We start from the raw sequence: 56289 nt of genomic DNA, 5'->3' as shown, positions 1-56289 counted from the left end.
GGTGATCGAGGAACTGAACGGTCTGCTGTTCTACCCGGTCCAGTACGAGGGCGAGGAAAGCTCGAAAAACGTGTTCTATACCGGGGCAGCACCGAACCAACAGGCGATCCCGGCGACCGATTATTTCCTCGAGGAATTGGGTGTCGAGAAATTCGCGCTGCTGGGCACCGACTATGTCTATCCCCGTACCACCAACAACATCCTTGAATCCTATCTCAAGCAGAAGGGGATCGCAGATTCCGATATCTTTGTGAACTACACGCCCTTTGGCCATTCCGACTGGTCCAAGATCGTGGCCGATGTGGTCGCCCTTGGCGCGGACGGCAAGAAGGTGGGCGTGATCTCGACCATCAACGGCGACGCCAATATCGGGTTTTACAAGGAACTGGCGGCGGCCGGCGTTTCGGCGGATGACATCCCGGTTGTGGCCTTCTCGGTGGGCGAAGAGGAGCTCTCGGGCCTCGACACCACCAACCTCGTCGGGCATCTCGCAGCCTGGAACTATTTCCAGTCGGCCGATACCGAGATCAATGCCGAATTCGTCAAGGCCTGGAAGGCCAGGATGGGCGAGGACCGGGTGACCAACGACCCGATGGAGGCGCATTACATCGGCTTCAACATGTGGGTGAACGCGGCCACCGCCGCAAGCTCCACCGATGTGGATGCCGTGCGCGCGGCAATGTACGGGCAGGAGTTTCCGAACCTGACCGGCGGCACCGCCGTCATGCTGCCGAACCACCATCTGGCCAAGCCGGTGCTGATCGGCGAGATCCAGGCCGATGGCCAGTTCGACATCATCAGCCAGACCTCCGAAGTGCCGGGCGACGCCTGGACAGACTTCCTGCCGGAATCCGCCGTGCTGATGTCGGATTGGAAGGATCTGGGCTGTGGCATGTACAACACCCAGACCAAGACCTGCGTGCAGACGCTGTCCAACTACTGACCAGACAGCGGGGAAGGGGCGTTTCGCCCCTTCCGATCCACAGGCGGAAATCATGACATGACAAGACTGATAATCGCGCTGGCGGCGCTGCTGCTGTTCTGCGCGCAGGCCATGGCGCAAGACACCACGGTACAAAGCGTGCTCCAGGCCCATCGCGAAACGATCGAGAAGGGCTCGCGCAAGTCGATCAGCGCTGCCATCGACGCAATCGCCGCCAGCGGGTTACCGCAGGCGCAGGAGGTGCTTCAGGTCTGGGCCGCCAAGGAGATGTGGCAGCGCGCGGCTGATGGTCTGTTCTTCCGCGGGACAGAGAAACCCGCCCGTCAGGTCGAGCTTTTCGATTTCGATACCGGCCAGAGCCTTGGGACAGCGAGTCGCGACAGGCTGGAGCAGATCAAGCCGAACAGTGGCGTGCGGGCGATGATCGGCACCGCGCTGGTGCAGTTTCAATTGTCAGACCCCGATCCCAACCGCCGCGCCGAGTCGCTGGATGCGATCCAGCGCAGCCCCGGCGCCGAATTGCTGGCGCCTTTGCGCGCGTCGGTCCGGACCGAGACCGAACCGGCGCTGAAAGCCCGCAAGATGCGGGTGGAACGCCTGTTGACCATCGCTTTCGATCCGGACGAGTCGTCCCGTATCGCCGCGATAGACGAGATGTCGGGCGATCTTGGCGTTGACATGCGCGCGACACTCAATCCGCTGCTGGTCACCCGCATTGCGCTGGCCGAAGGCTTGCCCGCGACCGCAAACATCCGCCGCGAGGTGGAACCAGGTGATCCCGTGCTGGGCGTGGCAGCCGCCTATGACATGCTGATCGCCGCGGGACAGGCCCAACCGATCCCGGATGCAGAGGTCCGCAAGGCGCTGTTGATCTCGAACATGGTCGATGGTCAGGTCGCCGGCGTTCCAGTCCACCGCCTCGATACCCAGGAGGCCCGCGACGCGGTCTATGTGCAACTGGCGCAGGCGGGGCTGGTGCCGCGCTGGTCCAGTGCCGAGGCGCCCGAGGTGGTGGTGACCCGGCACCGGTTCGTCGAGGTCTATTCCGAACCCTCCGCCGCCGTTACCGAAGCCGCCGAACAGGCGCTGACCGCCATCGAGATGCGTGTTGGCCTGAACCAGGCCATCGACCTAGGGCTGGATGCACTGTCGCTGGCCTCGATCTATTTTCTGGCCGCCATCGGGCTGGCGATCACCTTTGGCGTCATGGGGGTGATCAACATGGCCCATGGCGAGTTCATCATGATGGGGGCCTATACCGGCTACATGGTGCAGCAGGTGATTGCCGATCACACCCTGTCGATCCTTGTGGCGATCCCCCTGGCCTTTGCCGTCACTTTTGCCGCAGGCGTCGCGATGGAGCGGCTGGTGATCCGACATCTCTATAACCGGCCGCTGGAAACTCTGCTCGCGACCTTCGGCATCTCGATCGCCTTGCAGCAGCTGGCCAAGAACATCTTTGGCACGCAAGCGCGCCCGCTGACTGCGCCGGGCTGGCTGGACGGCGCCTGGGTGCTGAACGACGTGGTGTCGATCAGCTATATCCGCGTCGCCATCTTTGTCCTCGCGCTCATCTTTCTGGGTCTCTTTCTGTTCATCATGCGGCGCACCAGGCTGGGTCTGGAAACCCGCGCCGTGACGCAGAACCCGCGCATGGCGGCGTCGATGGGCATCAACCCCGACCGGATCAACATGCTGACCTTTGGCCTTGGCTCGGGCATCGCCGGTATCGCGGGCGTCGCCATCGGCCTCTTTGCCAAGGTCACATCGGAACTCGGAAGCGATTACATCGTGCAAAGCTTCATGACCGTGGTGGTGGGCGGTGTCGGCAATATCTGGGGCACGCTGGCCGGGGCCGCGATGATTGGCACGCTGCAAAAGGGGATCGAGTGGTTCAACCCGTCGAACACGCTGGCCGCGCAGACCTACATGATCATTTTCATCATCATCTTCATTCAGTTCCGGTCGCGGGGGATCATCGCCCTCAAGGGCCGCGCGGCGGGGGATTGACGCCATGAGAAACAGCTTTGTCGCGCGTCACCCGTCGGTGCTGGCCTTTCTTGCGCTTCTTGCCCTGTTCACCCTGGGCGTCAGCGTCCTGTCCGAAGGTTTTGGGATCGGTCTCATTTCCACCAGCTTCGTCAAGACGCTGGGCAAGACGCTGTGCCTGTGCCTTATCGCGGTCGCGATGGACCTGATCTGGGGCTATTGCGGCATTCTCAGCCTTGGTCATTTCGCCTTTTTCGGACTGGGCGGCTACATGATCGGCATGTGGCTGATGTATGAGCGCACCCGGCTCATCGTCGAAGGCTCGCTGGCCCAAGGCGCGCTGCCACCGACCGAGCAGGAGATCGTGGATGCCATCGGCACCCAGATCTTCGGCGTGGTGGGCTCCTCTGACTTCCCGCTGGTCTGGGCCTTTGCCGACAGTCTGGTCCTGCAACTGGCCATGGTGGTGCTGGTGCCGGGGCTGCTGGCGCTGGTCTTTGGCTGGCTCGCGTTCCGCAGCCGGGTGACCGGCGTCTACCTGTCAATCCTGACCCAGGCGATGACACTGGCACTGGCGCTTTATCTCTTCCAGAACGACAGCGGGCTGCGCGGCAACAACGGCCTGTCCGGATTGCAGAACCTGCCTGGGGTCGAGGCGCCGCAATCGGTGGTCAGTCTGTGGTTCTTCTGGGCCTCGGCGCTGGCGCTGGGCCTGGGTTACCTGCTGGCCGCCTGGATCGTCTCGGGCAAGTTCGGCTCGGTCATCCGTGGCATTCGCGACAACGAGGCGCGGGTGCGGTTTCTCGGCTACTCGGTCGAGATCTACAAGCTGGCCGTCTTTACCCTGACCGCCTGTATCGCCGGGATCGCAGGCGCGCTCTATTACCCGCAGGCGGGTATCGTGAACCCGGCCGAGATCGCGCCCATCGCCTCGATCTACCTCGCCGTCTGGGTCGCCATCGGCGGGCGCGGGCGGCTTTACGGGGCGGTGATCGGGGCCGCCTTTGTCAGCCTCGTCTCCTCGTGGTTCACCGGTGGACAGATCCCCGATCTGGTGCTGGGCCCGCTGGAGGTCAAATGGGTGGACTGGTGGACCATCGTTCTGGGCCTGTCCTTCGTGCTGGTAACACTCTTTGCGCCCTCGGGCATCGGCGGGCTGTTCGACCTTTGGCAGGGCAGGCGTCCTCCCGACCGGCACGGCGCCGATCTGGGCCCCGATGCAGGCGCCCTGCGCGAACAGGAGGCCACCGAATGAGCACACTTCTCGAAGTTTCCGGCGTTTCGGTCAGTTTCGACGGGTTCAAGGCGATCAACAACCTGTCCTTCCGCATCGGCCAGGCCGAAATGCGGGCGGTGATCGGGCCGAACGGGGCGGGCAAGACCACCTTCATGGACATCGTCACCGGCAAGACCCGGCCCGACGAGGGCCGGGTGCTGTGGGGCGAGCGCAGCTTGTCGCTCTTGGGCCTGTCCGAGGCGCAGATCGCCCGGGCGGGTATCGGGCGCAAGTTCCAGAAACCCACTGTGTTCGAGGATCAGAGCGTGCACGAAAACCTGCTGATGGCCCTGCAAGGTCCGCGCGGCCCCTGGTCTGTCCTGTTCTATCGCCCCAAGGCGGCCGATCTTGCGCGGGTCGGGGAACTGGCCACCGAAATTGGCCTTGCCGACCATTTGCCGCGCAAGGCGGGCGAGCTGTCGCATGGGCAGAAACAATGGCTGGAGATCGGCATGCTGCTGGCGCAGGATCCTCGCCTGCTGCTGGTCGACGAACCCGCCGCCGGCATGACCCCCGAGGAACGTGAACACACCACCGCCATTCTGGTCGAGGCGGCAAAGACCCGTGCCGTCGTGGTGGTGGAACATGACATGGAATTCGTGCGCCGGCTGAACTGCAAGGTCACCGTCCTGCACGAAGGCGCGGTCCTGGCCGAGGGCAGCCTTGATCACGTGACCGCCGACAAGCGGGTCATCGACGTTTACCTGGGACGCTGACAGATGCTGAAACTTGACGATATCACCCTGCATTACGGCCATTCGCGCATTCTGGACGGTATCTCGATGGAGGCCCGCGCGGGCGAGGTGACCTGCCTGATGGGATCGAACGGGGTGGGCAAGACCAGCCTGATCAAGGCGATTGCGGGCACCCATCCGCGCTCGGGCGGGCAGGTGACGCTGGATGGCGAGGCGCTGGGCGTGCTGCCTGCCCATGTGATGGCGCGCAAGGGCGTTGCACTGGTACCGCAGGGGCGCGAGATATTCCCGCTGCTCACCGTGCGCGAGAACCTGGAAACCGGGTTCGGCTGCCTGCCGCGATCCGATTGGCAGGTGCCCAGGGAGATGTTCCAGCTCTTCCCGGTCCTCAAACAGATGCAGAACCGGCGCGGCGGCGACCTGTCGGGCGGTCAACAGCAGCAACTGGCTATCGCGCGGGCGCTGATCACGCGGCCAAAGCTCTTGCTGCTCGACGAGCCGACCGAAGGCATCCAGCCCAACATCATCCAGCAGATAGGCGAGGTCATTTCACATCTGCGCGCCCAAGGTGGCATGGCCATCGTGCTGGTCGAACAGTTCTTCGACTTTGCCTATGGGCTGGGGGACAGTTTCGTGGCGCTCAAGCGCGGGCAGGTTTGCCTGCGGGGTCGTGCGGGCGAGGTGGCGCGGGACGACTTGCTGGCGGCGGTATCGGTCTGACTATCGCCGTCTGCGACGTTTCCAGCGGCGATAGAGGTCTACATCCATCGCCGCCACCATGAATCCCAAAGGGATCATCCAGAAGCCGAGCACAGGCAGAAAGCCGAACACGCCGCCGACTATCAGCAGCGCGCCCACCACGATGCGCAGCCCGCGCGGCACGTTGCGCCGAACACGTTGCAGCACCGGGCGCAGGCGCATGCGCAGGGCAACGCGCCGCTGGTGCCAGTCGCTCAATCCTCCATCGCCTCCAGTTCGTCGATCATGTCGGAGATCATGCTCAGGCCCTTGTCCCAGAATTTCGGGTCGCTGGCATCCAGGCCAAAAGGCGCCAGAAGCTCCTTGTGGTGTTTGGAGCCGCCTGCCTTCAGCATGTCGAAATACTTCTCCTCGAACCCTTCGGCGCCCTCGGCGTAGACCGAGTAGAGCGCGTTCACCAGCCCGTCGCCGAATGCATAGGCATAGACGTAGAAGGGCGAGTGCACAAAATGTGGGATATAGGCCCAGAAGCTTTCATAGCCTTCCATGAAATCAAACGCGGGCCCAAGGCTTTCGCCCTGCACGCTCATCCACAGATCGCCGATATCCTCGGGCGTGAGTTCCCCCTGGCGGCGTGCGGCGTGCAGCTTGCATTCGAAGTCATAGAACGCGATCTGGCGCACCACCGTGTTGATCATGTCCTCGACCTTGCCGGCCAGCAGCACCTTGCGCTGCTCCCGGGTCTCGGCCTTTTCCAGCATCTTGCGGAAGGTCAGCATCTCGCCGAACACGCTTGCGGTCTCGGCCAGCGTCAGCGGGGTCGAGGAGAGCATTTCGCCCTGACCGGCGGCCAGCACCTGATGCACGCCATGGCCCAGCTCATGGGCCAGCGTCATCACGTCGCGCGGCTTGCCCAGATAGTTGAGCATCACATAGGGGTGCACATCGGTCACGGTGGGATGGGCAAAGGCGCCGGGGGCCTTGCCGGGCTTCACGGCCGCGTCGATCCAGCCCTTGGAGAAGAAGGGCGCGGCGATTTCCCCCATGCGCGGGTCAAAGGCCTCATATGCCTCCATCACCATGCGCTCTGCCTGCGCCCAGGGGATGGTGCGGGTGTCTTCCATCGGCAGCGGCGCGTTACGGTCCCAGACCTGCATCCGGTCCAGCCCCAGCCATTTGCGTTTTAATTCGTAATAGCGGTGGCTCAGCTTGGGATAGGCGGCGACCACCGCTTCGCGCAGGGCCTCGACCACCTCGGGTTCCACGTCGTTGCTGAGGTGACGACCGGTCTGGGCGCTGGGCATCTTGCGCCAGCGGTCGATCACTTCCTTTTCCTTGGCGGCGGTGTTGTGGACGCGGGCGAAGGTCTTGATGTTCTCGCCAAAGACGCGCGCCAGCTCGTGGGCGGCAGCCTCGCGCTTGCTGCGGTCCTGCTCGGTCAGCAGGTTCAGCGTACCCTCGATGTTCAGCTCTTCGCCGTCGATGTCAAAGGTCAGCCCGGCGATGGTCTCGTCGAAAAGCCGTTCCCAGGCGTCGCCGACCACGCCCAGATCGTGCAGGAAGCGTTCCAGTTCATCGCTCAACTGATAGGGTTTCATTGCGCGGATGCGGCGGAACACGGGCGCATAGCGGGCCAATTCTGCGTTTTCCGCAAACCGCACGGCCAGAGCGTCATCCTCGATCCGGTTCAGCTCCAGCGTGAAGAACACCAGCGGCGTGGTGAAATTGGTGATCTTTTCCTGGCAATCGGACATGAACTTGGCCCGACCCCCGTCGATGGTCAGCTGGTAATAGCGCAGGCCCGCAAAGGACATGATGCGCCCGGCGATGGCGCTGATCTTCTCATTGCGCTGCACACAGGTCAGCAGGGCGTCCGCATCCAGATCGGCCAGCTTGCCCTCGTAATCGGCGGCGAATGCGGCACATTCCGCTTCCAGCCAGTCGAGGTCGCGCTTCAGGTCCGGCGCATCCTCGCCGGAATAAAGGTCGCTCAGGTCCCATTCGGGCAGGTTGCCAAGATCCTTGGAACCGGAACCGGCATTGGCGTCGCGAAGGGGAAAGGGCAGATGAAACATGTGGGCCTCGTCATTTCTGGTTGCCCCACACTTAAGGAGCGTTGCCGCCCGCCGCAACCGGCAACCCGGCTCAGGTGCCGGGCGGGGCGAGCAACTGTTTCAGATCCTCCAGCCGGTTGGCCTCGGCCGCGGGCTTGTCACGGCGCCAGCGCAGCATGCGCGGAAAGCGCAGGGCGATCCCGGACTTGTGGCGCGGGCTTTGCTGGATACCCTCGAATGCGATCTCGAACACCAGCTCTGGCTTCACCTGCCGCACCGGACCGAACCGTTGCAGCGTATTGCTGCGCACCCAGGCGGTGATCTCGCGAAACTCGGCGTCGGTCAGGCCGGAATAGGCCTTGGCAAAGGGAACCAGCGCATCGCCATCCCAGACCGCAAAGGTGAAATCGGTGTAAAGCGTGGCGCGCCGACCGTGGCCCGCCTGGGCATAGATCATTACCGCGTCCACCGTGTAGGGGTCGAGTTTCCATTTCCACCAGTCGCCCTTCTTGCGCCCTGCATGATAGGGGCTGGCGGCCCGTTTCAGCATCAACCCCTCGGCCTGCTGGTCGCGGGCTTCGGTTCGGATATTTGCCAGTGTCTGCCAGTCGTCAAAGGCCACAAGCGGTGAAGGGCGCACCGGCGCATCCGGGGGCAAGTCGCCCAGAGCACGATCGAGCAGCGCGCGCCGTTCCGCGAACGGCGCTGCCCGCAGGTCACGGCCCTGCCATTCCAGCAGGTCATAGGCCAGCAGGATCACCGGCGCCTCTTCCAACAGTTTCTTCGGCACGCTCTTGCGGCCGATCCGGCGTTGCAGCGCCGCAAAGGGCAGCGGCGCGGTGCCGTCCCAGGCCAGAATCTCGCCATCCAGCACCGTGCCCGGCGGCAGAAAATCCAGCGCGCGCGCAAGTTCGGGAAACCGGTCGGTCATCAGCTCTTCGCCACGCGACCAGACGAAATGCCGCCCCTCGCGCAGGATCAGCTGGCCGCGAATGCCGTCCCACTTCCATTCGGCGCACCAGTCCTGCGGCGAGCCCAGATTGGCCGGCTCACCTTCCAGCGGATGCGCCAGGCAGAAGGGATAGGGGCGCGAGGCATCGGCGCCTGCGTCCTCCGCCTGGATCAGGGTTTCCCAGCTTGTCGTCTCGGGTGACCACGACCCCATCAGGCGATGCGCCAATTCGGCCTCGTCGCGGCCGGTTGCCTGCGCCAGGGCGCGGGTCATCAGCTTCTGGCTGACACCCACGCGGAACCCGCCGGTCACCAGCTTGTTGAACAGGAAACGCTGCGCGGTATCGAGCTCGGCCCAGGCGTCGAGGATCGCGGCCCGGCGGGCCGCTTCCGGCTGCCCGGCCAGGTCGCGCAGCAGCGCCATCCAACCGGACAGGGGGCGCCGGGACAGGCGATCCGGCGGCGGCAGGATCAGCGCGATGGTCTCGGCCAGATCGCCCACCACCGGATAGCTCTCGTCGACCAGCCACAGCGGCAGCCCTGCCGCCTCGGCGGCCCAACTGCGCAACTCGGTCGTGGTGACGGCGCGGCGCGGTCTGCGACCCGAAAACAATGCGACGGTCCATAGCCGGTCCAGCGGCTCTGCCTCGGCAAAATAGGCTGCCAGCGCGTTGACCTTGTCAGTCGTGCGTGTGCTCTGATCAAGCGCTTCGAAGAGGCGGGCAAACCGGATCATTCAGCCTGCGCCTCGTCGCCGGTGAACCGGGTCGGCACGATATCGGCATCCAGCCTTCTCGACCTCAGCCATTGCGTAAAGATCTCGGTGTAACCATGTGTTACAAATATCTTTTCCGCACCACTCTCTGTTATCGCCGTGTTCAATCCGGGCCAATCGGCATGATCCGACAGGACAAAACCCCGGTCCATCGCCCGCCGTCGCCGCACGCCGCGCAGCATCATCCAGCCGCTGGCAAACCCGGTCGAGACCGGGCCGAACCGCCGCATCCAGGCGCTGCCCAGCGCCGAGGGCGGCGCCAGAACCAGCGCGCCACCATGCGCGCGCGGGTCGGTCTCGGGCGTCACCGCCACCGTCGGTGGAAGGTCAAACCCCTGCGCACGCAGAACCGATGTGGCCGTTTCAATCGCGCCATGGGTCAGGATCGGGCCAATGCCTGGATCCAGCATGGACAGCAGCCGCTGCGCCTTTCCCAGCGCATAGGCGCCCAGCACCGGCGTCCGGCCTGCCGCGACACTGCCTCGCCACCAGTCGTTCAGGTTCCGCGCCACCTCCGCCGGATCGGGCCAGCGAAACACCGGCAGGCCAAAGGTGCTTTCGGTGATGAAGGTGTGACAGCGCACCGGTTCGAACGGTTCACTCAGCCCGTCGGCCACGGTCTTGTAGTCGCCTGAAACCACCCAGACCTCTCCGGCCACCTCGACCCGGATCTGTGCCGATCCCGGCACATGCCCTGCGGGGTGAAAGGACACGCGCGCATCGCCGATGCGCAGGAGCGCGCCATAAGAGACGGTCTCCAGCGTGATATCGCCCAGACGCTGGCGCAGAATGGGCGCCGCGCCGGTGGTGGAAAGATAGCGGGAATGGCCCGGGCGGGCATGATCGGCATGGCCATGCGTGATCAGCGCCCGGTCCACCGGGTGCCAGGGGTCGACATAAAAACCGCCCGCCGGGCAATAAATGCCCCTTTCGGTAAACTCCAGAACCGGATCACGCGCCATGCGGTAAGTTTAGCCCGGTGCCGGGCGGATGCCAGAGCGGACCACAGGACAGTGCAAAGAAAGCTGAACGCATTCTCTTTGTGCGCCAGCCGGGAAACGCGTCAGCCCGCAGCCCGGAAATGCGCCGCCAGCCGGTCATAGACCGGCCCCCGCACCGCAGGCGCCTCCATCAGAACCTCGTGTTCGCCACCGGGGATCTCAATCAGCTCACCGCCCGGCCAGTCGGCCATGCGCCTGCGGATCGCCTTGCGGTCGACGATCTGTTCATGGCTGCCCAGATAGGTCAGACAGGGCAGGGCAGGCGCGGCGCGCGCTGCCAGCAGGCGGCATTCATTCAGGGCCTCGCGCAGCCAGATATTGGTGGGCGCCCCCAGCGACAGTTCGGGATAGGCGGCCAATTGGTCCTGCATCATCCGGTACATGGCCGGGTCGCGGGTCAGGCTGTTGCCCTCGAACTCCTGCACGAACACATAGGGCTCGGGCGAGGTGGTGGCCGGGTTCTTGTGCCCCATCCCCAGCACCGGCGCCAGGTTCGACGTGACCCAGCTCAGGGGTTTCATCACCGGGGTAAAGAAGATGCCCCACATCGGCCCGGTAAAGGCGCAGGCCGCGACCGGCAGCCCCTCCATCACCGCGCGCAGGCCGATGGCGCCGCCCATCGAGTGCCCGATGACATACCACGGGCGCGGCAGATCCAGCGCCGCGGCCAGGTCGACGACCGCCGCGACATCCCGCTGATAGTCGGGGAAAGACACGACATGGCCCAGGCGCCGGTCGTCCAGCAACCGGTCGGCCAGCCCCTGGCCGCGCCAGTCCACCGCCAGCATGGCCAGGCCGCGCCGGGTAAACTCGCGCGCGGCATCGCCGTACTTCTCGACATATTCGGTGCGCCCGGGAAACAGGAACACGGTGCCCAGCGCCGTCCCCTCGGGCCGCCAGTGGCCGACCCGGATGCGAATGTCATCGCCGGTGCGCAGCCAATGCGCCGCCCCGCCGGGCGGTCCGCCGGCCACATCCTCGAACAGCGGGGCCGGCGACAGATCCATCAGGCCAGCGCCGAGGCCAGTTGCATGGCGACACCCATGTCGCCGTCGATGGTCAGCTTGCCCGACATGAACGCGCCGGTCGGGTTCATCTCGCCGCTGATGATCTGCTGGAACGTATCCGCATCGGCCGACAGGGTCACATCGGTATCCTCGTCGCTGATCCGGGCGCCGCTGGCATCCAGCACGATCGCGCCCACATCGGCGATCGCGAACTTGGCCGAAGAGGCAAACCCCGCGCCGCTCATCTTTTCGTTCAACTCGGCCACGGCCTGGTCAAGAATATCGCTCATCTTCATCCTCGTTTCGTGACGATGTCCGTGATTGGACAACGGCGCATACCGCGCTAATGTGAGACTTGTTATGACAACTGCGCCATTCAATCTCAAAGGTATCGTCGCGGCAATCGGGCTGCTAGTCGCGATTTCCGGCAGCGTCGCCGCGCAACAGGCCGATTCCAGCGACGAAACGGCGCTGTTGGCGGAACTGGCGCAGGCCGATACCACGCGCGCGCGCCAGCTTGACCGGCAATTGCAGGCGCTCTGGGCGAAATCCGGCTCACCCTCGGCGGATTTCCTGCTCAAACGTGGGCGCGACGCGCTCGAGCTACAGGACTATGGTGCTGCAATCGAACATCTCACGGCGCTGACCGATCATGCGCCGGATTTTGCCGAGGGTTGGCATGCCCGCGCCTCGGCCTATTTCGCGGTCAACCTCTTCGGACCCGCCATCGCCGATCTCGAACATGTACTGGCCCTGAACCCGAACCACTATAACGCGATCTACGGTCTGGGCCTGATGCTCGAGGCGCTGGACCGGCCCGAGGCGGCCTTTGCCGCCTATTCCCGCGCGCTGGCTATACATCCCCATCACGAGGAAGTAACCAGTGCCGTGAATCGGCTGAAGCCCCGGATCGAGGGCCAGGCGCTCTGACGACGCCAGGCAAGGGGCAGGGGGCAGACAGGTGAACGGATCCTCGCGGATCGTGGCCGTTCTTGGCCCGACCAACACAGGCAAGACGCATTACGCGATCGAACGGATGCTGGGGCATCGCACCGGGGTCATCGGCCTGCCGCTGCGGCTGCTTGCGCGCGAGGTCTATGACCGCATCGTGGGCCTGCGCGGGCCGTCGATGGTGGCGCTGGTCACCGGTGAAGAGCGCATCGTGCCGCCCCGCACGCAATACTGGGTCTGCACCGTCGAGGCGATGCCCGAGGGCATGGGCGCCGATTTTGTTGCCATCGACGAAATCCAGCTCTGCGCCGACCCTGAACGCGGCCATGTGTTCACCGACCGGCTGCTGCGCGCGCGCGGTCTGCATGAAACCCTGTTTCTGGGCTCGGACACAATGCGTGGGGCGATTGCCGGGCTGGTGCCGCAGGCGCAGTTCATGCGCCGCGAGCGGATGAGCCAGCTGGTCTATACCGGCTCGAAAAAGATTACCCGGATGCCGCCACGCAGCGCCATCGTCGGTTTCTCGGTCGAAAACGTCTATGCCATAGCCGAGCTGATCCGCCGCCAAAAAGGTGGCGCCGCCGTGGTGATGGGTGCGCTCAGCCCGCGTACCCGCAACGCGCAGGTCGCGCTCTACCAGAACGGCGAGGTCGACTATCTGGTTGCCACCGACGCCATCGGCATGGGGCTGAACCTCGATATCGACCATGTTGCCTTTTCCAGCCTGTCCAAATTCGACGGCCGCCGGATGCGGCAGCTTGCGCCCAATGAACTGGCGCAGATCGCGGGCCGGGCCGGGCGCGGCATGTCCGACGGTACCTTTGGCGTTACCGGCGAGGCGCGGCCGCTGGACGACGGCATGGCGCAGGCGATCATGGAGCATCGATTCACCCCGCTCAAGAAACTCAACTGGCGCAACAGCGACCTGAGTTTCGGCACGGTCGAGGCGCTGATCCGCTCACTCGAAAAGCCCCCCGTCGGCGAGGATCTGCTCAAGGCGCGCGAGGCCGACGACCTGATGGCGCTGAAATCTCTGGCCCAGATGCCCGAGTTGATGGCCCGCGCAAGCTCGGGCCAGGCGGTGCGGCTCTTGTGGGACGTGTGCCGGATTCCCGATTTCCGCGGCATCTCTCACGCCGAACATGCAGGGCTTTTGCAGGTGATTTACGAGCATCTGCATGAACGCGGCCATATCCCCGACGACTTCATCGCGCGCCAGATCCGGCGAATCGACCGGACCCACGGCGATATCGACGCCTTGTCGAAACGACTGGCATATATCCGCACGTGGACATATGTCGCGCAGCGGAACGGCTGGGTTCGTGACGAAACCCATTGGCGCGGGGAAACCCGCGCTGTAGAAGACAGGGTGTCGGACGCCCTCCATGAACGTCTGACACAGAGATTTGTGGACCGGCGCACCAGCGTGCTGCTGCGCCGGCTCAAGCAGAAGGAGGCCCTTTTGGCCGAAGTGAACGACAAGGGTGAAGTGACCGTCGAAGGCGAATTCGTCGGACGTCTGGAAGGGTTCCGGTTCAGCCCGGACAAAAGCGCGCAGGGCACCGAAGCCAAGGCGCTGAAAGCTGCGTCGATGCAGGCGCTGGCGCCGCAGTTCCATCTGCGCGCGGACCGCTTCTATAACGCGCCCGATACCGAGATCGACTTTACCGAACAGGGCGGGCTGATGTGGGGCGAGAACGCCGTCGGCAAACTGGTGGCCGGGGCAGATCCGCTGAAACCCCAGGTCGAAGTCTTTGTCGACGAGGTCGCTGGACCGGATGTCGAACAGAAGGTCCGCCGCCGTCTGCAACATTTCATCGACCGCAAGGTGGCCGCGCTGTTCGAACCGCTGCTGGCGCTCTCGCGGGACGAAGCGCTGTCCGGTCTGGCGCGTGGCTTTGCCTTCCGCATGGTCGAGAACTTCGGCATCCTGCCGCGCGCCGACGTGGCGCAAGAGGTCAAGGACCTGGACCAGGAAGCCCGGGGCGCCCTGCGCAAGCACGGCATCCGCTTTGGCCAGTTCACCATTTTCATGCCGCTTCTGCTAAAACCGGCGCCGACCCGTCTGCGCCTGGTGCTCTGGTCGCTGGCCAAGGGGCTTCAGGAATTCCCCGAGGCACCGCCGCCGGGTCTGGTGACGGTGCCCTCGGTCAAGGATGCCGAACCGGGCGTCGACACGATGTGCGGCTACCGCATGGCGGGCGAACGGGCCGTGCGCATCGACATGCTGGAACGTCTGGCCGACATGCTGCGCGCCAAGGACAGCCGCGCCGGGTTCGAGGCGACGGCAGACATGCTTTCGATCACCGGCATGACGCTGGAACAGTTCGCCGACCTGATGCAGGGGCTGGGCTATAACGCCGAGCGCGGCGAACGGGCCAAGGTCAAACCGGGCACGCCCGAGACCGCGCCCGAAGCAACCGCCGAAGCCACGGCCGAAGCCGCCGTTGACACCCCGGACGAAAGCGCCGCCGAACCGGCAGCGGAGCAGGTCGAGGCCGAGCCGGCCGAACCCGTCGCCGCAGAGGCCGAAGCCGCACCCGCCGATGCGGCGGCTGCCGAAGAGCCCGAGGTCGAGGTCTTCTACACCTTCACCTGGGCCCGCACGCGCCCGCAGGGCCGTGGCCCGCGCCGCGAGCCGCGCGGCGAAGGCCAGCCCAGACCGCAGGGCGAGGCCCGCCAGGGCCGCCGCGACAAGCCCAATGACAAATCCCGGGGCAAGCCCAAGGACGGCGAACGCCGCCGCGATGGCAAGCCGCATGGCGGCAAGGGCGGCAAACCGGCCCAGCAGGGGGCCAAGACCTATTCCTCGCGCCCGCCGAAAAAGGAAAAGGCCATCGACCCCGACAATCCCTTTGCCGCGTTGCTGGCGCTCAAAGAGGGCAACTGACCACGGATGGTCGACCGGCCGTCCAAGATGCGGGTCGACAAATGGCTCTGGCACGCGCGTTTTTTCAAGACGCGCGGGCTGGCGGCCGAGGCGGCCGGAAACGGCCGCACGCGCGTCAACGGCAATCGGATCTCGAAACCCGCCTATGCGGTGGGGCCGGGTGATGTCCTGACCTTTGTGCAGGCGGGCAACGTCCGGGTGATCCGGGTCGAAGCGCTGGGCGTCCGGCGCGGCCCGGCCAGCGAGGCACAGACATTGTACCTGGATCTGGACGAAAACCGGGACACCACCCCTGCGACGGACTAAAGAACGAAACCGCGTTGCCCCTCCGTGGCAAAGCCGCGCACTTCCGGTCTTTCCATGGCAGGGCAGGGGCGATCCTGACTTGAAGAATGGTCCGCTGTGATTTAGCTAGTCCGGCAAACGAGAAGTGGATTTCTGCCCATGACCTACGTCGTCACCGAAAACTGCATCGCCTGCAAATACACCGACTGCGTCGAGGTCTGCCCGGTCGACTGTTTCTACGAGGGCGAGAACACGCTGGTCATCCACCCCGACGAATGTATCGACTGCGGCGTCTGCGAGCCGGAATGCCCCGCTGATGCCATCCGTCCCGACACCGAGCCGGGGATGGAGCCTTGGGTGGAGTTCAACCGCAAATACGCCGAGCAATGGCCGGTGATCGTGACCAAGAAAGACCCGCTGCCCGATGCAGAGTCGCGGGACGGTGAAGAGGGCAAGATGGAGAAGTACTTCTCCGAGGCGCCCGGACAGGGCGGCTGACCTTCAGGTGATTCGCAGTGCCGCGCCGCCCCGCGCGCGGCTATGCACTGACAACATGCTGAATTTGCACAGCAAACATAGCTCTCCTTAGGGTGCATCTTTCAGGATGCCCATTTTTGTGGTATGCTTCTTGCCGAAGTAACCTAAAGAACTGGGATGGGACCCAAAAGCCAGGGTGCTTTTGGTGAATACGATTGCGACAGTATCAGCCCGCTATCGGGGACGCAGTTGCCCCGCGCGCGGTTTTTTGTCGCCGTAAACCCGGTTCGCAACCTAGGAAAGATCTGAATGACCAAGTCGAAGAAGCTCGAGTTCCGCCCCAATGATTATGTGGTCTATCCGGCGCATGGCGTCGGCCAGATTATCTCGATCGAGGAGCAGGAAGTTGCCGGGTTCAAGCTCGAGCTGTTTGTGATCTCCTTCGAAAAGGACAAGATGACCCTGCGGGTGCCGACCAACCGGATCACCGAATCCGGCCTGCGCTCGCTCAGCTCGCCGGATGTGATCAGCCAGGCCATGAAAACGCTCAAAGGCAAGGCCAAGGTCAAGCGCGCGATGTGGTCGCGCCGCGCCCAGGAATACGAGCAAAAGATCAACTCGGGCGATCTGATCTCGATCGCCGAGGTGGTCCGCGACCTGCACCGCACCGACGATCAGCGCGAGCAGAGCTATTCCGAGCGTCAGCTCTACGAGGCCGCGCTCGAGCGTCTCACCCGCGAAGTGGCCGCCGTGTCGGGCGCCGACGAGATCGCCGCCGCCAAGCAGGTGGACGACGTCCTGACCTCGCGCGCGGCCTGATCCGCATAAATTCCAGAATTCAGGGCCGCCTCTCGGGGCGGCCCTTTCTTGTGGCAACCGACCCTCTTGCACAAAACGCCTTCATTGGTCTTTCATGGGCTGCCAAGTGCAGGGTAAAGGCGACATGCGCGCATTAAAGCTGTGGGTTCGAAAGCTCTATGTCGGGCGCGATCGTGCGTCGGTGCGATTTCGCTATGCGCTGATCCTGTTCGATCTGGTCACGATCCTGTTCTTCGTCGCCACGGCCTATATGGTGCACGGGCCGGTGCTGACGGTGATCAGCGTGCTTGTGGGCCTGGTGATCCTGGCCGATTTCCTGGCCCGGCTCTGGATCGCACGCAGCAGGCGCGAGTTTCTGACCCGGATCTACACGCTGGCCGATATCGTGGTCATCCTGTCTCTGCTGCTCGATCCGTTCCTGACGCAAAGCCTGGCGTTCCTGCGCATCCTGCGGGGGATGCGCCTGATCCACTCCTATCACCTGCTGCACGACCTGCGCCGCGACAGCCAGTTCTTTCGCACTCGCGAGGATGCCATCATCGCCGCCGTGAACCTGCTGGTCTTCATCTTCCTGACCACTACGGCGGTGCTTGTGTTCTTCATTCCGCCGGGCAGCAGCGAGACCCCCTATATCGACGCGCTCTATTTCACCATGGCGACGCTGACCACCACCGGGTTCGGCGATATCACCCTGTCGACGCCCGCGGGCAAGCTGTTTTCGGTCTTTGTCATGGTGGTGGGCGTGGCGCTGTTCGTCCGGCTGGCCACCGCGATCTTCTCACCGCAAAAGGTGCGTTACAAATGCCCCGGCTGCGGGCTTTACCGGCACGATCCCGATGCGGTGCATTGCAAGCATTGCGGCAGGCTGATCACCATCGAAACCGGCGGCGTCAACTGATCTGCGCCGACAGCGCCAGCAGGAACATGATCTCGGCCACTTGCTGGCTGGCGCCCAGGATATCGCCGGTCTGCCCCCCGATCTTGGCTTTTGCCAGTCCCCCAAGCCCCAGAACCGGGACAACCGCCAGGAACGCCGGGCCCAGCCCGGCGGTTCCTGCAACCAGAAAGACCAGCGTTCCCGCCAGCGCAAGACCCAGCAGCACCGCCCACAGCCCGGGCCGCCCGACCGACTGGCTCAGCCCCGCGCCGCGCGCATTGGGCAGGGCGGTCATCACGACCGGCATCAGCGCCCGCGACCAGATGGCGGCGGCCAGCAGCGACCAGAGCGCGCCACCGGCCACCAGCGCCGCAAGGGCCGACAACCGCAGCAATTGCGACAGGATCAGCGCCAGCACGCCATAGGTGCCGATATGGCTGTCCTTCATGATCTCAAGTCGCCGCTCGGCGGTGAACCCGCCCCAGAGACCGTCGGCGGTATCGGCCAGCCCGTCCTCGTGCATTGCGCCCGTGACCATGACGGAGACCACCAGCATCAGCCCGGCCACGATCCAGGCTGACAGACTGGCCGCCTGCGCCAGCCACCCGGCGGCACAGGCCAACGCGCCCACGGCCAGGCCTGCCAGCGGAAACGCCCACACGGCTGCGGCCTGCCGTGCAAACAGGGGTTCGGGCAGCCGGGGCAGCGGCAGCCGCGTCAACAGCACCAGCGCCAGCACCGGATCCCATGGGGAAACGCCCGTGATGTCGTTTTTGCGCACCTGTCCGCCTTTCAAGGTCTTGTCGCACCGGATGCAACGGTTAAACACGGGCGGACCCCAGTTGCAAAGAGGCTTTCCATGCTGCCGACCCTTACCGATCTCGACCAGTTCCGTGACCTGCTGGTGAACGCGCCGGGGCCTGACAGCGCCGCCCGCGCCGGGGCCGAGGCCCGCAACGGCCAGCTCACCAAACCGCCCGGCGCAATGGGGCGGCTCGAGGACCTGGCGATCTGGTATGCCGGCTGGCGCGGCGATGCCCGGCCCCGGATCGAGGCACCACAGGTCATCGTCTTTGCCGGTAACCACGGGGTGACGGCGCAAGGCGTCTCGGCCTTTCCGGCCGAGGTGACGGTGCAGATGGTAATGAATTTCGAACATGGCGGTGCGGCCATCAACCAGCTGGCCCGCGCCGCCGGGGCGCGCATGGATGTGCACGCGCTGGAGCTGGACCGCCCGACGCAGGATTTCACCCAGGCCCCTGCGATGACCGAGGCCGAGCTGCTGACCGCGCTGCAAACCGGCTGGGCGGCGGTAGATCCGGCCGCCGATCTGCTGGTGGTGGGCGAGATGGGCATTGGCAACACCACCCCTGCGGCGGCCATCGCGCATGCGCTTTATGGCGGTGCGGCGGGTGACTGGACCGGGCGCGGCACCGGCGTCGACGACGCAGGGCTCGCCAACAAGACCCGGGTGGTTGCCGAGGGTGTCGCCCTGCATACCAGCCGCGACGGGCTGGAGGTGTTGCGCTGCCTCGGCGGGCGAGAGCTTGCCGCCATGGCCGGTGCCATCGCCGCCGCGCGGCAGCTGCGTATTCCGGTGATCCTGGACGGGTTCATCTGCACAGCGGCGGCGGCAACGCTGGTCGCGGTGTCAGCCGATGCGCTCGATCACGCCGTGGCGGGCCACCAAAGCGCCGAGGGCGCCCATGGCACGCTGCTGGAAAAGCTCAGCAAACAGGCGCTGCTGTCGCTTGGCCTGCGGCTGGGCGAAGGCTCGGGTGCGGCACTGGCGATCAATATCGTCAAAAGCGCGGTGGCCTGCCACTCCGGCATGGCCACCTTTGCCGAGGCGGGCGTTTCGGACGGCTGACTGCCGTCCTTTCAACCAGGCGGCGCTCAGGCCGAGCGCCGCGACGCCAGTTCCTCGTTCAGCTCCATAAGCGCGGTTTCCAGGTCCTTTTGCAGGGCCTGCGACCGCTCTACATAGGCCGTATTCTCTGCCGTCGGGATATTGGGATCCCACACCTCGGCCAGATCACGCACCGCCTTGCGGTCATGGTGATAAAAGGTCTGCGCCGCCTGCGCCGCCTCGTATTCGCTTAGCCCCACATTCTCCAGCACATAACGCCCGGCGCGGACCGAACTGTCGAACATCTCGCGCACGATGTCATCGGCCCCCGCACGATAAAGCTCGTAGACATGGTTGCGGTCGCGGGCGCGGGCGATGATATGCAGATCGGGCCGCTGGCGCCGGGCATAGGCCACCAGTTTCGTCACCTGGGCGTCATCGTCGAGCGCGGCCACCAGCACCTGCGCCTTGGCCAGCCCCGCCGCCTTGAGCAGTTCAGGCCGGGTCGGATCGCCCAGGAACCCCTTAACGCCAAAGCGCCGCATCAACTGGATCGTCTCCATGTCATGGTCCAGCACGATGGTCTTGAACCCGCTGGCGGTGACCAGCCGGTTGACGATCTGGCCGAACCGGCCGATGCCTGCGATGATCACCGGGCCCTGTTCGTCGATCTTGTCCGGTACCATCTCCGCCGCATGGTCGCGCATCCGACGCGACAACAGCTCGTAGAGAATGAACAAGAGCGGCGTGATCATCATGGTCAGCGCGATGATCATCAACAGTTTCTGCGACAGGTCCCCGGGGATCACGTTCTGCTGGGTCGAAAACGCCAGCAGGACAAAACCGAATTCACCCGCCTGGGCCAGCCCAAGGGTGAACAGCCAGCGGTCACGACCCTTGAGCCTGAAGGCGCGCCCGACGATGTAGAGGATCACGCCCTTGAACAGGATCACCAACAGCGCCAGCCCGATCAGGTCCATCGGATCGGCCAGGAAGAAGCCCACGTCGATACCCGCGCCCACGGTGATGAAGAAGAGGCCCAGAAGCAGGCCCTTGAACGGCTCCAGATCGCTTTCAAGTTCGTGCCGGAACTCCGAGTTGGCCAGAACCACGCCCGCCAGAAAGGCGCCCAACGCCGGCGACAGGCCTACCAGGGTCATCAGAAACGAGATCCCTACCACGATCACCAGCGCCAGCGCGGTGTACATCTCGCGCAGGCGGCTGGCGTGAATGAAACGGAACAGGGGCCGGGTCAGATAGATGCCCGCCAGCACCACAAAGCCGACTGCGCCGATGGTGACCAGCGTGACCGCCCAGCCGGGCAGCCCCTCGACAAGGGACAGGTCGTGCGCGCCCTTCTCGTCGTCGTGCAACAGGTTGATCGACCCATCGGGGGTAAGCTCGGCCAGCCCCGGCACACTGGCCAGGAGCGGCAGCAGGGCCAGGATAGGGATCACCGCGATATCCTGCGTCAACAGGACCGAGAAGGTGGCCCGCCCGCCATTGGTCTGCATCAACCCCTTTTCCGACAGGGTCTGCAACACGATCGCGGTCGAACTCAGCGACAGGGTCAGGCCCACCGCCAGCGCCACGCTCCAGGGGTGGCCCGCCACCATCGCGACCACCATGATCGCGAGTGTCGAGACCCCCACCTGCAACCCGCCCAGACCCAGCAGCTTGTCCCGCATGTCCCAGAGCGCGCGCGGCTCCAGCTCCAGCCCGATCAGGAACAGCATCATCACGACGCCGAACTCGGCCACATGCTGAAGATCGGCGGTTTCGTCGCCGACAAGACCCAGTATCGGCCCGATGATCAGCCCCGCCGCCAGATAACCCAGCACCGAACCCAAGCCCAGCCGGGCGGACAGCGGCACCGCGATCACCGCGGCGGCCAGATAGATCGTCGCCTGGTAGAGGAAGCTTTCCATGCGTGTCCTTTCGTCCGGCTCAGGTGGGCAGCGGAGCGTCTCGTTTCAATTGGTCCATCACGATCTGGCTCTGCACCCGCGCCACAGCCGGATGCGGCAGGATCACCTCGTGCAGCAACCGATTCAGCGCGGGCAGATCAGCGCAGTAGACATGCAGCAGATAATCCGCTTCGCCGGTCATCGTCCATGCGCTTGTGATCTCCGGGCGGGAATTCACCATCCGGGCAAACTTGGCCGACTGCTCCGGCCCATGCGTGCCCAGATGCACCTGGATGAAGCCCTGGACATGCAGCCCCAGCTTCAGTGGGTCAAGCTTGGCGGCATAGCCGGTGATATAGCCTTCGGCCTCCAGCCGCTGCCGCCGGCGGCCCGCCTGGCTGCTGGACAGATGCAGCATCTCGCCCAGCTGCTGGGCGGTCAGATGCGCGTCCTTTTGCAGGGCATCAAGCAGGCGCAAATCCATCGAATCCAACATATGCGCATTTTCCTCATTTTCGTTCAATTTAGTGCGCAAATCGCGCACGTAAATGCTGAAACCCCAAAAACAATGCGCAGAACCAGCATGGCTGAACGCGTATTCTCGACTCAGCAATTCATTCGCCAGCCGAGGAGACGCGCCATGGGTCCTTTCCCGCATAACGCCCCGAAATCCGAAATCACTCCCGAAAACCCCGCCGGCACCGACGGGTTCGAATTCGTCGAATTCGCCCACCCCGAGCCGCAGGTGCTGCGCGATCTCTTCGCGCGCATGGGTTTCGACCTGGTCGCCCGACACAAGGACAAGCCCGGCATCGAGCTGTGGCAGCAGGGCGATGTGACCTATATCCTGAACGCCGAAAAAGGCAGCTTTGCCGAGAAATTCATCGAGCTGCACGGCCCCTGCGCCCCCTCGATGGGCTGGCGCGTTGTGGATGCGCAGGCCGCCTTCGATCACGCGGTCAAGATGGGCGCCGAACCCTATGAGGGCGACGACAAGACGATGGACGTGCCTGCGATCAAGGGCATCGGCGGTTCGCTGCTCTATTTCATCGACCAGTATTACCACACCTCGCCCTACAACACCGAGTTCGAGTGGCTGAAGCAGTCCAAGCCGCGCGGCGACGGGTTCTATTACCTCGATCACCTGACCCACAATGTCTACAAGGGCAACATGGACAAGTGGTTCAAGTTCTATGGCGACCTGTTCAACTTCCGCGAAATCCGCTTCTTTGACATCCAGGGCAAGTTCACCGGGCTGTTCAGCCGGGCGCTGACCTCGCCCTGCGGTCGCATCCGTATCCCGATCAACGAGGACCGTGGCGAGACCGGCCAGATCGTCGCCTATCTGAAGAAATACAATGGCGAAGGTATCCAGCATATCGCCGTGGGCACAGACGACATCTACGACTCGGTGGACGCGATCGCGGCCAAGGGTCTGAAATTCATGCCCGGGCCCAACGAAGCCTATTACGACATGTCCTATGAACGGGTTGCGGGCCATGATGAGCCCAAGGACCGGATGATGGAGCACGGCATCCTGATCGACGGCGAAGGCGTGGTGGATGGCGGCGAGACGAAGATCCTGTTGCAGATCTTCTCGAAAACCGTGATCGGCCCGATCTTCTTCGAATTCATCCAGCGTAAGGGCGATGACGGATTTGGCGAGGGCAACTTCAAGGCCCTGTTCGAAAGCATCGAGCGCGAGCAGATCGAAAGCGGCGAGATCAAGGCCGCCGAATAAGGCAACCGGGGCAGGGGGCGCTGCCCCCGTCGCCTGACGGCGACTCCCCCGGAGTATTTTGAGCGAAATGAAGGACGGGGCGCGGGCTCCGTCCTTTTTTGTCAGCCGCTGGGGATCTTCAGCGTCAGGTTGCGGCCGCCCTTCTGATAGCGCAGCTCGCTGTCGCCGATGGCGGTGATGCGGCCGCCGTCGATACTGTCACCGACTTTGACCTTCTTGTAGCGGCCCGAAGGCAGCCGGACCAGCGCGCGCCGGTTCGACGGGGTGCCATAGACCCCGATCAGGTTGAGATTGCGCAGGTTGATCGCATTGTCCAGCGTCGCCTGGCGCGCGACCGAGGTGGGCGAGGGCGCCTTGGGCTTGACCGTTGCGGCGACAAAGCCGTCGCCATCGCTGTCGCTGTTGGATCCGGCGCCGCGACTGGGGTTGGCCAGAGACCCCAGATTGGTGTTTGCCGCCGCCGCAGCCACGGCCAGTCTCTCGGGGCGCAGGCGCGGTTTCTTGGCGCTGGCCACTGCCAGCGGGCTGACGGCCTGGGGCTCGTCCTCGGGCGCTGCGGCCTGTTCCGCCTCGGCCTGTTCCTGCACCGATGCAGGTCGCGCCTTTGGCCTCAGCGCCGCAAGCTCGGTCAGCGACCGGCCCCCGAATTGCGACCGCTCGGCCTGTTCCACCAGATCGTCGGGGCGCGCCTTGGGCCGTTTCGCGGCCAGACGTTCCTGTGCCGGATCGGTTTCCGGGGCGGCTTCGAACCGGACCGGCGGGGCGGGCGGCACCCGGGCGGGCCGCCCGGCAAAGATCAGGATGCCATCGGGGTTGACCGTGCCTTCGGCGCTGGGGTCCACCAGCCCCTTGTCGTCGAGGGCAAACGCCTGCCCGACGGAGGCGGGGGCGTTGCTGCCCTCGGGCAGGGCGTCGGTGTCGAACCGGGTCCCGTCGGGCAGGGCCACCGCGTCCTGGAAGATATCGGTGCGGTCGATGGAGGCCACGAAGAGATCGCCCAGACCGATCAGGCCCGGCACCTCGGGCGCAGTCGGGGCGGCGACCAGAATGCCGGTCTCGGTCTGTCCCGTGCCCGTATCGGGCTCGGGTTCGAACTCCATCTCTTCGACCTGCTGCGGATCCACCTGAAGCGCCTGGAGCACCGCATCGTCCGTTCCGCTCAGCGCGGGGCGGTCTGCGGGGTCTTGCAGCGCGGAGAGTTGTACCGGGTCCTCGTCGATCGAGGCAGGCTCCGGGGCGGGAACCGGGGTGTTGTCCAAGCTTTCCGGCAGCGGTCGTGGGGCGGGCGCCTCCGGGCTTGCGGCTGTCGCCGGATCGGTCGAGGGGGTGACCAAGGTCGGGGCCGGGTCTTCGCCGCGGCCGGACCCGTCCCAGAGCACGCCGGAGCCCACCACCGCGGCAAAAACGGCAATCGCGGCGAGGAACAAGAGCAGACCAACAGTCAGCGACAGGCCCAGAAAGCGCGGCTTGCCGCCGATCCCGCCACCCTTGCGGGCGCCAAAGATGGTCAGCCGGTCGGCCTCGTCGCGCGGCACCTGGCTGGGGCGTGCGGCCGGGGTGAAACCGGCGGGCGGCACCTCTTCGATGATCGGACGCGCCGCGACCTGGGGGGCGGCGGGCGGTGCAACCGGCGCCGGCTTGACACGCGCGGGGACATCGCCGGGATTCGGTTTGGCGGGCGGTGCGGGCACCACCGGCTCGCTGGCGCGAACGGATTGGAAACTGACGCCCGCACTCTCTTGCGGCGAGGCGGCGGGGACCTCCTGCGCGGGGCTTGGGACCGGCTCTTCGGGCTTGGCCTGCTCGTCACCGGTGTCCGGTTGCCCGGGGGCGGCACTCTCCTCCGGTTTGCCCCGGCGCGACGAAAACCCGACAACGGGCGCGGCGGTCTCCGCCTTGGGCGGCGCCGCCTTCTCCGTCCGGGGAGATTCGGCCAAGGGCGCCACAGGCGCGCTGTCGGGGATCACTGCCGGGCCGATCACGACGACGGCGATACCGTCGGGTTCCACCGCTTCGGCGCCGGTCATGTCCAGCATGCCCGAGGCCGGGCCAAAGAATGGCTCGCCGAGAAAGGCATTGTCGTCCGGTACCGCAACGAAGCTGACCGGATGAAACCCGTGTTCCCCGGCAAAGGCTTCGGCCTCGGCCAGGGTCTCCCGTGCTACCGCGGCCACATGGGTCACGCTGCCATCGGGCGAGGTGTCCCAGACAAGCTCATCCAGCGCATAGGGTGTCGCGGTTGCGACCGCGTCCTCGATCACGTTCAGCCGCGTCTCGCCCCGGAACGGGCCGGTGTCGACGGTCAGATACCGGATCTGGTCGTTGGGCAGGATCAGCTTGCACCTCAGGTCGGGATCCAGGCGCAAGGCGAGGTCGCGCAAACCGCCCAGCGACCGGGCCAGATCGGGATCGTCAAGCATCACCGCGCCCACCTGTCGCCAACCACCGGCGGCACGGTGAAGAAGAGAGATCCCCTCAAACGACAAGGACAACGCAAACGCGGGTTTCATCTGACCAGTTAACCAATCCAATCAAGGCCGTAGCACGCGCCGGGGCGCATCCCGGCGCGACATTAGAGCAGAGAACCGCCGAGGGAAAGAAAAAGGCATAACTTCCCCTTGTCGCGCGACATGCCGCCGCCCCATCTTTGAGGACACAGAATAACAGGAGAGCAAAGTTGAGGACATTGGTTTTTCTGGTGGTGGCGTTGCTATTGGCCGCAGTTGGCCTGGCCCGCGCCGATGAACAGCCCGGACAGATCACGGTGACAGGCACGGGGGTGGTGGAAACCGTTCCCGACATGGCCGTTATCACCCTTGGCGTGACGCAAGAGGCCAAGGAGGCGCGCGCGGCGCTCTCGGCCACCTCCGAGGCGGTCGGCCGGGTTCTTGATCGCCTGACCGAACTGGGGATCGAGGCGCGCGATATGCAGACCTCGGATCTCTCATTGTCCCCTGTCTGGTCCAACCGTAGTTCCAGCACCGAACCCCCGGCGATCACCGGCTTTCAGGCCTCGAACCGGGTGACCGTGCGGGTCCGCGACCTGGCGCGGCTGGGCGAGATCCTGGATACGGTCGTGTCCGACGGCGCCAACACGTTCAACGGGCTGGAATTCTCGGTCAAGGAGCCCAAGCCGCTGCGCGATCAGGCGCGTGCCAAGGCGGTGGCGGATGCCCGCGACAAGGCACAGCAACTGGCCGAGGCGGCCGGCGTGACGCTGGGCCGGATCGTGTCGATCTCGGAGCTTTACTCCGACCCGCAGCCGCGCCCGATGATGCGCATGGCGGCGATGGCCGAATCCATGGATGTGCCCGTCGCCGGTGGTGAGATCGGGCTGAGCGGCACCGTCACCATGGTCTACGAAATCCGTCAGTAATCCGCGATGCGGGCGGCCTGCCGCCCGCATTGACCCTCGCATTGACCATGGCGCGCGGCCGCGCCACTCTGACCCGAACATGACCCGGAGACAGACATGGCCGCACCGCTGGTAATCCGAAATCGCAACTTCCGCCTGCTCTTCACCGCGGGCGCCCTGACCAATCTGGGCGACGGGGTGCTGGTGCTGGCGGTGCCATGGCTGGCGGCGCTGATGACGCGCGATGCGGTGGCGATTGCCGCCGTGGCGGCGGCGGCGCGCTTGCCCTGGCTGCTCTTTGCCCTGCCTGCGGGCGTGATCATCGACCGAAGCGACCGGCGCAAGCTGATCGCGCGGGCCGATCTGATGCGGGCGGGAATCGTGCTGGCCATCCTTCTGCTTGCGCTGGGCGATCCGGTGCCGGGGGCGATCTGGGCGCTGGCGGGGCTGGCCTTTCTTTTGGGGTCGGCCGAGGTGCTGCGCGACAATGCCGCCCAGACCATCCTGCCCGCGCTGGTCGACCCTCAGGATCTGGAGGCGGCAAATGGCCAGCTCTGGAGCACCGAGCAGCTGACCGGCCAGTTCATCGGCCCGCCGCTGGCCGGCGTGCTGATCTCGGCCGGTATCGCGGTGCCCTTTGGCCTCGATGTGGCGGTTCTGATGCTGGCCGCCGGTCTGGTCTGGCTGATCTCGCTGCCGCCGCAGGTACCCAGCCGCGCGCGGTTCGCCCAGGCGCTGGCCGAGGGCATCGCCTTCATGCGCGGCGACGCGCTTCTGTTGCGGCTGGCGATTGTGCTGGGGCTGGCGAACTTCATCGCCATGGCCACGATCACCGTGCAGGTCCTCTTTGCACAAGAGGTGCTGGGTTTGGGCGCCTCGCACTACGGGCTGGTGCTGTCAGCGGGGGCGGTGGGCGCGATCTGCGGCAGCCTTCTGGCGCCGCGCGCCATGCGGCTGATCGGCACGCAAGCCTGCCTGTTCCTGTCGATCGCGGTCTGGGGCGCGGGCTATGCCATCATCGGCCTGTCGAACAGCGGCTGGATCATGGGGCTGGCGCTGATCGCGATCATGGCGGCGGCGATGCTGTGGAACGTGATCACCGTGTCCTGGCGGCAGCGGCGCATCCCGCCTGCGGTGTTGGGCCGCGTGAACAGCATCTATCGCTTCTTCGGCTGGGGGTCGATGCCACTCGGCGCGCTGGCAGGCGGCGCGGTGGTGGTGGTGGCCGAACAGCAGATGAGCCGCGAACTGGCGCTGCGCGCACCCTTCCTGCTGGCCGGTCTCTGCTGCCTTGCGCTGCTGCTCTACGCTCTTGCGCGGCTGCGGCTGGATTGAGGGGAGCGGCCCGCAGGGCCGCCCCCATTGGCCTGTTCCGACGCAACTCGGGGGTCAGGGTCGAGTGACCTTGATCTCTCCGGTCTTGCCACTGATGAAGATGGTTGCGCTGTCGCCGCTGGCCGAGCGTACTTTCACCTTGGTGTTGCCGCTGGATCCACCGGTCGTGGTCTCGACGCTGGAACCGTCCCCGTTCTTGGTCGTGGTCCGGGTCGAGCCGTCGTTGGGATTTGTTTCTGTGGTGGTGGTTGAATCACCCATGACTTGATCTCCAAATGTATTGCTGAAATGGCGGGAAAATAATCCGCTAATGCAATTCTGGGTTATGTCAGGGGGTCAGGAAAGTCAGGTTTTCCATAGCCGGAACCCTGTGCCGCAAGCGGAGAAGCAGCCGGGTCCGGCTGCTTCTCCTGTCAAACATATCAGGCGGTGGCCTTGGTCAGGGCCTGGTCGAGGTCCGCGATGATGTCGGCGGCGTCCTCGATGCCGATCGACACCCGCACCACATTGGGGCCGGCACCTGCGGCTTCTTGCTGTTCCGGCGACAGCTGCCGGTGCGTGGTCGAGGCCGAATGGATGATCAGCGACCGCGCATCACCCAGGTTGGCCACATGGCTGAAGATCTCCAGCGCGTTGACCAGCTTGACGCAGGCCTCGTAGCCGCCCTTGACGGCAAAGGTGAACAGCGCGCCCGCGCCCTTGGGATAGCATTTCTGCACCCGGTCGTAATAGGGCGACGAGGGCAGGCCGGCATAGGTCACGTAATCCACCCGGGGATCGGCCTCGAGCCAGGCCGCCACCTTCTGCGCATTCTCCACATGGCGCTGCATCCGCAGGCTCAGCGTCTCGATCCCCATCAGCGTGTAATGGGCGGCCTGCGGGTTCATCGTCATGCCTAGGTCCCGCAGCCCGATGGCGATGCCATGGAACGTATAGGCGAGCGAGCCAAAGGTCTCGTGGAACTTGAGCCCGTGATAGGCCGGTTCCGGCGCGCTGAGCGAGGGGAACTTATCGTTGGCCGACCAGTCGAAGCGACCCGAATCCACGATACAACCGCCGGTGACGGTGCCGTTGCCGGTCAGGTACTTGGTGGTCGAATGCACCACCAGTGTCGCGCCCTGTTCGATGGGGCGGCACAGATAGGGGGTGGCGCTGGTGTTGTCGACGATCAGTGGGATGCCCGCGGCATCCGCCACGTCAGCCAGGGCGCGGATATCGGTGACATAGCCGCCGGGATTGGCAATGGATTCACAGAACACCGCCCTTGTGTTCTCGTCGATGGCGGCCTTCACCGCTTCCAGATCGTCGGTATCGACGAACTTCGCCGACCAGCCAAAGCGTTTGATGGTCTGGCTGAACTGGGTGACGGTGCCGCCATAAAGCCGGGTCGAGGCAACCACGTTGCGCCCCGGTCCCATCAGCGGAAACAGCGCCATGATCTGCGCCGCGTGACCCGACGAACAGCAAACCGCGCCGACACCGCCTTCGAGCGTGGCGATACGCTCCTGCAACACGGCCACGGTGGGGTTGGTCAGGCGGGAATAGATATAGCCCACCTCTTGCAGGTTGAAGAGGGCGGCGGCGTGATCGGCGTCGCGGAACACATAGGCCGTGGTCTGGTAGATCGGCGTCTGCCGCGCGCCGGTGGCCGGGTCGGGCCGGGCGCCGGCATGGATCTGCAACGTGTCGAAGCCGTAGCTGGGGGTATCGGACATGGGTGGAGTCTCCCTTTGGAAATGTCTTGCCCGAATCTCTAAGCGATACGCGCCCGCCAGACAACAAGCGCCCGCCTGCGGCAGGAGCCGGATCAAGGATTTAAGGAAATCCTTGTCCACAGGATTTTTGAAAATCCTGTGCAAGCGCCTGTTCCAGGCGCTTGGGGCAAAGTGTCATTGACACTTTGTTGGCCGGTGAAGGGGTCAGCTTTTCTCGATCACCGGGCCGTCCTGCTTCACCCATTCGGTAAAGCCGCCTTCCATATGCATCACCGGTTTCAGGCCCATTTCCTGTGCCACCTTCGCCGACAGGGCCGACCTCCAGGCGCTGGCGCAGTAAAAGACATAGGTCTTGTCCTGATTGAAAACCGCCTTGTGATAGGGGCTTTCGGGGTCGATCCAGAACTCCAGCATGCCGCGCGGACAGGAAAACGCCCCCGGTATCATGCCGGAACGCTGCAACTCGCGAATGTCGCGCAGATCGACAAAGACATAGCCGGGATTGTCGTAAAGCCCCTTGGCCTCTTCGACCGACAGCGTGTCGACCACCGCGCCCGCCTCTTTCAGCAGCGCCTTGATTCCCTTGGTAATGGTCTGTGCCATGCCTGTCCTCCCGTGACTCCGCGACAGGCTGACCGAAACCCGGACCCAGCTCAAGAGGGGTTGCCGCCGATCCTCATCCCGCTAGGCTTCCCCGGATCGGAGACAAGGGGATGTGCGATGAAACGAAGACCGCTGGGCCGCACCGGCATGACTGTAAGCGAACTGTGCCTGGGCACGATGACTTTCGGCACCCAGACCGCGCAGGAGCAGGCGCATGCCCAGATCGACCATGCGCTGGCGGCGGGGATCAATTTCATCGACACCGCCGAGATGTACCCGGTGAACCCGGTCAGCAAAGAGACCATTGGCCGGACCGAGGAGATCATCGGCGCCTGGAACGCGGCCAATTCCGCCCGGCGGGGCGACGTCATCCTGGCCACCAAACATTCCGGCAGCGGCATGGCGCATGTGCGCGACGGTGCGCCGATCTCGGGTGCGACCATCCGCGCCACGCTCGAGGCCTCGCTCAAGCGGCTTCGCACCGATTATGTCGACCTCTACCAGTTCCACTGGCCCAATCGCGGCAGTTACATGTTTCGCCAGAACTGGAGCTATGACCCTTCGGGGCAGGATCCGGCGGCGATACGCGAAAACATGATCGACTGTCTCGAGGCGCTGCAACGCGAGGTCGATCGCGGCACCATCCGCGCCTTTGGCCTGTCAAACGAGAGCGCCTGGGGCACTGCGCACTGGCTGCGTCTGGCCGAGGCCGGGCATGGGCCGCGCGTCGCCTCGATCCAGAACGAATACTCGCTGCTTTGCCGTCTCTTCGACACCGACATGGCCGAGCTGAGCGTGAACGAGGAGGTGGGGCTGATGGCCTTCTCGCCGCTGGCGGCGGGGTTGCTGACCGGCAAGTACCAGGGCGGGCAGGTGCCCCAGGGCTCGCGCATGTCGCTGGTGCCGGAATTGGGCGGGCGCAAATCGGCACGGGTCTTTGGCGCCGTCGAGGCCTATCTCGACATCGCCCGCCGCCACGGGATCGACCCGGTGCATATGGCGCTGGCCTGGGCGCTGACACGCCCCTTCATGATGTCGGCGATCTTTGGCGCAACCACACTGGCACAGCTCGACCATGCGCTGGGTGCCGCCGAGGTGACGCTCTCCGAGGAGATCCTGGGCGAGATCGCAGCCGCTCACAAGGCACACCCGTTTCCCTATTGAGGAACGCGGGGACGCGGGAAGCGTCGCTTCCCGCATCCCCGCCCAATGTAGAAGCCGGTCAGATCAGCTTGACGATCTGCTTGCCGGTATTGCCGCCCCTGAGCATGGACATGAAGGCGGCGGGCGCGTTTTCCAGCCCTTCGGCCACGTCTTCCAGGTAACGGATCTCGCCGCTGGCCAGTTTCGGCGCCACCTCGGCCAGGAAGGCCGGGTAACGGTCGAAATGGTTCGAGATGATGAAGCCGTTGACCGACAGGAACTTGACCAGGATCGAGCGCCAGATCGCCGGGCCGGTCAGTCCGGGGTCTGACGCGCCCGCGCCCAGCCCACCGGCATTGTACCAGCTGATCATGCCGCAGATCGGGATGCGGCCGAAATTGTTCATCAGCGGCAGCACCGCTTCCAGCACCTTGCCGCCGACATTCTCGAAATAGATGTCGATCCCGTCCGGGCACTCGGTGGCCAGCGCCCGGCGCAGATCAGCGGCGCTGTCATAGGCGCGGTGATCCAGGCAGGCGTCAAAGCCAAAGGTCTCGGTGGCGATGCGGCATTTGTCGGCACCGCCCGCGATGCCCACGGTGCGCAGCCCGGCCAGGCGCGCGACCTGACCCACTATCGAGCCCACCGGCCCGGTGGCGGCGGCCACCACCAGCGTCTCGCCCGCCTTGGGCCGACCATGTTCCAGCAACCCGAACCATCCGGTGAACCCCGGCATGCCCAGCACGCCAAGCGCGGTGGTGATCGGCATCACCTTGGGGTCGATCTTGCGCAGCATCTTGCCGGGCTGCACCCCATGGGTGGCCCAGCCGAACATGCCGAATGCAAAGTCGCCCGGCGCAAACCCCGGATCGTTCGAGGCGATCACCTCGCCGACACCACCGGCCTCCATCGTGCCGCCGATCGGCACCGGCGCGGCATAGGATTTGGCATCGTCCATCCGGCCCCGCATATAGGGGTCCAGCGACATGTAATGCACCCGCACCAGCACCTCACCGGGGCCGGGGGCAGGGATGGGCGCCTCTTCATACGAGAAATTCGCGGCCTCGGGCGCGCCGGTCGGGCGGCTGGCCAGGGCGATGCGATACATGCGGTCGGTCATGGGAAAGCTCCTTTGTTCCCCTCCAATCTAGGGCGCCGCGCCGGTGCTGCAAAGCGCCGCGCGACGGTGACGCCGCGCCATGCGCCGGTACGGCAGCCGCCTTGCACATGCAGCCCCTTGGCAAGCCGCCCCCGCGCGAGTATACGCGCGGCTTGACCGAAGCAGGAGCTCCCCGATGATTGGCAGTGCGAACCTCAACATCATGATCAAGGCCGCCCGCAAGGCAGGCCGGTCCCTGGTGAAGGATTTCCGCGAGGTCGAGAACCTGCAAGTGTCGATGAAGGGCGCGGGCGATTTTGTCTCCAAGGCCGATATCGCCGCCGAGAATATCCTCAAGGAAGAGCTGCGCAATGCGCGTCCCACCTATGGCTGGGTGGCCGAAGAGGGCGGCTCGGAAGAGGGCGAGGACCCCACCCGCCGCTGGATCGTCGATCCGCTGGACGGCACCACCAACTTCCTGCACGGGCTGCCGCATTGGGCGATTTCCATCGCGCTCGAGCACAAGGGCAAGATCGTCGCGGGCGTCATCTATGACGCCGCCAAGGACGAGATGTTCTTTGCCGAAAAGGGCGAAGGTGCCTGGATGAACGACCAGCGCATCCGGGTGTCGGGCCGCCACCGGATGATCGAGTCGATCTTTGCCACCGGTCTGCCCTTTGGCGGGCGTGCCGATCTGCCGTTGACGCTTCAGGATCTGGCACGGCTGATGCCGGTCTGTTCCGGTGTGCGGCGCTGGGGCTCGGCGGCGCTCGACATGGCCTATGTGGCGGCGGGCCGCTACGAAGGCTTCTGGGAACGGCGCCTCAATGCCTGGGACATGGCCGCGGGCATCATCATCGTCAAGGAAGCGGGCGGGCTGGTCGAACCGCTCGATCCCGAAGCCTCGATCCTCGACAGTGGCGAGGTGATCTGTGCCAACGGCAATATCTTCGACACCTTTGCCAAGGCGATCCGCGGCTAAGCCACGCCCAAGCGGTATCGGCAAGACATTCTGAACCCGGCCCCTGGGCCGGGTTTTGCGTTTGCGGCCCTCACTTGCGCGGGATCTTCGGGATCCGGCTGGGCGACAGGCGGTATTTCTGCTCGGGATGCGGCGGGTGCCCTTCGGTGCGCTGCCAGAACCCGCGCCCGCCGCGCTTCAGCCACAGCGGCAGCGTCAGCACCAGCCCCACCGCGAACCCACCCGTATGCGCCCAATAGGCGACGCCGCCGGTATCGGGATCGGAACTGAACCCGCCCAGGAACTGGAACCCCAGCCAGGCCCCCAGCATCACAAAGGCCGGGATCGTGAAGATGCGGAAATAGACGATCAGAATCAGGAGGATATCGACCCGCGCCCGCGGAAACAGCAGCAGATAGCCCCCCATCACCCCGGCAATCGCGCCCGAGGCGCCGATGGTCGGCACCATCGACCCCGGCCCGCTTAGCACATGGATCAGCCCGGCGCCAATCCCTGCGGCAAGGTAGAAAAGCGCAAAGCCCAGATGTCCCATCTCGTCTTCCAGATTGTCGCCGAAGATCCACAGGAACAGCATATTGCCGCCCAGATGCATCCAGCCGCCATGCAGAAAAGTCGAGGTCACCAGCGTCAGCCATCCATCCCCGTCCGAGATGCGGGCTGGGATGATCGCATAGTCATAGAAAAAGCGGCCGATCAGCCGGGGATCGTCCATGATGCCCAGAGTGGCCAGAAAGATCGCGATATTGGCCGCCAGCAGCAGGTAGACGACATAGGGCGTTCGGCCCGAAGGGTTATGATCGCGGATAGGAAACATCCCGCGACGCTGCGGTCAAACGCGGCAGAGGTCAAGGGGCGCCGGGCGCGCGCCCTGTCTCAGTCCCCTGTCTCAGTCCCCTGTCTCAGCCCATGCCACCCAGCAGCGCGGCATTGCCGCCCGCGGCGGTGGTGTCGACGCAGACATGGCGCTCGGCCAGCACCCGCGCCCGGTCGGGCAGGCCGGGGATCAGCGGCAGGATCGGACCGGACCGGCGCGACAGGGCCAGCTCATAGGCGCGCGCTGTCTCCTCATCGCCCCACCAGATCACGCCCGAGATGCCTTCGAGCATCTCCAGTGCCTCTGCCGCCAGCGCGCCGGTGGCGCGGATGGCGGTGCCGCCCAGCGCCTCGACCGCCTGCGCCTGTGCGGCAACCGCCGCTGCCGTCGGGCCAAGGCAGAGGAGCGGCGGGCGCGCCATCTCGCTCAGCCGGTTCGATTCGCCGGTCGGGCCGGGCAGGCTCTGTACCCGTACCGGCGCGGGCGTGCCGGTCGCGCGGGGCAGGGTGGCCATCGGTTCGGCCCAGTCGGCCGCCGCCTGCTGCCGGTCGGGCGCACAGAAGCGCGCCATATAGTTCGGCCCGCCCGCCTTTGGTCCGGTCCCCGACAGGCCCTCGCCGCCAAAGGGCTGGCTGCCGACAATGGCGCCGATCTGGTTGCGGTTGACATAGATATTGCCCGCATGCACCGCCTCGGTCACATGCTGCACCCGGTCGTCGATCCGGGTTTGCAGGCCAAAGGTCAGACCGTAGCCGGTGGCGTTGATCGCCCCGATCACCTGATCCAGCTCGTCCGAGCGGAAGGTGGCCACATGCAGCACAGGGCCGAAAATCTCGCGCTCCAGTGCCCCGATGCCCGCAACCTTGATCAGGGTAGGGGCCACGAATGTGCCCTGGGGCGGCAGCGCCAGTTCCTTCAGTACCCGTCCCTCGGCGCGCGCGCGGGCCACATGGTCGGCGATGGTCTGGCGCGCGGCCTCGTCGATCACCGGGCCGCTGTCAGTGGACAGCGCCCAGGGGTTGCCCAGGCTCAGCGCATCCATCGCGCCCTTGAGCATGGTCAGCACGTCCTGGGCGATATCCTCTTGCAGGTAGAGGCAGCGCAGCGCCGAACAGCGCTGGCCCGCCGACTGGAACGCGCTTTCGATCACCGCCTGCACCGCCTGTTCCGGCAGCGCGGTGGAATCGACGATCATTGCGTTCAGCCCGCCGGTCTCTGCGATCAGCGGCGTACCCGGGCGCATGTTTGCGGCCATGGCGGCGCGGATCTTCTGCGCCGTTGCGGTCGAGCCGGTGAAGGCCACACCCGAGACGCGCGGGTCCGAGGTCAGAGCCGCACCCACCGCCGGGCCACCCGGCAGGAGTTGCAGCGCGTCGCGCGGCACCCCGGCCTCGTGCAGCAACTCTACCGCGCGATGCGCGATCAGTGGGGTCTGCGGCGCGGGCTTGGCCAGCACAGCGTTGCCGGTGGCCAGCGCCGCCGCGATCTGGCCCGAGAAGATGGCCAGCGGAAAGTTCCACGGGCTGATGCAGGTAAAGATGCCCGCAGGCGCCGCATCGGGGATATTGGCGGCGTAATAGCGCAGGAAATCCACCGCCTCGCGCAGCTCGGCGACCGCGTCCATCAGGGTCTTGCCCGCCTCGCGATGCAGCAGCGCAAACAGCTCGCCATAATGCGCCTCGTACAGATCGGCGGCGCGGTTCAGCACAGCGGCGCGCTCGGCGGCAGGGGCCTGCCAGGGCTGAGCGCTGGCCAGCGCCAGTTCGGTGTCGGCGGCACTCGCGGGCGCCACGCTGCCGGGCATGTCATGCGGGTCGGCGGGATTGACCACGGGCTCTTCCGCCTCGGGCGCGGCCGCGTCGGACAACAGCGGCCCGGCCTGCCAGCGATGCGCGCGGAACGGCGCGCGCGCAGCGTCGATCGCATCAAGCGTCGGCTGGTGGCCCAGGTCAAAGCCTTTCGAGTTGGGGCGCTCGGGCGCGAACAACTCAGGCCCGCGCTTCAGCGGCCTGGCCGGTTTTTGCGCGGTCTCGAACGGGTCGGCAGCCACCACTTCGGGCGGGACGTTCTCGTCCACGATCTGGTTGACGAAAGAGCTGTTGGCGCCGTTCTCCAACAGGCGCCGCACCAGATAGGCCAAGAGATCGCGATGCGCCCCCACCGGTGCATAGATGCGGCAGCGGGTCTTGTTGGCGGTCAGCACAAGGTTATGCAGCGTCTCGCCCATGCCGTGCAGGCGCTGGAATTCATAGGGCTGGCCATCCCGCGCCATATGCAGGATCGCGGCGACCGTATGGGCGTTATGGGTGGCGAATTGCGGATAGATCCGGTCGGTCATGCCCAAAAGCTTGCGCGCATTGGCGATGTAAGAGACATCGGTCACCGCCTTTTGAGTAAAGACGGGGAAGCCATCGACGCCGGCCACCTGGGCGCGCTTGACCTCGGTATCCCAATAGGCGCCCTTGACCAGCCGTACCATCAGCTTGCGGTCATGGCGTTCCGCCATCTCGTAAAGCGTGTCGATCACCAGCCCGGCGCGCGGCCCATAGGCCTGTACCACGATGCCGAACCCGTCCCAGCCTTTCAGCGCCGGTTCCGCCATCACCGCCTCGATCACCTGCATGGACAGCGCCAGCCGGTTGGCCTCTTCGGCATCGACATTCAGCCCCATGCCAGCAGCCTTGGCCAAGAGCGCCAGCGCCCGCAGGCGCGGCGCCAGCTCGTCCATGACGCGGGCCTCCTGCGCCAGCTCATAGCGCGGATGCAGCGCGGACAGCTTGACCGAGATGCCCGGATTGGCGCGGATGTCGCCATGGGTGCAGGCCTCGGCAATGGCCGCGATGGCGCGCGAATAGCTCAGGTGATAACGCGCGGCATCCGCCTCGGTGCGGGCGGCCTCGCCCAGCATGTCATAGGAATAGGTATAGCCCTTGACCTCCATCCCCTGTGCCCGTTTCATCGCGGCCTGGATGTTCTCGCCCAGCACGAACTGACGGCCCATCTCCTTCATCGCGCGGCTGACGGCGGTGCGGATCACCGGCTCACCCAGCCGCTTGATGGCGCCGCGCAGCGCGCCCACGGGGCTCGCTTTGCGCTCGTCCAGCACCTTGCCGGTCAGCATCAGCGCCCAGGTCGAGGCATTGACCAGTGAGGACGAGGAATGCCCCAGATGCTTGCCCCAGTCCGACGGCGCGATCTTGTCCTCGATCAGCGCGTCGATCGTGTCGGCATCGGGCACCCGCAGCAGCGCCTCGGCCAGGCACATCAGCGCGATGCCCTCGTCGGTCGAAAGCCCGTATTCGGCCAGGAACACCTCCATCATGCCCGGCGTGGTGCTGGCGCGAATATCGCGCACCAGCCCGGCGGCGGCGCCGCTGATCGCGGCGCGATCCTCAGGGCTCAGTGCGGCTTGGGCGACAAGCTGGTCGAGCAGCGCCGATTGGTCTGCATAGGTGAAGGTGTCGATTTGGGTGCGCAGGGCGTGGGTCATGATGCCTCCGGGTCAGTTGGCGCATGATACATCGCGATCACAGGTTCATTCGCCTGATTTTTGTGGTAACGCAGTCCAAATGACCAAAGATTGGGGCGCATGCGATGCAAACGGACTTCCCTGACCTCGACCGGCACGACCGGGCGATTCTGGCAGAGCTCGCCGCCGACGGGCGGATGTCGGTGGCCGACCTGGCTCGCCGCATCGGCCTGTCGAAATCGCCGACCCAGGCGCGGGTCAAACGGCTCGAATCCGAGGGCATCATCACTGGCTACCGCGCGATGGTCGATCCCATCCGTCTGGGGCTCGATCACGTGGCCTTTGTCGAGGTGCGCCTGAGCGACACCCGCGAAAAGGCGCTGGCCGAATTCAACGCCGCCGTCCGCCGCATCGCCGAGGTGGAACAGGCCCATATGATCGCGTCGAATTTCGACTACCTGCTCAAGGTGCGGACCCGCTCGATGAACGAATACCGCGCCGTGCTGGCCGAGCGGATCTCGGCCCTGCCGCATGTCTCCAACACCTCGACCTTTGTCGCGATGGAGGCGGTCAAGGAACCGGGTCTCTTGGGTGCGCTCGAAACTGTGACTTGACGTAAATCCGGTTTGCATCAGCATTGGCGCATGAAACACGCGCTCTTTGCCTTGCTGCTCCCGCTGTCGCCGGGCCTGCTCTGGGCCTCGGACTGCCCTGAGGCGCCGGATCATTCGGCCCAGATCAACCGCTTGATCGCCGAAATACGCGTGGCCCCGAACGAGGGACAGGCGCGGCAGATCTCCAACCAGATGTGGGAATACTGGGCCGACGCGCCCGACGAACAGGCGCAGGCGATCCTGGATCGTGGCATGTCGCGCCGCTCGTCCTGGGACCTCCTGGGCGCGCTCGAGGATTTCGACCGCCTGGTGGCCTATTGCCCGGATTATGCCGAAGGCTACAACCAGCGCGCCTTCGTCAACTATCTGCGCCAGGATTTTGCCGCAGCACTCGTCGATCTCGACCGCGCTCTGGAACTCTCGCCCACCCATGTGGCCGCGATGAGCGGCCGGGCGCTGTCGCTCCTTGGGCTCAGCCGTATCGAAGAGGCGCGCGAAGGCTTGCAAGAGGCGCTCGACCTGAACCCCTGGCTGCCGGAACGTGGGCTTGCGGGGCCCGGCGGGCCGCTCGAACCCAAGGGCAAGGATATCTGACCCGGACACCCCAGGTTGGGGCGGCGAGCGTCCCGCAAGACCGGCGGAACACCGTTGAAATTTTTCGGTTTCGTGACTCAAGTCACATTGAGGTCGGCAGAAATTCTGGTTAGACGGGCTATGTGCCGGTTGGGGCCGGGCGTCCTGTGCGAGTTGGATCGGGCCAAGTCAGCGTCCGGTCCGTGAAACACCTGTCCAGATGTTCGGGCCGTACCTGCCCGGACGCCGGAATCGGGCAAGGCCTCCCCAAGGAACAGCGCTGTGCGGGCGTGGTGGAATGGTAGACACATGGCACTTAAAATGCCTGGGCCGAAAGGCCGTGCCGGTTCAAATCCGGCCGCCCGTACCACATCTTCTTGATTTTCGTGAAAGCGGTTTGATCCGTGGTATCGTGGGGAAACAGCCGGTTCCTGACCGGCGCGGCCTTCTTCCCGTACCTCCTGGCCGGCTCTGACAATGTCCGCCTCCCGACGGCATCGACGTCCCAAGGTGGGTATGCATTGATCCACAAAGGAGGACGGTCACATCATCGAGGCCGGGGGCAGGTCACGTAGCTTAACCAATGCTTGCGATTTATTACCTTTTGTCAGAACATGTTTGGCAAGGTTTTCAGAGAGGGAACAGACATGGGTTTCGTCGAAGCAATCAAGACATGCATCTCAAAATACTTTGTTTTTTCGGGGCGCGCGGTGCGGTCCGAGTACTGGTGGTTTGTGCTGTTTGTAATCGTGGTCAGCATTGTTTTGGCATTCATCGACGCCTCTGTGTTCGGCATGAACCCTGAAACAGGAGAGAGCAGCCAAGTCCTCACCCCGATTTTCCAACTTGCAGTTGTCGTGCCTATGCTGGCCGCCGGTTGGCGTCGTTTGCACGACACTGGAAGACCGGGCTGGTACCTGCTTCTGCCGGCAGCGCTCAGCATCGTAACCATGTTCATGCTTTTCAGCGGTGTCGCCGTCTTCTCGGTTCTCGAGCAGGGAGCGGACAACCCTGATGCGTTGAGAGGCCCAGCAGCCCTTCTCGGCGTCACCGGCCTGATGGTTGTTTGGGTTCTTCAGCTCATACTCTCGGTGCTGATGATCTGGTGGCTAAGCCGACCGTCGCAGGAAGGTGCAAATGAGTATGGCCCAGCTGTGGCGTAAGCCGATCGCGTGTCCTCGTCAGGGGGTTTTCAACTGCCTGACAAAATGCTGTTAAACGGCCAAGAAGGGCCCCTATGAAGAGATATCTGATCGCCGGTGCGGCCCTCTCACTCATGATGTCATCCGCGGCAACGGCTGACTGGAGTTTCAGCGGACCGCCCAATTCCAAAGCCTTGATGCTGGCTGGCAACATGGCACTGGAGCTGCAATGCGATCGGGTCCGCTCCGCGCCCGGCGCGCTTGCGCCAAACAGGGCACCAGAATCCCCAAATTCAACCCGCAGAGTCTCGTTATGAAAAAGGGATCATCAGGCGGGGAAGGTTGTCAGCGATGTCGAGAGGAACTGGATCGAATTCGGCGGTTACACCTATGAACAATGCAATTGAACCACATGGAATGACAGGAGAGACAGAGATGGGAAGCCAGCTCGCCGGAACGGGCAAACGGGTCACAGCCGGCCAGTGGCCGGTCGTTTTTTGTGCGGTGTTTGCAGCTCTGTCCACTGCCTCGGCAAACGCGCAGGATCTGTCCGAACTGCCGTCTCAGTTGCTGGAAAAAGTCGAAGCCGCACGACAGGCATGTTCGGATTTCGAGAACGGAGAGTTCGCCCTCGAATTGGGAGCCGTTCATCGTGTTGATCTCGATGGTGACATCCAACGGGACTGGGTTCTGGACGAGTCCGGGTTTGCCTGCTCGACCGCCGTGTCGCTCTATTGCGGCACTGGCGGTTGCATGTCTCACTTCTTGATTGGGGATCGTATGTTCTCGCTTCTCAATCAGGGTTGGGACATGGCGAATATCGGCCCGTTCCGGGTGCTTCTGGCAGATGTTCACGGCTCGCAATGTGACGGGATCAATCCAACACCCTGCGTTGCGGCCAGTGTTTGGGATGCGGATGAATTGGTCTGGCGCAGCACGGGCGCAGAATGGGAGTAGAAATGCGGATGCAACTCGAAAAACCAATTGTTGGCATGGCTGCCCTTTCCTTGGCTCTGGCCCTGACTGGATGCGTCGAAACCTCGACCGAAGGTGCAGTCAGCGAACCTGACCCGGAATTGACTTTCGTTCGCGGCTACCGCAGCGCAGCAGATGAATGCCAGCTTGTCGGTGAAACGGCATTCACCGTCGATCTCCTCGACGACGCAGCGGATCTGGTTGCCTGCCCGACGGGAAGCGCAGCGATGGCAAGCCTGATGGCGGAAACCGGAGCGGCGATGATTACCCAGACCAACAGCTTCACCTTCTTCAGAATTCCTTTCCGCTGAACCGCATGCTTGCTCTGAGCCGCGAATGATCCGTCCGATCGATCAACGTCGGATGCCTGTTGAACTGGTCCGCAACACCCTTTGTGCAGAAACAGGTTGCGACCGATATGCATGTCTCTGATCCCCGCTGACCGGTTGCATGAGACGACGCCCTGTAAGGGACGGTTTGCTCCTGACCTGAAATGCCCCTTGCACGCATGTCCACCGAGGCGTCCACATTCGCGACAGACCGCCTTGCCGCGTCGCTGCTCGCGCTCACCCGTGCGCTGGGGGCCCTGCGTCATTGCCGGTGGTGCGAAGGACAATTCTGCAAACACCTCACCTGCGATCCGCCCGTTCCGGTTGGAAAACGGGAATTCGCAACCGGTTCAAACCCTTCGTTTTCCTTTCCGATACGTCATTTGATATTCAAAATCACTTTGTATGTCTGGGGTCGGCCGCTGCGATTGTGGACTTCGATGATGTGATCGCCGGTCTGCCAGAGTTGGCCGCGATAGTCTTGGCCCGCTGTCCCCTGACTTAACAGCGTCTTGTTCGGGTTCAGGATTCGCCACGATACGCCTGGGTTGCCAGAGCCGACACGAAGATAGAGAAACTGCTGGTCACGCGCCCCCAGTACATAGCGCCGGACAGCCCCGTTTTCGATCTGCTCGGTGAATTCGGTTCCCGTGGCCCCGGCGGGAAAGCGGATGACTGCGGTTGTCACCTGGCCAGTGCCGGATGCGGGTGGTTTGCTTGGCAATTGCGTTGCAGCGCCCCCGTGCGATCCGCCGCCCGACAGGTAGCGGGCGCTGACCCAGCCCCGCTCGCGCATGTCGGTCATCATCTCGATCTCGCACCATGTGGTGCGGCCTGGCGTCTGACAGCGCAGCTTGCGCACGCGGTCTCCGTTGCCGAGGGCGCCGATGACCCGGTAATTCGTGCCAGGCCCGCTCCGCACGTTCAGCACGTCATTCTGGGGGACACCTGCCACCGTGGCGATCCGAGATCCACCGGGATCGGTGGCGCCACCACCACCGGGAAGGGGGCTGGCCTGCGTCCTGCCTTCGGCAAAGAATTCCACGATGCGCCGACCGGTGGGGTCGTAGGAGCAGGCGAAATCCTCGAACCGGGTTTCCAGGAAAATGCGCCCGTTGACCGCGTGCGTGCCATCCACGCGACGGCCGTTGTACTGCATTTCAGTCGCTGCGGTGAAATCCCGGAAATAGGTCTGGCCGGCGCTGGAACATTCGTTCCGCATGAATTCCGCAGATTGGCCCGAGGCCGCGGATGCCAGGGCGCAGGCGCCAAGCAATGTCCAGCTTAGCAGACGACGGTGCAGCATGGGTGAAAGCTCCAGACTCTTGAATGGTCTCCGGTTTGGAACGGGTTTTCCGATCGCTTCCAACAACACTAGGTCAAGTCTGTTTCGGCGCGATCCCTTTTGCGAAAGGAGTATCCGTTTCGCGCAGTTGGCCGGAGTTTTTTGGCCAGACCTGTGATGAGCGGCTTAGCTTGCCCCCATCCGGTGTTGTCGAGCCTTCTCGGAGGGCACGGGCTTGTCTGCCCGAGATTCGCGCTCAAATCTCGCGTTTTTGAGGCAGTGAAAGAGGCCAGAAATATTGGCAAAACAAGAACATGCTTGATCCATCCAGGTTTTGCAATCTACCATGAAAGCAGTGTTTTGACGAGTTCACCCGATCTAGGTTCTTGGGGAGAGCTAGATGAGTTTTTTCAGGACAGAAGTATCTTTTCGCGGAGCCAAGGCGCGGGTGGTGGAATCCCGCCTGTTTTCCAATCCGAACAAGTTGGTCATGGCGCGCCGTCCCGAGGTTCTTGCCCGCGTGTCACGGTTTGACCTTGGCGGTTTGACCGTGGGCGAGGTGATTTCGTCCGGCCACGACGTTGACGTCACCGAATACATGGCCAACAGCCTCATTGTTCCGCTCAGCGGCGCGATCGAGTGCGAAAGCAAGACCGGCCTCGTAAAAGCCGCGACAGGCGAAGCGCTCTTCTTCTCTCCCAACCGCCGCCATACGAGGGTCAGCGCGGGGAAAGCCCCGATGTTCAAGGGCGTCCCGCTGATCATTTCGACCGATCTGATGCGTGCGGCCTTCGACCGGCTTGGACTGGGCCTGCCTGCCGCAATCGAGTTCGACGCGCTGTCGCTGCGGATGAGGGGCAGTCGGTCTGCCGCTGCCGCCGAATTGATTCAGACTGTCCGGACACTGCACGCGGAAATCGACCGGGGATCGGTACGGATCGGAAATCCGGCCGGTCGCGCGGTCTGGGCCGAGTTCATAGCCGACAAGATCGTGGACGTGCTCCAGGAGGCCGGCGTTCTCCATGCTCCTGTCTGCCACACCGACTCGTCCAGCTATCGCTTGGTGCGGATGGCGCTGGAATGCATGCGGGTATCCCACGGAGAGATCAAGGATATCCCCTCAGTCGCAAAGGTCTGCGGGGTGAGCATGCGCAGTCTGGAATTGGCTTTCAAACATGTGCTGGAAACGACGCCGTCAAAGGCACTGCTCGGCTTTCGCCTGGAAGCAGCCAGAAAGCGACTGAGCGACGCGAACGACGAAGCCTCTGTAACGGAAGTCGCCCTTGATTGCGGTTTCAATCATCTGAGCAGATTTGCTGCCGCCTATCGCGACAGGTTCCACGAGCTGCCATCGCAGGCCTTTGTCGGACGGCGCAAGGTCTGACAACCGGCACGGTCGCGGTCGACCGGATCAGATTCCTTCAAAGACAACGCCTTGACGCACCGGCTTGCGAAAAGCGGCTATTCGCTGCGCACATCGGATAGCCGGGGGAGGATCACGATGAAACAACTGGAATGTCCGGGTGTTGTCTGGGGATGCATCCTGGTTATCTGAAAGGATTGAGAGATGAGAAGTTTTCTTCTTGGCGTTTCGGCCATGTCTGTTGCCCTGACCATGTCAACAGCACCGGTCCGGGCCGATGACGAGGCAGCGGCGATTGCCGGCGCCATCGCAATTATCGGATTGGCCGCGCTGGCCCACAACAAGAACCATTACCAGGAAGGCTACAGGCCGAATGGCGAAAACGAAACGGCAGCTTTCGAACGTGGCTATCGCGACGGGCTGCACAACGAACCCTATGACTCGCGCCACAGCAGCACTGCTTACGGTCAGGGATTTGACGCGGGCCAGAAGGAGCGCAGCAACCGCTTGGCCCACAAGCAGCGGGACATCGCGGGGGTGAAGGTTCCCGCAGCCGCGGCGCAGTCCTGCGTAAACGAGGCCTCCTCAAGCTGGGGCGTCGGCCGTCATGACGTACATATCGTCAACGCCGGGCAGGAAGGGGCAGACAACTTTTACATCGAGCTCGCATCGGGCCACAGGCACGTGATCTGCGGCTCCAATTCGCAAGGTCAGGTGTTCAATTTTCGCAATGGGCGGATGTGAGCCGCAGTCAGGTCGGTCGGCGCGACTCTGCGCCTGTCCAACGACAGGACGGCAAGGATCGCGGCCAAAGGCATGAACCATGTGCAAAACTGTCACCCTGATCTTTGCGCTGGCTTACCTGGCCGCGTTGTTTCTGCTGTTTGTCGGGACGTTTGGCTGGTTCGGACAGGAGCGCGATCCGTTGGCGGCCGTGTTCCTGGTTCCGCTCGGGCTACCGTGGAACCTGTTTGTGGACCTGTTCGGCGACGCGGTTCGGCTTTGGCTTGCGGCCCTGTCGCCTCTCTTGAACCTGATCCTTCTCAGGCTGATCTGCGGCTTTGCCGCGCGAAGCTAGGAGAGGGGAAAGACAAATGCCAAAACTGGTGACAGCCGTTCTGGCCTTTGTCATCGCTGTGGCGGTCGGCGGTTATGGTGCAAGGCGGATGGCAGATGGGGCCATGATGGCCGCCGGTGCCGGGGTCGGGCTGACGACCGGGATCGGGCTGACGACATGAGGATTTGCTCCCTCCATCACACCCGATTTCTGACCGGAATGGAAATGGCACCCTGCCTTCGAAAGACTCGCCCGAGGTCATTTCCGACGCTACCTTCATTCGCAAGGGGACAAAGTGAGGCGCACAGATGCACATGAAGCGGAAAACCGGTATCGTCATCTTTGGCGTGCGAATGTTGGGTTTGCTGGTCCTGACCGTCTTTGCCGTGTCGCCGGCCCTGGCACAGGTCGCAACGGGGCTCGAGGCAAGCCTGCCGGAAATAACGGTGCGCGGCCGTGGGTGGGGGCAGTTGCTCCAGCCACGCGAGTTGCTCGAATTCGGACTGGCGCTGGTCGAGACTTCTGTGATGACTGCGGTCATCGCCTATCACCCCGTGCTGAGCGCAAACCGGAAAACAAGAAGCGATTTCGAAACACCGCGCGCCTTGTTCGTCTATGCGCTGATCGGCATGGTCGTCGGTTTCCTCATCATGCATCACGGCTATCTTATCGGCTTTGTGCTGTTCGGTCTTGGGGGGCTCTTGCGGTTCAAGACGGATGACAGTGCCGGCGACACGATGCGTCTGATCCTTGTTACCCTGATCGGCCTGTGTATCGGGCTCGACCTGCCGGTGATTGCCCTGATCACCACGGCCAGCGCGTTTACCATTCTCTACGTCTTGGGTGGGCCTGCCAACTTTGGCGTGGATATCCAGTTTTCGAACAAGAAAAGGCCGGTGCTGGAATCGATGCAGGTGGTGCGCGACGAATTGCAGAAAGCCGGCTTTCGCACGATTTCCATCAGTCGGACCAAGTTCAAGTCGACGGTCCACTATGTGGTCACCGGTGTGAACGGAGCGCGCCGTTCCGCGCTGGAGAGGGAAATGTCCCGCCTGGCCGAAGACAAGGCCAGTGGAATTTCCGATTGGCATGTCGACTGAACCGTGACGAGGCAATGACCCAACCGACAAAGTCTTCTCCGCGGAATTGGCCTGGCACCTGGTTAATGTCGGTCGCCCCGGCGTTTTACCTTCTTGTCGCGGGACCTGTCTGGGCGGAGATGTCCCTGTCGCTGGTCAAGTCGCGAGAGATTGCCGAACCGTCCATCGGGTTTTCCGAACCGTCTGGTCTCAGCACCGCGGCCGATGGGGGATTCTGGTCGGTAAGCGACAACGTCGCCCGTCTGTTCCGCCTTGATCACAAGGGCAGGCCGGGAAAACCCGACGACCTGTCCGCAGAACCCCAACTGGAAGGCATTGCAGAGGATATGCCTCGGCAACGTCTGCTGATGGTGCGCGAGGATACGACCGAGATCCTGTCACTTGCCCCGGACGGGACCCTCACCCGGTTCCGGTTACTGGCCCTGCCGGGGGCAGAGGGGCTCGCCGCCCATTTCCAGGCGGATGAAAACAACGGGCTGGAAGGGATCACGGTCGACCCCGAAACCGGCGCCGTATTGCTTGTGAAAGAACGCAGGCCCCGGTTGCTGATCGAGTTGGCCCCCGATTTGTCGCGCGTTGTCCGCATACAGGAAATGTCGGCGGCAATGGGCTTCGTTTCTGCGGCGGCGCAAGACGACAGGCTCGACCTGTCCGGCCTGGCATGGGACGCACGGCGAAAGGGCGTCTGGATCACCAGCGACACCGGACAGGCGGTGTTCTTCCTCGACCTGTCCAGCATGACCGCAAGGGGATGGGCGCTGATGGACGCCGACAAGAAGAAACTGCATCCGGTGAGCAATGCCGAGGGAGTGGCGCTCTCTTCGAAGGGCGACGTGCTGCATGTCGTCACCGACGACGGCAAGAAATCACGGCTGCTGACATACAGGATTGACTAAGTCCGACAGACGAATTGTCCTGAAAGGGTCAGGATGGAACGAGGAGGAAAATCTAGTGAAGGATTACCAGATGTTTTCAATCATCCGTCGCGCAGGAATTGCACTTGTCCTTCTGGCTGCACCTGCTATGGCCGCCGATTTCAAGGCTCGCTCGGGCGCACCGGGGCATGATCAGATGATCGCCCGGTCCAACCCCACGCCCGCCGACGGGCTGGCCTTTGTGCGGCCGGTGCTGTCGGGCGTGCTCTACCGGGGCGGGTTCAAGGGGGGCGACAAGGCAAGGACCGGTTTGTCCGGGTCGCAGCGCAAGCAGTTGTGCGAGTCCGGGTTTTCCGCTGCCCGCTACATCGATTTCGGCAAACATACAGAGTACGGCAAAACCTCCTGTAGCAGCGGCCAGTTGACCTATGCGGCGGGCAAGTCGACGCGTCCCGACGACGTGATGAAAGAACTCTATGATATCATCAAGAACCCCGGAACGGGGCCGATGTATGTCCACTGCATGTGGGGTGTCCATTCTTCGGGCGCGGTCTCGGCAATGGCGCTGGTGCAATTCTGCGGCTGGAGCGAGGAACGCGCCAAGAAATACTGGAACGAGGCCCGCAACGGCGCCGATTGCTCGGATGGGTGCGATGCCTGGATTGATCATCACTTCGACCATTTCAAGGTCAACCCGGCACTGAAGATCTCGGCCGCCGAACAAGCAGCGATCTGTCCGAAATGAGTGGCGCCCTGTTTCCCACCCTGCTGGTCTGCGCCGGGATGTTCGCGGGCGCCGCATTGGCCTCGGACGCGGTAAAGGGCCAGGAGACGCTGTTCACCAGCCCGAACGGCGTTACCGAACGCTGCGTCCGCATCACGCCGATGCCCGGCGCGGTCTATTCAAAACACGACCTGGAGGCCGAGGAGGCCTATTGCGCCCTCGACTTCTATGCCGCGACCGTCGCGCTCTGTCCCAAAACCTGGAGCACGAGCCCCGGCATGAGGATATACGACATCTCCAAGGGTCCCTATGCCGGTGACCGGCAGGGTTTTGAACGTCACGCCTGTGCCGAAGGCAAGTCCGCGTCCCAGTTGGCCCACAAAGACCTGGCCAAGTTCAAGCCGACCATGAATGCCAAGGGCACCAGCGGCACCTTCTCGCCCTCGCCACTGCTCTACTACCACCTCTCGCGCTATTTCGAGGCCGACATCGGCGTTCCTCCCGCTGTCTGGCGCAGCATGGACCGCATCACGCATCTGGACGAGGTGGCAACGCGGGGGCTGGCCTTGTCTGGCACCTCTCATTCGTCTGGAATGAACCATGCCGGCTGGCGCATGCTTGTCGATGCCGACCAGACCCCCTCGGTCTACAAACCCGTGGACGAGCTTTTCACGTCGGACCGCAAGGCCCTGTATGGCGCCTTGCTGGACAGCCCCGGGTCCCGCTATGGCACCGAGGTCAACGGGACACGGGCGTCAGGTTGGGGCAAGGGGCAGAACCTCGATTTTCAGGAAACCGCCCCATTCCTGGCGCTGCGGTCAGGTCACCCGATAGACAAGGCAATTGCCGAGGGCATTGCCGAGGCGGTCAAGACCAAGCAGATCCGCCGCGACATGGGGGCCGATGTGGATCCGCGGCAGGTTGCGTACTGGATGACGGATATTGCCAATATCGTTCTGCTCGACTTTATCTTCAGCCAGCAGGACCGGATCGGAAACATCGACTACAAGGTGCGCTGGATGTGGGTCGAGAATGGCGAAGTCCGCAGTCACAAGGCAGACAATCATGGCAAGGATCGCGGTACGGCGCCGGAACAGGCAATCCGGGTCAAGCGAACCCACCTCAACGACAACGATGCGGGCGGGCGGGTGGAATACGCCAATTTCACCAAATCGACCCGGATGCTGGAGAAGCTGCGTCACTTCCCTGCGACGACCTATGCCAAGCTGGCCAGGCTGGATGCGGATTTCGGCGCTCAAGGGCCGCTTCTGGCCTATGTGCGCGACAACTTCGGGCTGGATGACCGGCAAGTCGCCCAGATCGTAAAGAACACCGCTCTTGCCTTTGGCATTCTCTCCGAAACCTGTCGTCGCGGAGAGTTGCTGTTCGATCTGGAGCCGGAGACTTTCTTTGTCACGGGCAAGGTGACCGGAGCTCAACTGGACTGCGCCGGAGGCTGACATGCTGCGGATTGTGATGCTCGTGCTCTGCCTCGTTGCCGGTGGCGTCCGGGCAGAGCCGCTCAGGATCGCGGTGATTTCGGACCTGAACGGCGGCTACGGATCGACCAAATACAGCAAGTCGGTCCGCGACGGGATCGCTCGCATCGTCGCGCTTGAACCCGATCTGGTCATCAGCACCGGCGATATGGTCGCGGGCCAACAGGTCAATCCGCATCTTTCGGCCGACCAGGTTGCCGCCATGTGGTCGGCGTTCGACGACGCGGTGACAAATCCCTTGGCCAGGGCCGGCATTCCTTTTGTCGTCACGCCGGGAAATCACGACGCCTCTGCCTATCGCGGGTTCGAAGGCGAACGGGCGATATTTGCCAGGGTCTGGGGCGACCGAGAGCCTGACCTGACATTTGTGGACAAGGCCGATTTCCCCTTTCGTTATGCCCTGTCAGTGCGCGGCGTGCTGCTGGTTTCCCTGGACGTGACCACCACCGGCGCCCTGTCGGACAACCAGTTCGACTGGCTCGACGATCTGCTGAAACGCCAGAGCAGCCGACACAAGGCTGTTGTCCTGTTCAGCCATCTGCCGCTCTGGCCATTTGCGGAAAAGCGGCGTGATGACGTGATAGGGGACCCCAAGTTGCACGAGCTTCTGGTGCGGCATGGCGTGGACCTGTATCTGAGCGGACACCACCATGCCTATTACCCGGGTGTTGTGGACGACATCTTGATGGTCTCGCAATCCTGCTTGGGCTCTGGCCCGCGTGCGCTGATCGGTGCGAACCGACCGTCCCCCAAAGCCTTTTCTTTGGTCGAGATCGCCGGGGATGGCAGCATTGAAGAGACCGCCTACCAGTCTCCCGATTTCCTGACACCAGTCGAGCTCGACGACCTTCCGCGCTCGATCGGACGACTTGTTCGCAAGGATCTGGTCGGCAAGTGACACGACAGGCTCGAACGCACAGTCGAGAAGTGGTCGACCTGCCAACCGGACGGAAGCGCCAAGACATTCAGCTTGAGTGCGGCAAGGCAGGCCCTTGACTCCGAGGCGGCGTCAGAAGGAAACCGGTCGAGGCGGGCAGGGGACGGTTTGGCACCTTCGGGCAGGGCTTGGGGCTAAAAAACGCGTTGGTTGACGCTTTGAATCCGGCTCTTTTCGGTCAAGGATATACAGCTGTTTTCGAAGCTGGCAGAGAGTTGTCGTTCCTAACTTGACGCCCGAAAATCAATGGAATACTACCGGCAAACGTCGAGCGGGCGTTGTGTAATGGTAAGACCCTTGCCTTCCAAGCCAGTGATATACTTTTCCTATCCTTTCACTTAGATTTCAAGCTATTCTTATTATTGACTTATATCGTTCTTCTGTGTTCCGATGGGTTCCACAGTTTTCCGATTAATACCGACAAAAAACAGACAAAATGCCAAAACTCACTGAGACCTTTGCCCGCAAGGTTCCACAGACAAAATCGGGTACAGACAAACACTGGGATAGCGAGGTCCGAGGCCTCGTGCTCTTCGTCGGTAAGAAGGCCAAGACGTGGTACTATCAAAAGGATGTCGGTGGTCAGACACGGAGGGTGCTAATCGGGCGTTATCCGGTGATCACAGCGGAGGTGGCCCGACAGACCGCTCTCGGGTTCGCGCTTGAATGGGGCAGGGGTGCGGGAAAGCAAATCCAGATTGGTGCTCCGACCCTGCAAGTGGCGATGGAAGCTTATTTGGCGCGACCCAAGCTTCGATCAGATACGCATAAGCTGACTATGCGTCAGCAGTTCGAGCTTCATCTCAAGGATTGGCTGCGCCTGCCACTCGATGAGATTACCAAATCGATGGTCGTGGAGCGCCATAGGTTTCTTGCTGCCACCCCTTCGACGGCTAACCATCTTCTGAAGTATTTTCGGACGGTCTGGAACCATGCTCGTCGTGTTCACGATCTGCCGGAATCGCCGACCTTGGCGATCGAGTGGTATGATGAGCAGCCAGCTGGGACTATCATTGACGACCTGGTGGAGTGGCGGCACGAGATCGAAGGGCTGCACAACCCGATTCATACCGTGTTCTATGAGCTGCTGCTCTTCACAGGGCTGAGAAAGACCGAAGCATTGACCTTGGAGTGGAGGCACGTGCACGAGGACCGTATCCATCTGCCAATGACCAAAAACGGACGCAGCTTCGATCTGCCGATCCTGCAGTTGCATCACGAAATCCTTGCACCAATGAAAGGTTTGCATCGGCAGTGGGTGTTCCCATCACCGAAAAGGACGGACGGTCGCCTCAGCGCGCCGCAGCGGATGAAATGGAGCCCGCACGCGCATCGACGGACTTTCGCGACCATCGCAATGGAGGCGGGAATTCTGGAAGAGGTTGTCGGCCGCTTGCTGAACCACACGCCTTTGTCCATTACTGGACAGCGGTATGTGAAACCTAGTCTGGATGCGCTCCGGCCTGCGATGCAGACCGTATGCAAGGAGTTGTCATTTCGGTCAAGTAGATGACCCAAGCGTGTCCAAAAAACGCCACACTTTCGGCACTTTGTTTCATTGATCTCGCGGTGCAATTACCACAGCGAGGGGGGAGATTCATGAGCTTTGATCAGGAAAATGAAAGCTGGGCTGTCAGATCTGTCGATGAAATTATTGCGCTAGGTTTTGAAGAAGCCTTGGAAGTGGCAAAAGACGAGATATCGAAATACTCTCATGCGGGTGTTTTTGAAAGCGGACCTGTCTGGACCGAAACCTGGTACGCTTTGGGTCTCGATTATTCAACTGAATATCCTGACTTGATTGAAATTCCAAAAAAGTCGTGTGAGGAGTTGGTTCGTCGCGCGCAAAAACATCAGCAGGCGTTTGAACTTCTTACAGAAGTGATATCTGGATATATCAACCATTGGATTGAGCCGCCAGCGGAGTTGAAGCAAGCAGCGGTCAATATTGTGAAAGGTGTTCTCGTTCGGCCCAAGAGGGCTCGGGGGGAGCCTGACCCTGGAACGTGGGCACGTGATCACATGATCCTGCACGTTGGAAAGCTTCTTGAAGATCGATATGAGCTAAACCTTACTCGGAATGAAGAAGGTGACGGCCTTGCCGCAAGTGATATCATTTTTCATGCGCTCGGACCGTACACAGATTTGACGAGCCGAGGGTCGATCCAATCCATCTTGACCAAGCCAAAGAAGAAAGAACTCTACGTCAAGATTCGGTTTGACTGGATTGACAGCTTGTTCGACTAGAGGTCTGTAAGTTATAGAATATTTCTGTACATGCTGCATGCGCCTGCTCGGTGTATGCAGCCCAATTCCTTTCCATTGCATGATCTTCTCAGCGTACACATGGAGACAAAGCAATGGATGGAAATGATCGACTGCTGCCGAATAATGAAAGCACTCGAAACTTATCGAATGGTGCAAAGTACCTGAGGCCGAAGCAAGCCGCAGAGTATTGCGGCGTTTCGGAGTCAACTCTCGCCAAGCTCCGCATGCAAGGGCGTCGCGCAGATGGTCCAAAATTTGCCCGAATGAGTGGATGTGTAGTCTACCGCCGTGTTGACTTGGATGAGTGGATCGACAGCCACATGGTTTTTTCCCAATAGCCTCAACCCCATCCGCGGAATATCGGAACGTGCGGGCTCGGGTGGGCAAACGCGAGAGCGAACGGGTCTGGTCTTCGGCCTAGGCGCCTTGGCACGCGTCGGTTTTTTTGGAGGGCATGCGCTCCGAGGCAGCCGCCGTGTCACATTAGCTGGTGACTACTGTCCCGAGAAACAGACTATTTTCCGGAATTGACATTACTTCTGGGCCAAGTGTGCTTGCCGCGCATTCGCCGAGAGCGCCACCCCATCTCAAACTGCGAATAACACCCTCAATACCTCAACCCACATACGCCTCGTTTGGATCATCTTTTGGTCTGTTCGTGGCCAGTGTTTCAAAGAAAAACGTCTAAAAGGATGAAACCCGATGAAAATCTCTGAGAGCTTTTGGAAAACCATGCGCGAAGCGCGTCTCAATCAACTAATTCATGCCGGGTTCAAACCGGAATTTGCCGAGAGTTTTGCGAATACTGAGGACAAGTATCGTAAGAAACTTTCAGAGAACCATGAGCCTTGGGCAGGCGTCGTTGCAACTTTGGAGTTTGAGGACGATGAGCACGGAGATACGCACTGGTTTATCGTTTGCAATCACTTTCTAGAGTGAAGAATTGAGCCCTCACGCGTGGAATTTTATCACGAGTTGACGGCTCTCCGCGCGACAATCTTGAAACCAATATCTCGCAAAGCCTCGCCTCGTAAAAATGAGTGCTTGCATCGGATTCTAAACCAAAAACCAGAGCCATGAGCAAGAAAACGCAGAAGTCAACGGACCGTCGGTCCCAAAACCTGAAGGCAGCTCTTTCAGCGGCCGAAGCAGGATGCCCAGTGTTTCCCTGCAATCCAGAAAACAAGAGCCCTTACGTGAAGTGGAAAAACAGGGCGACTATCGACCCAGGTGAAATTGGTGAACTCTGGGTCCAATATCCTGACGCAGTCCCCGGCTTAGTAACCGGTTCTGCAAGTGGGTTCGTAGTGATTGATCTGGACGTCAAGAACGGAAAGAATGGCGTAAAAGAGTTCGAGCGTCTCGGGTTGCACCAAGAGGACGCTGGGGCCGTTGTCAAAACTGCTAGCGGTGGACTCCATCTCTACTATGAGTACCAAGACGGCGTAAGAAACTCCCAGGACAAGATTGCTCCTGGTATCGATGTGCGCGCGGAGGGCGGATACGTTATTGCGCCCGGTGCCGTTAGCAATACCGGCATTTACGAATGCGTTTCCTCTGATTTGGGGTGTGCGAGACTGTTAAGCGCCAAGCTACCGAGCCTTTTTCGTCCCGAACCCAAAGCTGCGGCAAAATACAGCACGGCAATGCATTCGAGAAATCCGAGCAAAGCCAGAAAAGCGTTGTTCTGGATTCCGAATGACCTGAACTACGACAGATGGATGCGCGTGATTATGGCATTCAAAGCGGGGTTCGGCGGATCTGATGATGGGTTGCAGATAATTCAAGGCTGGTGCGCTGGCTATCCCGGGTATGACCCAACTGAAGTGGAAAAAATGTGGGTCTCGATTGATGAGAACATGGAGGGAGGGGTTACTGTTGCTACTCTTTACGCTGAAGCTAAGAAGCATGGCTGGAATGACGATATTGATGATGAGTTCGACGATGACCAAGATGGCTTTGACGATGATCCCGTTGCTGCCGATGGGACTATCCATAAAAGCATTCGCGAACTGAACGACCGCTTCGCGCTGGTTCGGATGGGCAGTAAGGTCGTGATTGCGGAGTTCAGACGGAACGGAGACATCGACTTCATCGGCACAAGCTCTTTTCGGGAATTGTTCGCAAATCGCAAGCATGGCGGAACCACCCTGGGCAGTGCCTGGATGATGCACTCGGCGCGTAGAACATATGAGGGCGGATTGGTGTTCAAGCCCGAAGGTTCAGTCCCCCAAGATACTCTGAATTTGTGGACTGGTTGGGGTCAAAAGCCAGATCCAGATGCGGATTGCTCGCTAATTGTTCAGCACATCGAGAAAACTGTAGCGGCTGGGAACAAGAAACATGCTGACTATATTTTTTCCTGGCTTGCGGACATCATCCAAAACCCTGGTCAAAAACCTGGTGTAGCCCTTGTATTGAAGGGCAAGAAAGGCGTTGGGAAAGATACTGTCGCAGAGATCATGAAGATGATTATTGGGCGCCAGCATTGCGCGCATGTTCCGGCGTCAGAGCGCCTGACCGGCAGGTTCAACTCTGCTTTTGCGACGGCGATCCTGATTCATGTGGAAGAGGCTATCTGGGGAGGGCATCGTGAATCCAAGGGGGTTGTGCAGTCCTTGATCACATCTCCCGAAATGCCTCTTGAGCGGAAAAACGTGGACACGGTGCAAATCGACAGTTTCTGCAGGCTCTTATTCACGACGAATGAATCCTGGGCTGTTCCGGCGACCGCTGATGAGCGCCGATATGCTGTATTCGAGGTTTCCCCGTGTCACCGCAATGATCGGCAGTACTTCGATGCTCTCTACGATCAGATCATGAACGGTGGCCTCAATGGGTTCTTGGCATTCCTGGAAAGCTGGAAGACTCCTGAAGGCGTAGAAATCCGCAATCCTCCGCAAACGAAAGGTTTGATGGAGCAGAAACTCTCAGGCCTTCGTGGCACCGATCGCTGGTGGTATGAAGTTTTGTGTGAGGGAGATTTGCCGTACGGTGAATCTGATGTTGAAGACGAACCTTGGGAGAAAACTACTCAAGTTGTGCGCAAAGAGGATCTCCGCCGGGAATACGAAGCCTGGATGCAACAACGCCGTTATCAGGGTGAGATCATGGGGCCGGCCGAGTTCGGAGAGGCTCTCAAAACCTTGTGTGCCGGGGTATCCTCTTATCGCCCCAGCGAAGACGGCAAACGGCCGTGGAAGTACCGTTTCCCGGATCTGAAAGAATGTCGCTCAGCTTTTCTTTCTGCCATGGGTGGAAACGAGGAAGAGATTTCCTGGAACAGCTAGGACGGAGGGGGCGATGGTCCAAGCGTTGGTCCAATCAGGTAGCATTAATTCTCCCTTGAATCTGAGTGGGGTCCAGGCAGTCCAATCAGTCTGGGCTCATATTTATTTTGGTAGGGTACCGTGCTGCGGTATGTTGCGAGGTCAGAGTACCCCCGTTCCCGCAACAAGAAATTCAACGCATGGACAGCCCGGACCGGTTGGACATGTGTTTTAATTCAATCTCTTAAGGGAGATTTTGGTTGGACGCCATGGCTGATTTTGTCCGAGTAATCGAGATTTTGAACGGGTGTCTCATAGAGGATTCCAAGATTCCTCGAAGCCCGCGCTCCGCGCCACCCGCGACAATCAAATCTTCGTCGGAAGGACCCACTTACTGAATGGCGGCCTTGAAGGACGAAGCCCTGCCATGCCGGCTGGTCGAACGGTCCGGATGTCCGGTCGGCCAGACGAGCGCACAAAAACAATACCTTGGCGCGGTTCTGAAATGCCCCATCTGAATTGGTCCACCGTTATGTATAGGGAACGGAGGACAGAGAATGGCAAACAAGCGGCACAAG

At 62.7% G+C, this 56289-nt stretch carries 53 protein-coding genes and 1 tRNA gene (1 of these 54 only partly in view); 37 read left to right on the top strand and 17 right to left on the bottom strand.

Annotation, left to right across the window (positions count from 1 at the left end):
* The 5 genes in view from urtA to urtE are tightly spaced (at most 57 nt apart) and all read left to right on the top strand, a layout consistent with a single transcriptional unit that may run on beyond the window.
* On the top strand, positions 1 to 943 hold the 3' portion of the coding sequence (gene urtA, locus G0P99_RS10170; RefSeq protein ID WP_164129407.1) for an urea ABC transporter substrate-binding protein. 338 nt of this gene lie to the left of the window's left edge; 943 of the gene's 1281 nt are visible here — the last part of the coding sequence; its start codon lies off the left edge, out of view; it ends in the stop codon at positions 941 to 943.
* 57 nt (positions 944 to 1000) lie between these two features.
* Complete coding sequence (gene urtB / locus G0P99_RS10165; RefSeq protein ID WP_164129405.1) at positions 1001 to 2953, top strand: urea ABC transporter permease subunit UrtB; 1953 nt, start codon at positions 1001 to 1003, stop codon at positions 2951 to 2953.
* A gap of 4 nt (positions 2954 to 2957) precedes the next feature.
* Positions 2958 to 4187: an urea ABC transporter permease subunit UrtC gene (gene urtC / locus G0P99_RS10160; protein WP_164129403.1), complete on the top strand. Its 1230-nt coding sequence runs from the start codon at positions 2958 to 2960 to the stop codon at positions 4185 to 4187.
* On the top strand, positions 4184 to 4924 hold the full coding sequence (gene urtD / locus G0P99_RS10155; protein ID WP_164129401.1) for an urea ABC transporter ATP-binding protein UrtD: 741 nt from the start codon (positions 4184 to 4186) through the stop codon (positions 4922 to 4924). The genes urtC and urtD overlap by 4 nt, the downstream gene beginning before the upstream one ends.
* 3 nt (positions 4925 to 4927) lie before the next feature.
* Complete coding sequence (gene urtE, locus G0P99_RS10150) at positions 4928 to 5623, top strand: urea ABC transporter ATP-binding subunit UrtE (protein WP_164129399.1); 696 nt, start codon at positions 4928 to 4930, stop codon at positions 5621 to 5623.
* Here the strand turns inward: urtE and G0P99_RS10145 are convergent, their stop codons facing one another.
* The 6 genes from G0P99_RS10145 to G0P99_RS10120 all read right to left on the bottom strand — a co-directional run bounded on the left by G0P99_RS10145 (position 5624) and on the right by G0P99_RS10120 (position 11680).
* Entirely contained in the window at positions 5624 to 5860 is a 237-nt protein-coding gene (locus tag G0P99_RS10145) for a hypothetical protein (protein WP_239059763.1), read from the bottom strand. It lies immediately after the preceding gene.
* Positions 5857 to 7677, bottom strand: a complete 1821-nt coding sequence (locus G0P99_RS10140; protein ID WP_164129398.1) for a M3 family oligoendopeptidase — start codon at positions 7675 to 7677, stop codon at positions 5857 to 5859. Before G0P99_RS10140 ends, G0P99_RS10145 begins: the two co-directional genes overlap by 4 nt.
* Before the next feature lie 70 nt (positions 7678 to 7747).
* Positions 7748 to 9343 (bottom strand): ATP-dependent DNA ligase, encoded by a 1596-nt coding sequence (locus G0P99_RS10135; protein WP_164129396.1) that lies wholly within the window; start codon positions 9341 to 9343, stop codon positions 7748 to 7750.
* Complete coding sequence (locus tag G0P99_RS10130; RefSeq protein ID WP_164129394.1) at positions 9340 to 10344, bottom strand: ligase-associated DNA damage response exonuclease; 1005 nt, start codon at positions 10342 to 10344, stop codon at positions 9340 to 9342. The genes G0P99_RS10135 and G0P99_RS10130 overlap by 4 nt, the downstream gene beginning before the upstream one ends.
* A gap of 101 nt (positions 10345 to 10445) precedes the next feature.
* Positions 10446 to 11390, bottom strand: a complete 945-nt coding sequence (locus G0P99_RS10125; RefSeq protein ID WP_164129392.1) for an alpha/beta hydrolase — start codon at positions 11388 to 11390, stop codon at positions 10446 to 10448.
* Positions 11390 to 11680 (bottom strand): SCP2 sterol-binding domain-containing protein, encoded by a 291-nt coding sequence (locus G0P99_RS10120; protein WP_164129390.1) that lies wholly within the window; start codon positions 11678 to 11680, stop codon positions 11390 to 11392. The genes G0P99_RS10125 and G0P99_RS10120 overlap by 1 nt, the downstream gene beginning before the upstream one ends.
* A gap of 70 nt (positions 11681 to 11750) precedes the next feature.
* Here G0P99_RS10120 and G0P99_RS10115 point away from each other — a divergent pair, with 70 nt between their 5' ends.
* The 6 genes from G0P99_RS10115 (at position 11751) to G0P99_RS10090 (ending at position 17710) form a co-directional block, all read left to right on the top strand.
* Positions 11751 to 12320 carry a tetratricopeptide repeat protein gene (locus G0P99_RS10115; protein WP_164129388.1) on the top strand — a complete coding sequence of 190 codons (570 nt, stop codon included), beginning with the start codon at positions 11751 to 11753 and terminating at the stop codon, positions 12318 to 12320.
* 31 nt (positions 12321 to 12351) lie between these two features.
* Positions 12352 to 15231 carry a helicase-related protein gene (locus G0P99_RS10110; protein WP_164129386.1) on the top strand — a complete coding sequence of 960 codons (2880 nt, stop codon included), beginning with the start codon at positions 12352 to 12354 and terminating at the stop codon, positions 15229 to 15231.
* A 6-nt stretch (positions 15232 to 15237) separates the two neighbouring features.
* A complete protein-coding gene (locus tag G0P99_RS10105) occupies positions 15238 to 15537 on the top strand; it encodes an RNA-binding S4 domain-containing protein (protein ID WP_164129384.1) in 300 nt (99 codons plus the stop codon).
* Between the two features lie 138 nt (positions 15538 to 15675).
* The gene (gene fdxA / locus G0P99_RS10100) at positions 15676 to 16014 is read left to right on the top strand and encodes a ferredoxin FdxA (protein WP_164129382.1); all 339 of its coding nucleotides are present in this window, start codon (positions 15676 to 15678) and stop codon (positions 16012 to 16014) included.
* Between the two features lie 288 nt (positions 16015 to 16302).
* A complete protein-coding gene (locus tag G0P99_RS10095; protein ID WP_164129380.1) occupies positions 16303 to 16812 on the top strand; it encodes a CarD family transcriptional regulator in 510 nt (169 codons plus the stop codon).
* A gap of 124 nt (positions 16813 to 16936) precedes the next feature.
* On the top strand, positions 16937 to 17710 hold the full coding sequence (locus tag G0P99_RS10090) for a potassium channel family protein (protein WP_164129378.1): 774 nt from the start codon (positions 16937 to 16939) through the stop codon (positions 17708 to 17710).
* Here the strand turns inward: G0P99_RS10090 and cobS are convergent.
* On the bottom strand, positions 17703 to 18470 hold the full coding sequence (gene cobS / locus G0P99_RS10085) for an adenosylcobinamide-GDP ribazoletransferase (protein ID WP_164129375.1): 768 nt from the start codon (positions 18468 to 18470) through the stop codon (positions 17703 to 17705). The two genes, G0P99_RS10090 and cobS, sit on opposite strands and share 8 nt — an antisense overlap.
* 78 nt (positions 18471 to 18548) lie before the next feature.
* On the opposite strand from cobS, the gene cobT reads away from it, so the two are divergent.
* Complete coding sequence (cobT, locus tag G0P99_RS10080) at positions 18549 to 19559, top strand: nicotinate-nucleotide--dimethylbenzimidazole phosphoribosyltransferase (RefSeq protein WP_164129373.1); 1011 nt, start codon at positions 18549 to 18551, stop codon at positions 19557 to 19559.
* Positions 19560 to 19585: 26 nt separating this feature from the next.
* Here the strand turns inward: cobT and G0P99_RS10075 are convergent, their stop codons facing one another.
* Complete coding sequence (locus tag G0P99_RS10075) at positions 19586 to 21466, bottom strand: monovalent cation:proton antiporter-2 (CPA2) family protein (RefSeq protein ID WP_164129371.1); 1881 nt, start codon at positions 21464 to 21466, stop codon at positions 19586 to 19588.
* A 19-nt stretch (positions 21467 to 21485) separates the two neighbouring features.
* Positions 21486 to 21941 carry an Lrp/AsnC family transcriptional regulator gene (locus G0P99_RS10070; protein WP_164129369.1) on the bottom strand — a complete coding sequence of 152 codons (456 nt, stop codon included), beginning with the start codon at positions 21939 to 21941 and terminating at the stop codon, positions 21486 to 21488.
* Positions 21942 to 22085: 144 nt separating this feature from the next.
* On the opposite strand from G0P99_RS10070, the gene hppD reads away from it, so the two are divergent.
* Complete coding sequence (hppD, locus tag G0P99_RS10065) at positions 22086 to 23186, top strand: 4-hydroxyphenylpyruvate dioxygenase (RefSeq protein ID WP_164129367.1); 1101 nt, start codon at positions 22086 to 22088, stop codon at positions 23184 to 23186.
* A 101-nt stretch (positions 23187 to 23287) separates the two neighbouring features.
* On the opposite strand, the gene G0P99_RS10060 is transcribed toward hppD, so the two are convergent.
* Positions 23288 to 25606, bottom strand: a complete 2319-nt coding sequence (locus G0P99_RS10060) for a hypothetical protein (RefSeq protein ID WP_164129365.1) — start codon at positions 25604 to 25606, stop codon at positions 23288 to 23290.
* Between the two features lie 257 nt (positions 25607 to 25863).
* Here G0P99_RS10060 and G0P99_RS10055 point away from each other — a divergent pair, with 257 nt between their 5' ends.
* Both G0P99_RS10055 and G0P99_RS10050 read left to right on the top strand, forming a co-directional pair.
* Positions 25864 to 26562, top strand: coding sequence for an SIMPL domain-containing protein (locus G0P99_RS10055; protein WP_164129363.1), 699 nt, complete (start codon positions 25864 to 25866; stop codon positions 26560 to 26562).
* A 96-nt stretch (positions 26563 to 26658) separates the two neighbouring features.
* Positions 26659 to 27876, top strand: a complete 1218-nt coding sequence (locus tag G0P99_RS10050) for an MFS transporter (RefSeq protein ID WP_164129361.1) — start codon at positions 26659 to 26661, stop codon at positions 27874 to 27876.
* Positions 27877 to 27930: 54 nt separating this feature from the next.
* Here the strand turns inward: G0P99_RS10050 and G0P99_RS10045 are convergent, their stop codons facing one another.
* The 3 genes from G0P99_RS10045 to G0P99_RS10035 all read right to left on the bottom strand — a co-directional run bounded on the left by G0P99_RS10045 (position 27931) and on the right by G0P99_RS10035 (position 30194).
* Positions 27931 to 28137 (bottom strand): hypothetical protein, encoded by a 207-nt coding sequence (locus G0P99_RS10045; protein WP_164129359.1) that lies wholly within the window; start codon positions 28135 to 28137, stop codon positions 27931 to 27933.
* 161 nt (positions 28138 to 28298) lie between these two features.
* Positions 28299 to 29591, bottom strand: a complete 1293-nt coding sequence (locus tag G0P99_RS10040; protein WP_164129357.1) for an O-acetylhomoserine aminocarboxypropyltransferase/cysteine synthase family protein — start codon at positions 29589 to 29591, stop codon at positions 28299 to 28301.
* A gap of 204 nt (positions 29592 to 29795) precedes the next feature.
* Positions 29796 to 30194 (bottom strand): rhodanese-like domain-containing protein, encoded by a 399-nt coding sequence (locus G0P99_RS10035; protein ID WP_164129355.1) that lies wholly within the window; start codon positions 30192 to 30194, stop codon positions 29796 to 29798.
* A gap of 117 nt (positions 30195 to 30311) precedes the next feature.
* Here G0P99_RS10035 and G0P99_RS10030 point away from each other — a divergent pair, with 117 nt between their 5' ends.
* The gene (locus G0P99_RS10030; RefSeq protein WP_164129354.1) at positions 30312 to 31358 is read left to right on the top strand and encodes an aldo/keto reductase; all 1047 of its coding nucleotides are present in this window, start codon (positions 30312 to 30314) and stop codon (positions 31356 to 31358) included.
* 58 nt (positions 31359 to 31416) lie between these two features.
* Here G0P99_RS10030 and G0P99_RS10025 read toward each other — a convergent pair whose 3' ends face one another.
* On the bottom strand, positions 31417 to 32457 hold the full coding sequence (locus G0P99_RS10025; protein ID WP_164129352.1) for an NADP-dependent oxidoreductase: 1041 nt from the start codon (positions 32455 to 32457) through the stop codon (positions 31417 to 31419).
* Positions 32458 to 32632: 175 nt separating this feature from the next.
* Here G0P99_RS10025 and G0P99_RS10020 point away from each other — a divergent pair, with 175 nt between their 5' ends.
* Positions 32633 to 33418 carry an inositol monophosphatase family protein gene (locus tag G0P99_RS10020; protein WP_164129350.1) on the top strand — a complete coding sequence of 262 codons (786 nt, stop codon included), beginning with the start codon at positions 32633 to 32635 and terminating at the stop codon, positions 33416 to 33418.
* A 70-nt stretch (positions 33419 to 33488) separates the two neighbouring features.
* Here the strand turns inward: G0P99_RS10020 and G0P99_RS10015 are convergent, their stop codons facing one another.
* Positions 33489 to 34232, bottom strand: coding sequence for a rhomboid family intramembrane serine protease (locus tag G0P99_RS10015; protein WP_164129348.1), 744 nt, complete (start codon positions 34230 to 34232; stop codon positions 33489 to 33491).
* A gap of 85 nt (positions 34233 to 34317) precedes the next feature.
* Positions 34318 to 37722, bottom strand: coding sequence for a bifunctional proline dehydrogenase/L-glutamate gamma-semialdehyde dehydrogenase PutA (gene putA / locus G0P99_RS10010; RefSeq protein WP_164129346.1), 3405 nt, complete (start codon positions 37720 to 37722; stop codon positions 34318 to 34320).
* Between the two features lie 104 nt (positions 37723 to 37826).
* On the opposite strand from putA, the gene G0P99_RS10005 reads away from it, so the two are divergent.
* The 6 genes from G0P99_RS10005 to G0P99_RS09980 all read left to right on the top strand — a co-directional run bounded on the left by G0P99_RS10005 (position 37827) and on the right by G0P99_RS09980 (position 41316).
* Positions 37827 to 38315 (top strand): Lrp/AsnC family transcriptional regulator, encoded by a 489-nt coding sequence (locus G0P99_RS10005; protein ID WP_164129344.1) that lies wholly within the window; start codon positions 37827 to 37829, stop codon positions 38313 to 38315.
* Between the two features lie 30 nt (positions 38316 to 38345).
* Positions 38346 to 38909, top strand: coding sequence for a tetratricopeptide repeat protein (locus G0P99_RS10000; RefSeq protein ID WP_164129341.1), 564 nt, complete (start codon positions 38346 to 38348; stop codon positions 38907 to 38909).
* A gap of 263 nt (positions 38910 to 39172) precedes the next feature.
* Positions 39173 to 39258, top strand: a tRNA-Leu gene (locus G0P99_RS09995).
* A 277-nt stretch (positions 39259 to 39535) separates the two neighbouring features.
* Complete coding sequence (locus tag G0P99_RS09990) at positions 39536 to 40051, top strand: DUF805 domain-containing protein (protein WP_164129339.1); 516 nt, start codon at positions 39536 to 39538, stop codon at positions 40049 to 40051.
* A gap of 414 nt (positions 40052 to 40465) precedes the next feature.
* Positions 40466 to 40987: a hypothetical protein gene (locus G0P99_RS09985; RefSeq protein ID WP_164129337.1), complete on the top strand. Its 522-nt coding sequence runs from the start codon at positions 40466 to 40468 to the stop codon at positions 40985 to 40987.
* 8 nt (positions 40988 to 40995) lie between these two features.
* The gene (locus G0P99_RS09980) at positions 40996 to 41316 is read left to right on the top strand and encodes a hypothetical protein (protein ID WP_164129335.1); all 321 of its coding nucleotides are present in this window, start codon (positions 40996 to 40998) and stop codon (positions 41314 to 41316) included.
* Between the two features lie 397 nt (positions 41317 to 41713).
* Here the strand turns inward: G0P99_RS09980 and G0P99_RS09975 are convergent, their stop codons facing one another.
* Positions 41714 to 42640 carry an SH3 domain-containing protein gene (locus G0P99_RS09975; RefSeq protein ID WP_164129334.1) on the bottom strand — a complete coding sequence of 309 codons (927 nt, stop codon included), beginning with the start codon at positions 42638 to 42640 and terminating at the stop codon, positions 41714 to 41716.
* Between the two features lie 379 nt (positions 42641 to 43019).
* On the opposite strand from G0P99_RS09975, the gene G0P99_RS09970 reads away from it, so the two are divergent.
* The 14 genes from G0P99_RS09970 to G0P99_RS09905 all read left to right on the top strand — a co-directional run bounded on the left by G0P99_RS09970 (position 43020) and on the right by G0P99_RS09905 (position 55732).
* A complete protein-coding gene (locus tag G0P99_RS09970) occupies positions 43020 to 44003 on the top strand; it encodes a helix-turn-helix domain-containing protein (protein WP_255455779.1) in 984 nt (327 codons plus the stop codon).
* A gap of 183 nt (positions 44004 to 44186) precedes the next feature.
* Positions 44187 to 44726, top strand: coding sequence for a hypothetical protein (locus tag G0P99_RS09965; protein WP_164129330.1), 540 nt, complete (start codon positions 44187 to 44189; stop codon positions 44724 to 44726).
* 79 nt (positions 44727 to 44805) lie between these two features.
* The gene (locus G0P99_RS09960) at positions 44806 to 45060 is read left to right on the top strand and encodes a hypothetical protein (protein ID WP_164129328.1); all 255 of its coding nucleotides are present in this window, start codon (positions 44806 to 44808) and stop codon (positions 45058 to 45060) included.
* Positions 45061 to 45076: 16 nt separating this feature from the next.
* Positions 45077 to 45220, top strand: coding sequence for a hypothetical protein (locus G0P99_RS09955; RefSeq protein WP_164129326.1), 144 nt, complete (start codon positions 45077 to 45079; stop codon positions 45218 to 45220).
* 133 nt (positions 45221 to 45353) lie between these two features.
* The gene (locus G0P99_RS09950; RefSeq protein ID WP_164129324.1) at positions 45354 to 46139 is read left to right on the top strand and encodes a hypothetical protein; all 786 of its coding nucleotides are present in this window, start codon (positions 45354 to 45356) and stop codon (positions 46137 to 46139) included.
* A 65-nt stretch (positions 46140 to 46204) separates the two neighbouring features.
* Entirely contained in the window at positions 46205 to 47035 is an 831-nt protein-coding gene (locus G0P99_RS09945) for an SdiA-regulated domain-containing protein (protein ID WP_164129322.1), read from the top strand.
* Between the two features lie 70 nt (positions 47036 to 47105).
* Complete coding sequence (locus tag G0P99_RS09940) at positions 47106 to 47759, top strand: hypothetical protein (RefSeq protein WP_164129320.1); 654 nt, start codon at positions 47106 to 47108, stop codon at positions 47757 to 47759.
* Positions 47756 to 49198 carry a hypothetical protein gene (locus tag G0P99_RS09935; RefSeq protein WP_164129318.1) on the top strand — a complete coding sequence of 481 codons (1443 nt, stop codon included), beginning with the start codon at positions 47756 to 47758 and terminating at the stop codon, positions 49196 to 49198. Before G0P99_RS09940 ends, G0P99_RS09935 begins: the two co-directional genes overlap by 4 nt.
* Position 49199: 1 nt before the next feature.
* Positions 49200 to 50135 (top strand): metallophosphoesterase, encoded by a 936-nt coding sequence (locus G0P99_RS09930; protein WP_164129316.1) that lies wholly within the window; start codon positions 49200 to 49202, stop codon positions 50133 to 50135.
* Between the two features lie 475 nt (positions 50136 to 50610).
* Positions 50611 to 51687, top strand: coding sequence for an integrase family protein (locus G0P99_RS09925; RefSeq protein ID WP_164129314.1), 1077 nt, complete (start codon positions 50611 to 50613; stop codon positions 51685 to 51687).
* An 86-nt stretch (positions 51688 to 51773) separates the two neighbouring features.
* Complete coding sequence (locus G0P99_RS09920) at positions 51774 to 52421, top strand: hypothetical protein (protein ID WP_164129312.1); 648 nt, start codon at positions 51774 to 51776, stop codon at positions 52419 to 52421.
* A 113-nt stretch (positions 52422 to 52534) separates the two neighbouring features.
* Positions 52535 to 52780 (top strand): helix-turn-helix domain-containing protein, encoded by a 246-nt coding sequence (locus tag G0P99_RS25045; RefSeq protein WP_164129310.1) that lies wholly within the window; start codon positions 52535 to 52537, stop codon positions 52778 to 52780.
* A gap of 364 nt (positions 52781 to 53144) precedes the next feature.
* Entirely contained in the window at positions 53145 to 53381 is a 237-nt protein-coding gene (locus G0P99_RS09910) for a hypothetical protein (RefSeq protein ID WP_164129308.1), read from the top strand.
* A 137-nt stretch (positions 53382 to 53518) separates the two neighbouring features.
* Positions 53519 to 55732 carry a bifunctional DNA primase/polymerase gene (locus G0P99_RS09905; RefSeq protein ID WP_164129305.1) on the top strand — a complete coding sequence of 738 codons (2214 nt, stop codon included), beginning with the start codon at positions 53519 to 53521 and terminating at the stop codon, positions 55730 to 55732.
* Positions 55733 to 56289: the final 557 nt, after the last annotated feature.

Source organism: Ruegeria sp. PrR005, from assembly GCF_010500245.1.
In the GTDB taxonomy this organism is placed as follows: Bacteria; Pseudomonadota; Alphaproteobacteria; order Rhodobacterales; family Rhodobacteraceae; genus Ruegeria_B; species Ruegeria_B marisflavi.
This window is presented reverse-complemented; position numbering and strand designations above follow the sequence as displayed.

Excerpts from the sequence above, each read along its gene's own strand:
- G0P99_RS09925 (WP_164129314.1), top strand. The coding sequence starts at position 50,611 with ATGCCAAAACTCACTGAGACCTTTGCCCGCAAGGTTCCACAGACAAAA.
- G0P99_RS09980 (WP_164129335.1), top strand. The coding sequence starts at position 40,996 with ATGCAACTCGAAAAACCAATTGTTGGCATGGCTGCCCTTTCCTTGGCT.
- G0P99_RS10135 (WP_164129396.1), bottom strand. The coding sequence starts at position 9,343 with ATGATCCGGTTTGCCCGCCTCTTCGAAGCGCTTGATCAGAGCACACGC.
- G0P99_RS10075 (WP_164129371.1), bottom strand. The coding sequence starts at position 21,466 with ATGGAAAGCTTCCTCTACCAGGCGACGATCTATCTGGCCGCCGCGGTG.
- G0P99_RS10095 (WP_164129380.1), top strand. The coding sequence starts at position 16,303 with ATGACCAAGTCGAAGAAGCTCGAGTTCCGCCCCAATGATTATGTGGTC.
- G0P99_RS09930 (WP_164129316.1), top strand. The coding sequence starts at position 49,200 with ATGCTGCGGATTGTGATGCTCGTGCTCTGCCTCGTTGCCGGTGGCGTC.
- G0P99_RS09975 (WP_164129334.1), bottom strand. The coding sequence starts at position 42,640 with ATGCTGCACCGTCGTCTGCTAAGCTGGACATTGCTTGGCGCCTGCGCC.
- G0P99_RS10050 (WP_164129361.1), top strand. The coding sequence starts at position 26,659 with ATGGCCGCACCGCTGGTAATCCGAAATCGCAACTTCCGCCTGCTCTTC.
- urtB (WP_164129405.1), top strand. The coding sequence starts at position 1,001 with ATGACAAGACTGATAATCGCGCTGGCGGCGCTGCTGCTGTTCTGCGCG.
- G0P99_RS10030 (WP_164129354.1), top strand. The coding sequence starts at position 30,312 with ATGAAACGAAGACCGCTGGGCCGCACCGGCATGACTGTAAGCGAACTG.
- urtC (WP_164129403.1), top strand. The coding sequence starts at position 2,958 with ATGAGAAACAGCTTTGTCGCGCGTCACCCGTCGGTGCTGGCCTTTCTT.
- G0P99_RS25045 (WP_164129310.1), top strand. The coding sequence starts at position 52,535 with ATGGATGGAAATGATCGACTGCTGCCGAATAATGAAAGCACTCGAAAC.
- G0P99_RS09985 (WP_164129337.1), top strand. The coding sequence starts at position 40,466 with ATGGGAAGCCAGCTCGCCGGAACGGGCAAACGGGTCACAGCCGGCCAG.
- G0P99_RS09905 (WP_164129305.1), top strand. The coding sequence starts at position 53,519 with ATGAGCAAGAAAACGCAGAAGTCAACGGACCGTCGGTCCCAAAACCTG.
- urtD (WP_164129401.1), top strand. The coding sequence starts at position 4,184 with ATGAGCACACTTCTCGAAGTTTCCGGCGTTTCGGTCAGTTTCGACGGG.
- G0P99_RS10130 (WP_164129394.1), bottom strand. The coding sequence starts at position 10,344 with ATGGCGCGTGATCCGGTTCTGGAGTTTACCGAAAGGGGCATTTATTGC.
- cobT (WP_164129373.1), top strand. The coding sequence starts at position 18,549 with ATGCTGCCGACCCTTACCGATCTCGACCAGTTCCGTGACCTGCTGGTG.
- G0P99_RS09965 (WP_164129330.1), top strand. The coding sequence starts at position 44,187 with ATGAGAAGTTTTCTTCTTGGCGTTTCGGCCATGTCTGTTGCCCTGACC.
- G0P99_RS10125 (WP_164129392.1), bottom strand. The coding sequence starts at position 11,390 with ATGGATCTGTCGCCGGCCCCGCTGTTCGAGGATGTGGCCGGCGGACCG.
- G0P99_RS09955 (WP_164129326.1), top strand. The coding sequence starts at position 45,077 with ATGCCAAAACTGGTGACAGCCGTTCTGGCCTTTGTCATCGCTGTGGCG.
- G0P99_RS10020 (WP_164129350.1), top strand. The coding sequence starts at position 32,633 with ATGATTGGCAGTGCGAACCTCAACATCATGATCAAGGCCGCCCGCAAG.
- G0P99_RS09945 (WP_164129322.1), top strand. The coding sequence starts at position 46,205 with ATGTCGGTCGCCCCGGCGTTTTACCTTCTTGTCGCGGGACCTGTCTGG.
- G0P99_RS10070 (WP_164129369.1), bottom strand. The coding sequence starts at position 21,941 with ATGTTGGATTCGATGGATTTGCGCCTGCTTGATGCCCTGCAAAAGGAC.
- G0P99_RS10060 (WP_164129365.1), bottom strand. The coding sequence starts at position 25,606 with ATGCTTGACGATCCCGATCTGGCCCGGTCGCTGGGCGGTTTGCGCGAC.
- G0P99_RS10045 (WP_164129359.1), bottom strand. The coding sequence starts at position 28,137 with ATGGGTGATTCAACCACCACCACAGAAACAAATCCCAACGACGGCTCG.
- G0P99_RS10120 (WP_164129390.1), bottom strand. The coding sequence starts at position 11,680 with ATGAGCGATATTCTTGACCAGGCCGTGGCCGAGTTGAACGAAAAGATG.
- G0P99_RS10035 (WP_164129355.1), bottom strand. The coding sequence starts at position 30,194 with ATGGCACAGACCATTACCAAGGGAATCAAGGCGCTGCTGAAAGAGGCG.
- G0P99_RS09990 (WP_164129339.1), top strand. The coding sequence starts at position 39,536 with ATGGGTTTCGTCGAAGCAATCAAGACATGCATCTCAAAATACTTTGTT.
- G0P99_RS10005 (WP_164129344.1), top strand. The coding sequence starts at position 37,827 with ATGCAAACGGACTTCCCTGACCTCGACCGGCACGACCGGGCGATTCTG.
- G0P99_RS10015 (WP_164129348.1), bottom strand. The coding sequence starts at position 34,232 with ATGTTTCCTATCCGCGATCATAACCCTTCGGGCCGAACGCCCTATGTC.
- hppD (WP_164129367.1), top strand. The coding sequence starts at position 22,086 with ATGGGTCCTTTCCCGCATAACGCCCCGAAATCCGAAATCACTCCCGAA.
- urtE (WP_164129399.1), top strand. The coding sequence starts at position 4,928 with ATGCTGAAACTTGACGATATCACCCTGCATTACGGCCATTCGCGCATT.
- fdxA (WP_164129382.1), top strand. The coding sequence starts at position 15,676 with ATGACCTACGTCGTCACCGAAAACTGCATCGCCTGCAAATACACCGAC.
- G0P99_RS09950 (WP_164129324.1), top strand. The coding sequence starts at position 45,354 with ATGAAGCGGAAAACCGGTATCGTCATCTTTGGCGTGCGAATGTTGGGT.
- G0P99_RS10090 (WP_164129378.1), top strand. The coding sequence starts at position 16,937 with ATGCGCGCATTAAAGCTGTGGGTTCGAAAGCTCTATGTCGGGCGCGAT.
- G0P99_RS09920 (WP_164129312.1), top strand. The coding sequence starts at position 51,774 with ATGAGCTTTGATCAGGAAAATGAAAGCTGGGCTGTCAGATCTGTCGAT.
- G0P99_RS10105 (WP_164129384.1), top strand. The coding sequence starts at position 15,238 with ATGGTCGACCGGCCGTCCAAGATGCGGGTCGACAAATGGCTCTGGCAC.
- G0P99_RS10140 (WP_164129398.1), bottom strand. The coding sequence starts at position 7,677 with ATGTTTCATCTGCCCTTTCCCCTTCGCGACGCCAATGCCGGTTCCGGT.
- putA (WP_164129346.1), bottom strand. The coding sequence starts at position 37,722 with ATGACCCACGCCCTGCGCACCCAAATCGACACCTTCACCTATGCAGAC.
- G0P99_RS09910 (WP_164129308.1), top strand. The coding sequence starts at position 53,145 with ATGAAAATCTCTGAGAGCTTTTGGAAAACCATGCGCGAAGCGCGTCTC.
- G0P99_RS09970 (WP_255455779.1), top strand. The coding sequence starts at position 43,020 with ATGAGTTTTTTCAGGACAGAAGTATCTTTTCGCGGAGCCAAGGCGCGG.
- G0P99_RS10025 (WP_164129352.1), bottom strand. The coding sequence starts at position 32,457 with ATGACCGACCGCATGTATCGCATCGCCCTGGCCAGCCGCCCGACCGGC.
- G0P99_RS09940 (WP_164129320.1), top strand. The coding sequence starts at position 47,106 with ATGTTTTCAATCATCCGTCGCGCAGGAATTGCACTTGTCCTTCTGGCT.
- G0P99_RS09960 (WP_164129328.1), top strand. The coding sequence starts at position 44,806 with ATGTGCAAAACTGTCACCCTGATCTTTGCGCTGGCTTACCTGGCCGCG.
- G0P99_RS10115 (WP_164129388.1), top strand. The coding sequence starts at position 11,751 with ATGACAACTGCGCCATTCAATCTCAAAGGTATCGTCGCGGCAATCGGG.
- G0P99_RS10040 (WP_164129357.1), bottom strand. The coding sequence starts at position 29,591 with ATGTCCGATACCCCCAGCTACGGCTTCGACACGTTGCAGATCCATGCC.
- G0P99_RS10000 (WP_164129341.1), top strand. The coding sequence starts at position 38,346 with ATGAAACACGCGCTCTTTGCCTTGCTGCTCCCGCTGTCGCCGGGCCTG.
- G0P99_RS09935 (WP_164129318.1), top strand. The coding sequence starts at position 47,756 with ATGAGTGGCGCCCTGTTTCCCACCCTGCTGGTCTGCGCCGGGATGTTC.